The organism is Dietzia sp. 179-F 9C3 NHS, from assembly GCF_045369825.1.
Classification (GTDB): domain Bacteria; phylum Actinomycetota; class Actinomycetes; order Mycobacteriales; family Mycobacteriaceae; genus Dietzia.
The window spans coordinates 55966-110818 of the sequence record NZ_JBIQES010000008.1; the positions used below are offsets into that span (position 1 = coordinate 55966).

Sequence of the window (54853 nt, forward strand, 5' to 3'; positions counted from 1 at the left end):
CGAGGTCGGCCACGAAGAGTCCCCGGTTGGGGTGCGAGACGAGCAGCCCCTCCTGGGTGAGCCGCTGCATCGCCTCCCGCAGGGGGCCGCGGCTCACGCCCAGCGAGCGGGCGAGCGCGGCCTCCCCGAGTTGGCTGCCCGGCGGCAGCGAGCCGTCGGAGATCGCGCGGCGCAGCGTGCGGGCGATGAGGGCGGGGGTGGACTCGCGGACGACCGGCTCGATCCCGGCGGGTGGTGTGGTCATCGTCGTCGTCCCCCGTGGCCACGCCGCCCCGCGTGGACCCGCGGTTCCGGCACCACCCGGCCCAGTGCGGCCTCGAGCGCGGCACCGGCACGGACCACGAGCCGGTCCTCGAATCGGGCGCCGACGAGCTGGACCCCCACCGGCAGGCCGGCGTCGGTGACCCCGCACGGCAGGCTCAGTGCCGGCTGCTGGGTCATGTTGAACGGGTAGGTGTAGGGCGTCCACGACGTCCAGTCGGGGCTGTGCCAGCCCGGCGGCACGTCCGCGCCGGCGGCGAACGGCGGAATGGGGACCGTGGGGGTCACCAGGAGGTCGTACTCGTGGTGGAAGGCCGCCATCCGCGCCCCGAGCGCCATGCGCACGGCCACCGCGTCGAGGTAATCGGCCGCCGAGTAGTCGTGGTAGCGGCCGAGCGCCTCGCGCATCCGCGGCTCGACCCGGTCGATCGCGTCCGGTCCGTGCGGCGCGAGGACCGCGGCGAGCCCGGAGAACCACAGCACGTGGAACGCGTCCACGGGGTCGGCCATCGCGAGCTCGACGGTGTCGACACGCGCGCCGAGCGACTCGAGCGCGGCCACTGCGCGGACGACCGCATGCTCGATCTCCGGGTCGGTGGTCCCGTAGCCCAGGTCGGGGCTGTACGCCACGCGCAGCCCCTCGAGCGGCCGGTCGCCGCGGACCTCGTCTGTGGCGGCGCGGAGGTACCCGTCGTGTGACGGCGAGGTGGCCCGTGCCGGGACCGCGGACCAGTCGCGGGGGTCGGGCCGCAGGAGCACGTCCATGAACGCGGCCGTGTCCGCGACGGTGCGCGTCATGGGGCCGGCGTGGGCGAGTGTGCCGAAGGGGCTCGACGGGAACATGGGGATGACGCCGTACGTGGGCTTGAGCGCCACGATCCCGCAGAAGGAGGCCGGGATGCGGACCGAGCCGCCGCCGTCGGTGCCCAGGGCGAGCTGCCCGAGTCCCGCCGCGACCGCGGCCGCCGCGCCGCCGCTCGACCCGCCCGGGGTGAGCGCCGGGTCGTGCGGGTTGCGCGTGATCCCGGTGAGCGCGTTGTCCGTGACGCCCTTCCACGCGAACTCCGGCGTGGTGGTCTTGCCGATCACCACGCAGCCCGCCTCGCGGACCGCGGAGGTCACGGGCGCGTCCTCCGGCCACGCCGCGGGGTCCGCGCCGTCGCGGCGGTCCGCCAGCAGATGCGAGCCGCGGTAGGTGGGGTGACCCCGGGTGAGGAATATGTCCTTGATCGAGGTGGGGACGCCGTCGAGCGGGCCGACCGACTCGCCCGCCCGGTAGCGCCGCTCTGCCGCGCGCGCGTCGGCGAGGGTGGCCTCGGGGTCGAGGAGGCAGAACGCGTTGAGCTCGCCGTCGACCCGCTCGATCGCCGTCAGGGCGTCCTCGGCGGCCTCCACCGGGGAGACCTCGCCGCGTCGGAAGCCCTCGACCAGAGCGAGGGCCGTGAGGGAGAACGTCATCCGTCCGCCTTTCGTCGCGCAGCAGATTGTCAACAATCCTACAGTCGGCGGTGGCGGGGTCAAGGGCCCGCAGGCGGCCTACCGGGGCGCCCCGGCGTCCCGGTCCGCAGGAGGGGCCCGGCACGGGCCCTCCGAGCGGTGGGATAGTGGCGCCCACCCCCACGTTCCGACGAGCGTCACGCCCGACCCACGAGGAGCCCGATGACCAGTCCCCTCGCGCCCCCCACCACGGTGGCCACGCCCGAGATGCGCGCGCTCCGCGCGGAGGTCCGCGCGTTCCTCGCCGCCGAGATCGAGGCCGGCACCCTCACCCCGTGGATCGACGCCTGGCTGACGCGCTGGGACGAGGACTTCACCCGCCGGCTGGCCGAGCGCGGCTGGATCGGCATGACCATCCCGACCGAGTACGGGGGGCGCGGACGCACGCACCTCGAGCGCTTCGTCGTCACCGAGGAACTCCTCGCCGTCGGCGCCCCCGTCGCCGCGCAGTGGGTCGCGGACCGGCAGATCGCCCCCTCCCTGCTGCGCTACGGCACCGAAGAGCAGAAGCTGGAGTACCTGCCCCGCATCGCCGCCGGCGAGTGCTGCTTCGGCATCGGGATGAGCGAGCCCGACTCCGGCTCCGACCTGGCCAGTGTCCGCACGAAGGGCGTGCGCGTGGACGGCGGGTGGAAGGTCACCGGAACCAAGGTGTGGACGTCCGGGGCCCAGCACGCCGAGGCCTTTATCGCCCTGGCCCGCACCGAGCTCCTGGACACCGCGCACCGGCACGCCGGGCTGAGCCAGTTCATCGTGGACCTGCGCGGCGAGGGCGTGACCATCCGCCCGATCGTCTCCCTCTCCGGCGAGCACCACTTCAACGAGGTGGTCCTCGACGAGGTCTTCGTCCCCGACTCCCGGGTCTTCGGCACTCTGGGCAACGGCTGGGAACAGGTCAACTCCGAGCTCGCCTTCGAGCGCAGCGGACCCGAGCGCTTCCTCTCCTCCTTCCGCCTGCTCGCCGCCGAGATCGGGGCGATCCAGCAGGGCAGGCTCCCCGAGCGCTCGGACCTCGGCCGCACCGTCGCCCGCATGGCGGGCCTGCACGTCCTGAGCCAGAACATCGCCGGCGCCCTGCAGCGCGGTGAGAAGGCCGACACCGCCGCGGCGCTCGTCAAGCTGCTCGGCACCACCACCGAGGGCGACATCGTGGACGTCGTGTCCACGCGCCTCGGCGACGAGGCCCCCGGCGGCCCGGACGAGATCGGCGGCCTGCTCCGCGCGGGCCTCCACCAGCGCCCGGGCTTCACGCTCCGCGGCGGCACCAACGAGATCCTGCGCGGCGTGATCGCGAGGGGACTGGGGATGCGCTGATGACCACCACCGACACGACGGTCGATCTCGCCGTCGACCCGGACCTGCAGCAGATGATGGACGACGTCATGGCCCGGTTCTCGGGACCCGGCGTCCGACCCGACCCCGACGCGGTGTGGGGCACCCTCACCGAGGTCGGCCTCGCCCGCCTCACCACCCCCGAGGACGCCGGGGGCAGCGGCGCCGGCTGGGCCGAGGCCGCCGGCCTCCTGCGCACGGCCGCCGCCGCGGGTGTCGCCGTCCCCTTCGCCGAGACCGACCTGCTCGCCGGGCCGCTGCGCCGCGCCGCCGGGCTGGACGACTTCTCCGGCGCCACCGCCACCGTCGCCGTCCTGAACGCCTCGGGTACCGCCCACCAGGTGGCCTGGGCGGACGCCACCGCGTCGGTCGTCTGCGTGCGCCGGGTCGGCGACCGGTACGAGGTCGCCGACATCCCGACCGACCGGCTCACCGTGACCCCCGGCGAGGGCGTCTCGGCCGTGCCCACCGGATCGGTGACCGTGCCCCGAGACGCGGACTGGACCCCGATCGACGCGACGGCCGTAGAGGCGCTGGTGCTGCGGGGGTCGCTCGTGCGGGCCGTCCAGTGTGTCGGCGCGATGGAGGGCATGCTCGCCTCGGCGATCGCGCACACCACCGCCCGCACCCAGTTCGGCCGGGCCCTGGCCAGGTTCCAGTCCGTGCAGAACCTCGTCGTCGACCTCGCCGCCGAGACGGTCCTCGCCCGTGCGGCCGTCGACGCCGCGCTGGCGGACGCGCTCACCGACGACCTGGCCGGCGAGCTCTCCGGGTTCCGGGTGGCCGTGGCGCGCAGCGTCGTCTCCCAGGCGCTGGCCGTCGCGGTCCGCAACGTGCACCAGGCGCACGGGGCGATCGGCACCACCCATGAGCACACCCTGCACCGTGTGACGCTGCCCGCCCTGCAGTGGCGGTCCGAGTTCGGCTCCGCCGCGTTCTGGGAGGGCTTCCTCGGACGCACCGCCGTCGCCGGCGGGATGGCCGGCGCCTGGCCGATGGTCGTCGAGGGCACCCGCGTCGACGGCGCGGCGGCCGCGTGGCTCGAGGCGGTGACCGGGGCATGACCACCCCGGACTCCCCCGTAACGCGCACCGGCGCCCTCACCGACCTCCGCGTTGTCGACCTGTCCCGCGTGCTCGCCGGCCCGCTGTGTGGACAGATGCTCGCGGACCACGGCGCCGACGTCATCAAGGTCGAACCCCCCGACGGCGACGAGACCCGCTGGTGGGGCCCGCCGTTCGTCCGGCCCGGCCACAGCGCCTACTTCGACGGGCTCAACCGCAACAAGCGGAACATCAGCGTCGACCTGCGCACGGACGAGGGGCAGGCGCTCCTGCGCCGGATGCTCGCCGAGGCGGACGTCGTGATCGAGAACTTCAAGGCCGGCACCCTCGACCGCTGGGGGCTGTCCGACGAGGTCCTCGCCGGCGAGTTCCCCCGGCTCATCCACTGCCGCATCACCGGCTACGGCGTCGACGGCCCGCTCGGCGGCGCTCCCGGCTACGACGCGGTGCTGCAGGCGCTCTCCGGACTGATGAGCGTCAACGGCGAGCCCGACGGACCCGCGATGCGGGTGGGCATCCCCCTGGTGGACATCATCACGAGCCTCAACGCGATGTCCGGCATCCTCATGGCCGTCCACGCCCGCGAGAGCACAGGTCGCGGCCAACTCGTGGACCTCGCGCTCCTGGACAACGCGATCTCCGTCCTCCACCCACACGCCGGGAAGTGGTTCGCCTCCGGTGAGACCCCGCGGCGCACGGGGGTCGCGCACCCCACGATCTGCCCGTACGAGACGTTCACCTGCGCCGACGGACCGTTCTTCATCGGCGCCGGCAACGACCGCCAGTTCCGCTCGCTCGTCGCGGCGCTCGGCGCCGGGCATCTCGCCGACGACCCCAGGTACGGCACCAACCCCGACCGGCTCGCCCACTCCGCCGAGTTGCGTGCCGAGCTCGGCGCGATCGTCGGCCGGTGGGAGCGCGCCGAGCTGGCCGAGCTGTGCCGCGCCGCGGGCGTGCCCGCCGGGGCGGTCAACACCGTCGGCGAGGCGATGGCCCTGCCCCAGGCGCTCCACCGCGAGATGGTGGTCGAGCGCGACGGCTACCGCGGCGTCGGCATCCCGATCAAGCTCGGGCACACCCCGGGAGCGGTCCGCTTCGGCCCGCGGGACCGGGGCGCCGACACCGAGGCGGTCCTCGCCGATCTCGGAATCACGGCCGAGCAGGCAGCCGGGCTCCGCGCAGCAGGGGTCCTACCGGACTGAGACCCCCGCCCCGCCGAACCCGCCTACCCTGGGGCCCATGAGCACCGACGCCACCCGCGCCGACCTGTCCCCCGACCTCGCCGAGGCGCTGCAGCGCGCCGCCGGCGCCCGCCACCTCGTCGTCGCGAGCGACTACGACGGCACGCTCGCGCCGTTCGTCGACGACCCCACCAAGGCGGTTCCGATCGAGGGCGCGCTCGACGTCCTGGCCGAGCTGGCCGCCCTGCCCGAGACCACCGTCGCCCTGCTGTCCGGCCGCAACCGGGAGGGCCTGGCCGGCGTGAGCGGCGCCTCCGCGCCGATCGTGCTCGTGGGCAGCCACGGCTCCGAGTGGGAGGGCGGCTTCGAGCAGCCCCTGGACCCCGAGGCCGAGGCCCTGCTCGCCCGCCTGCACGAGGCGTTCGACGAGATCGTCGACCGGACCCCCGGGGCGCACGTCGAGTCCAAGCCCACCGCCGCCGTCCTGCACGTGCGGCCGGTGGAGGACCCGGCCGAGCGGGAGCGCGCCATGGCCGAAGCGATGGCCGGGCCGGCGACCTTCGACGGCGTCTTCGTCACCGAGGGCAAGAACGTCGTGGAGATCGCCGTGCGCGAGGCCAGCAAGGGCGCCGCCATCGAGCGCCTGGTCGAGCAGACCGGCGCCGAGGTCGCGCTGTTCCTCGGCGACGACGTCACCGACGAGCGCGGGTTCGCCCGCCTGCGGCCCGAGGACATCGGGGTCAAGGTCGGTGACGGCGAGACGGCCGCCGGTTACCGGGTGGCCGACATCCCGGCGGTCGTGGACCTCCTCCGCGAGCTCGCGCGCCTGCGCGCCGCGCACTGACCTCCCGCACCCCGGCTGCGCTGAACGAACGCCACTCACCCCGGCTGCACACATTCGCATGCGTGCATCAACCCAGCGCAGCCCGGACGGCCCCGCGACCGGGGCCGGGGGCCTGGGGAGGCGATGAGGGAAACGGGGACGGACAGGCCTATTCTTAACGACAACGGTTCCCATTACATCGGAAGAGGCCCCGTCGTGACCCACCGCCCCGCACGTTCCACCGCCGTCCGCCGGCTCGGCGCGCTCACCGCCGCGCTCGTCCTCGCCGGCGGTGCGCTCACCGCCTGCTCGTCCGACGGCTCCGGTGATGCCGGCTCCGACGGGCTCCGGATCGTCGCCTCGACGACCGTGTACGGCGACATCGCCGAGCAGGTCGCGGGCCCGGACGTCACGGTCGAGTCCGTCATCTCCGACCCCACCGCCGACCCGCACTCCTACGAGGCGAGCCCGGCCGACGCCGCGACCGTGTCGAACGCCGACCTGGTGGTCTTCAACGGCGCCGGCTACGACTCCTTTGTCGACCGCGCCCTGGAGAACGCCGGTGACGTGCCGGTGGTCCGCGCCGTGGACGAGTTCGAGCGCGTCACCTCCACGACCGTCGAGGCGCACGACCACGGCGACGAGGGCCACGACCACGAGGCCGATGTCCACGACCACGGCGAGAACGACCACGGCGACGACCACGACCAGGGCTCCGGCGCCACGACCAACGAGCACGTGTGGTTCCACCTGCCCACCGCCGCGGCGGTCGCCGAGCGAATCGCCGAGGAGCTGGCCGAGCTCGATTCCGACAACGCCGGGACATACCGCGAGAACGCCGCCGCGTTCGGCGAGGGGATCGCCGCGCTCGAGGAGAAGGTGGACGGGGTCCACGACCGCGGCCACTTCTCCTACGCGCAGACCGAGCCGATCGGCGCGCACCTGTTCGAGATGGCCCACATGGCCGACAAGACCCCGCACGGCTTCCTCGCCGCGATCGAGGACGACTCCGACCCGGCGGCCGCCGACCTCACCGCCACGCTGGACCTGCTCCGGGAGAAGGAGGTCGACTTCCTGGCCTTCAACACCCAGACCGAGACGTCCGTGACCGCCCGGGTCCGCGACGCCGCCCGGGACGCCGACGTCCCCGTCATCGAGCTCACCGAGACCCTGCCCGACGGCGAGAACTACCTCGGCTGGATGACCGGCATCGTCGACGACCTCGTCGAGACCCTCTCGCACGCCGAGCCGGCGGGCGGGGGACACTGATCCCCGTGTCCCCCCATCCCGTCGGCAGCCCCGGGCCCGGGCCGGTCGTCACGCTGCGCGGTGTGACGATCTCCCGGGGCGGCCGCACCCTTGTCGAGAACCTCGACCTCGACGTGTCGCCGGGCGAGTTCCTCGCGGTCCTCGGCCCCAACGGCTCCGGCAAGACCACGCTGCTCAAGGTGCTCCTCGGCGAACTCGAGCCGGACGCCGGGACCGTGACCGTGGACGGGCGCCCGACCGGCGACCGCGGCACGCACCTCGGCTACGTGCCCCAGCAGAAGTCCTTCGACCCCGGCCTCACCCTGCGCGGCCGCGACCTGGTGGGGCTGGGCATCGACGGCACCCGGTGGGGCCCCGGATGGCCGATTGGCCGCAGCGCCAAGCGGCGGACCGTCGATGAGGCACTCGCCCGCCTCGAGGCCACCCGGCTGGCGGACAAACCAATAGGACGCATGTCCGGCGGTGAGCAGCAGCGCGTCCGGGTGGCCCAGGCCATCGCCTGCGACCCGTGCGTCATGCTCTGCGACGAGCCGCTGCTCAGCCTGGACCTCACCGGCCAGCGCACGGTGGCCGCCGTTCTCGACTACCGCAGGCGGGAGCACGACACCGCCGTCGTCTTTGTCACCCACGAGATCAACCCGGTCCTGCCGATGGTGGACCGCGTGATCTACCTGGTGGACGGCAAGCACCGCATCGGCACCCCGGACGAGGTGTTCACCTCAGAGGTCATGTCGGAGCTGTTCTCCGCACCCGTCGAGGTCCTGCGCGTCCGCGGCCAGATCATCGTCGTGGGCGACACCCAGCACCTGTGCGCCGAGCCCTGGCCCACCGGCCACCACCACGACGGCGAGGCCCACTGATGGACCGACTCCTCGAGATCCTCGGCTCGATCGCCGACGTCGAGACCACCGCGTACCTCCTGCAGCAGGACTTCGTCGTCTTCGGCCTCGTCGCCATCGCGTTGCTGGGGCTGCTCGCCGGCGCGATCGGCCCGTTCATCGTCATGCGACAGATGTCCTTCTCCGTGCACGGCACCAGCGAGCTCGCCCTCACCGGCGCGGCCGCGGCCCTGCTCTTCGGCGCCAACCTCGGCCTGGGCGCGGTCCTCGGCTCGGTGATCGCCGCCCTGATGTTCGGCCTCATGGGCTCGCGGGCCTCGCAGCGCGACAGCTCGATCGGCGTCATCATGGCGTTCGGCCTCGGCCTGGCGGTGCTGTTCATCCACCTCTACCCGGGCCGCACCGGCGCCAGCTTCTCGCTGCTCACCGGCCAGATCGTGGGGGTGTCCCAGCACGGGATCGTGCAGATGGCGATCGTCGCCGCGATAGTCTGCGGCGCTCTCGTCCTCCTCTACCGCCCGCTGGTGTTCTCCTCCGCCGACCCCGAGGTCGCCGCCGCCCGGGGCGTGCCGGTGCGGGCGCTCAACCTGGTCTTCGCGGTCCTTGTGGGCCTGGCGGCCGCGCAGGCCGTGCAGATCGTGGGCGCCCTGCTCGTGCTCTCGCTGCTCATCACGCCGGCCGCGGCCGCCGCGGCGGTCACCTCGAGCCCGGGCCGGTCCATCGCGCTGACCATCGTCTTTGCCGAGGTCGCGGCCGTGGGCGGCATGCTGCTCTCGTTGGCGCCGGGCGTGCCCGTCTCGGTGTTCGTCACCACGATCAGCTTCGTCATCTACCTCGCGTGCCGCGCGGTGGCCGCCGCCCGCCGCTGACGGCCGGACCCCCGCGCGAGCGCCTCGCCGGTGGCGGGCGCGCTAGCGTGGTCGCCGTGAGCGACGACGACGAGGGCACCGACCCCGCCCTGGAGGCCGTCCACGAGGTGTACCCGACGCTCGTCTGGGAGTCGGCGGAGCGCACCGAGGAGGGCTGGGATCACGTCGCCCTGATCCTGCGCGGCTGCTCGGGGGCCGACGCCCGCGGCCATGCAGACCTCGTGTTCCGCTTCCCCACCGACTCCCACGCCTACGAGCGCCTGCCGCACGAGGTGGAGGTCCTCGACCACCTGGCCACGCGGGTGGACGTGGCGGTCCCCCGCTACACACACCGGCCGGCGAGCCTGGACGGCGGCGGGCTGCGTTTCGCCGGCTACCCCATGATCCGTGGGGACCGGCTCACCCCGGAGCTGCTCGCCGCCCTGTCGCCGACCGAGCGGACCTCGCTCGCCGCGCAGATCGGGGGACTGCTCTCGGCGCTGCACGTCCTGGACACCTCGTCGTCGCCGATCGGCCGCGTGCCGGCCGCGTACCAACCGGAGAACCTGGACTTCGCGCGGCAGGTCCTGGCGACCGACCTGCCGGAGGTGTTCACGGAGGACGAGCTGTGCACGGCGCGCGAGATCTGCCACGAGGTGGCCGCGCTGCTGGCCGACCGCGCGGGGCCCGGGAGGCCGGTGGTGTTCCTGCACAACGATCTCGCCCCGCGGCACCTGTACTGGCAGCGCGAGACGGTGGCGGCGCCGGGGCGGCTCGGGGTGATCGACTTCACCGACATGTGCCTCGGCGACCCGGCCGCGGACTTCGCGGGGCTGTACGACTACGGACCGGCGTTCGTCGACGAGGTGCTGGCCCACTACGTCGGCCGGATCCACCCCCGGCCGGGCGAGGCCGACCTGCTCGACCGCGCCTGGACGTACCGGCGACTCGAGGCGCTGTTCCTCGTCGCCGCCCACCTGCGCTACGGCGTCCAGACGTGGCCGCAGGCGCGGGCGATGTTCGACCACAGCCGGTCGCCGCGCCGCCCGCGCGCCTGAGCCCGGCCGGCCGGACCCGGTCCGGTCAGGGCGCGGGGATGAGCCACTCGGCGGGGATGCCCGCCGCGCGACCGGCCTCGTAGAGTGAGAGCACCGGCAGCGTCACCGACGCGCCGGCGATGGAGCCGGGGTTGATCTCGCCGGAGCCGGCGGTGGACTGCATGAGCGCCGAGGCCAAGCGCATCGAGACGTCGTACAACGATCCGAGCATGGGGTTCACTCCTCTACTGGCGGAAGGGCTTTCACCCCCACAGAGTACCCGTGTACGCCCCGTGCGCTACCCCGTCGCGGCGCGACGCTGGCGCGCGAACTCGCTCAGCACCACGCCCGCGGCGACGGAGGCGTTGAGGCTCTCCACGTCCGAGGCGATGGGGATCGAGAGGATCGAGTCGCAGTTCTCGCGCACGAGCCGCGACAGGCCCTTGCCCTCGGAGCCCACCACCACGACGGTGGGACCGGTGCCGTCGTAGTCGTCCAGCGAGACATCGCCGCCGGCGTCCAGGCCGACGAGCTGCACGCCCGACCTGGCCCACTCGAGCAGCGTGCGGTTGAGGTTCGTCGCCCGCGCCACGGGCAGCCGGGCGGCCGCGCCGGCGGAGGTGCGCCACGCGACGGCCGTGATCGAGGCGCTACGCCGCTCGGGGATGAGCACCCCGTGGCCGCCGAAGGCCGCGGTCGAGCGAATCACCGCCCCGAGGTTGCGCGGGTCGGTGATGTTGTCCAGCGCCACGAGCAGCGCGGGCCGCGCGGAGCCGAGCGCGCTCTCCAGCATGTCGGTGGGATCGGCGTACTCGTACGGCGGCACCTGCAGGCCCATCCCCTGGTGCATGCCGTTGGACGTCATGCGGTCGAGGTCGTGCCGCGGCACCTCGAGGATCGAGATCCCGTGGTCGGCGGCGAAGCGCACGGCCTCGGTGAGGCGCTCGTCGTTCTCCGCCCCCACGGCCACGTAGAGCGCGGTGGCGGGCACGCCGGCGCGCAGGCACTCGACGACCGGGTTGCGGCCCACCACGAGCTCGGGTCCCTCGGCCTGCTTCTGCGCGTGCCGGCGGCGCTGCTGTGCGCCCTCGGCCTTGCGGCTGGCGACCTTGGCGCGCCGGTGCGCGGGGTGGTAGGTCCGGTCCTCGGCCTTCGGGGTGGCGCCCCGGGCCTCGAGGCCGCGGCGCCGCTGGCCGCCCGAGCCGACGACCTGCCCCTTCTTGGTGCCGGACTTGCGGATCGCGCCGCGCCGGTTCGAGTTGCCCGCCATGTCGGTCAGTCCTCTCGGTGGGCGAGCGACCACTTCTGGCCGTCCGCGGTGTCGGCCACCTCGATACCCGCCGCGACCAGGCGGTCGCGGATGGCGTCGGCGGTGGCGAAGTCCTTGGCCGCGCGGGCGGCACTACGGGCGTCGAGTTCGGCCCGCACGAGTGCGTCGAGCGCGGTCATCGCCGCGTCGTCCCCGCCGCCGTCCGCCGCCCAGTGCGGATCGAGCGGGTCCACGCCCAGCACGGCGGTCATCGCACGGACGGCCGACGCCGCGGCCAGCGCCGCGTCGTGATCGCCCGCCGAGAGCGCGGTGTTGCCGGCCCGCACGATGCCGTGGATCTCCGCCAGGGCGGCCGGCACGCCGAGGTCGTCGTCCATCGCGGCGGCGAACCCGTCGGTCCACTCCCCGACCGGCACGCCGTCGGGGCCCACCGCCTCGGCGACGCGCCGCACGAACGCCTCGATCCGCCGGTACCCGGCGGCCGCCTCCTGCAGCGCCTCGGGCGAGTACTCGAGCATCGAGCGGTAGTGCGCGCTACCGAGGTAGTAACGCAGCTCCACGGCGCGGACCTGCGCGAGCACGTTGGGCACGCTGAGTACGTTGCCGAGCGACTTGCTCATCTTCTCGCCGCTCATGGTGACCCAGCCGTTGTGCATCCAGTAGCGGGCGAACCCGTCGCCGGCGGCGTGCGACTGGGCCATCTCGTTCTCGTGGTGCGGGAACTGCAGGTCCAGGCCGCCGGCGTGGATGTCGAAGGTCCCGCCGAGGTACCAGGTGGCCATGGCCGAGCACTCGAGGTGCCAGCCGGGCCGGCCGTCGCCCCACGGGGTGGGCCAGCTGGGCTCGCCGGGCTTGGCGGCCTTCCACAGTGCGAAATCGCGGGCGTCGCGCTTGCCGCGCGAGACGCCCTCGCCCTGGTCCACCTCCTCGAGCCGGTGCCCGGACAGGCTGCCGTAGTCACCCTCCGGGGAGGCCGACCACGCGCCCACATCGAAGTACACCGAACCCTCGGCGGCGTAGGCGAAACCGTTCCCGACGAGCCGCTCCATGTAGTCGATCATCTGCGTGACGTGCCCGGTCGCGCGCGGCTCGGTGGACGGCGGCAGCACGCCCAGCACGTCGTAGGCGCGGGTGAACTCGCGCTCGTGCGTGGCCACCCACTCCCACCAGGGACGGCCGTGCTCGGCGGCCTTGGTGAGGATCTTGTCGTCGATGTCCGTGACGTTGCGGACAAAGGCCACGTCGTAGCCCGTGGCCACGAGCCAGCGGCGCAGCACGTCAAAGGCCACGCCGGAGCGCAGGTGGCCGATGTGCGGCACCGATTGCGGGGTCGCTCCACACAGGTAGACGGACGCGTGGCCCTCGCGGACGGGGGTGAACTCCCGGAGGCTTCGGGTGGCGGTGTCGTACAGATGGAGCGTCACGGGGCCCGAGTCTACCGGCCCGGCCCCCCGGCCAGCGCGGCCCGACCCGGCCCGTCAGCCCCGGTAGACCAGCGCCGTCGCCACGGCGGACACGCCCTCGCCGCGCCCGGTGAACCCCATGCCGTCGGTGGTGGTGGCGCTCACCGAGACCGGGGCGCCGATGATCGCCGAGAGGGTCTGCTCCGCCTCGACCCGGCGGGGCCCCATCTTGGGCCGGTTGCCGACCATCTGCACGGCGGCGTTGCCGATCGTCCAACCGTGCTCGGCGAGCGCCGCGCAGGCCTCGCGGAGCAGGCGCTCGCCGGAGACGTCGTCGTACTCCTTGCGCCCCGTGCCGACCAGGGTCCCGAGGTCACCGAGCCCGGCCGCGGAGAGCAGCGCGTCGACGAGGGCGTGGGCCACCACGTCGCCGTCGGAATGCCCCTCGCAGCCGTCGGTGTCGGGGAAGTGCAGGCACGCCATCATGCACGGCTTGCCCTCCTCGACCTGGTGGGCGTCGGTGCCGATCCCCACGCGGGGGATGACGGGCTGGCTCATCGGGGCTCCTTGGTCGTGGTCCGGGTCGAGAGCTCGGCGACGGCGCGCTCGCGGTCGGCGGCGGTGGTGATCTTGAAGGCCAACGCGTCGCCGGGGACGGTGGCCACGCGCACGCCGATCCGCTCGACGAGCCCGGCGTCGTCGGTGGCCACGTCGCCGCCCGCGTCGTAGGCGGCGAGCAGGGTCGCGGGGTCGAAGCCCTGCGGGGTCTGGACGGCACGCAGCGCGGCGCGATCCGGGGTGCCGGTGACGTAGCCCTCGCCGTCGACCTCCTTGACGGTGTCCACGACCGGCAGTACGGGGACCACCGCGCGCTCCCCGGCGCGGACCGCGTCCACCACGCGCCGGATCGGTCCGGCGGGGGTGAGGCAGCGCGCTGCGTCGTGGACGAGCAGGGCGGCGTAGGCGCCACCGTCTCCCCTCCCCCCGGCGCGGCCCAGCGCGGCGAGGCCGTTGCGGACGGAGTCGGTGCGCTCGGCTCCGCCGGTGGTGACGACGACGAGGTGGTCGTCGCCACCCAGCGGCCGCAGTAGCCGCTCGGCCTCGTCCACGCGGTCGTCGGGGACCACGGCCACCACGTCGTCGACCACCCCCGAGGCGAGCAGGCCGGCCACGGCCCGCTCGAGCATCGTCCGCCCCTCGAGGGCGACGAAGGCCTTGGGCATCCCCGCGCCGAGGCGCGTGCCGGACCCGGCGGCGGGAACGACGGCGGCCACCCGGCCCCTGGGGGCGGGGTGGCCGCCGATGTCGTGACGCGTCACTCGGCCGCGGACCGTCAGGCCGGCGCGGCGGAGGCCAGGACCTCGTCGAGCAGCTGGTCAGCGTGGGCCTCGTCGGCACGCTCTGCGAGCGCGAGCTCTCCCACGAGCACCTGACGGGCCTTGGCCAGCATGCGCTTCTCACCCGCGGAGAGGCCGCGGTCGAGGTCGCGGCGCCACAGGTCACGGACGACCTCCGCGACCTTGTTGACGTCGCCCGAGGCCAGCTTCTCGCCGTTGGCCTTGTAGCGGCGCGACCAGTTGGTGGGCTCCTCCACGTGGGCGGTCCGGAGAACCTCGAAGACCTTGTCCAGGCCCGCCTCGTCGACCACGTCGCGCACGCCGACGTACTCGGCGTTCTCGGCCGGGACCCGGACCGTGAGATCGCCCTGCGAGACCTTGAGGACGAGGTATTCCTTCTCGGTGCCCTTGACCGTCCGCATCTCGATCGCCTGGATGACCGCAGCGCCGTGGTGCGGGTAGACGACGGTGTCGCCGACCTTGAACTCCATGAGTGGCTTTCCCCTTTCGACTCGGCCCATCTTAGCACGCCCTCAGTTCAGCGGCTTTCCGTTTATGCAGGTCAGCACCGTGCGCGAGGTCGTGGCAGGTGAGGACGGGCGCAACCGGGGAACAGACGGGTGGTTCCGGCGTCGCCCTCGGGCACCGGGGACGCACCCTCGTGGACTAGGATGAGACCGGCCTGAGAACGATCATCCCCGAGGAGCCTGACGTGACTTCACCCAACACCGGCCTGCGCCGCAGCGCGCTCGTCGTCCTGGCCGTGGGCGCCGCCCTCGGTGTGTCCGCCTGCGGCGGCGGTCAGATCTCGCAGACGGCGAACCAGGTCGCGGCCGTCGACGGCGGCTACGGCACCGTCGGGGACGTCCACGTCAACAACTTCCGGGTCGAGCTCCCCGAGAACGGCGGCGAGGCCAAGGTCGGCTTCGCCGTCGCCTTCACCGGCTCCGGTTTCGGTGAGCCCCTCTCCATCGAGCGCGTCGAGGTCGACGGCCAGCAGGTCCAGATCGAGGGCGACGAGCCGCTCGAGCGCGGCTGCACCTTCATCGCCTCCCTCGAGGACGAGGCCCCGGAGGTCCCCGAGGACGAGTCCTTCTGCGTCACCCACGGCTCGGCGACCCTGCCGTCGGCGGACGACCTCGTGGTGAGCAACTCGGTGCCCGCCACCCTGACCTTCTCCAACGGCGACGAGCTCGAGATCCCGGTGGGCGTCGTGGCCGGGACTCCCGAGTCCGGCGAGTACACCCGCCCGGCCGAGACCGCGGCGCCGGCCGAGGGGCACTGACACGTCCCCCTTCGCCGGGCGCGGCGCCGACGGCCCGGGGCAGGCCGAGATGCGCGCCGTCCTGCGGCGCCTCGCGCCGGGGACGCCGCTGCGCGACGCGCTCGACCGCATCCGCCGCAGCGGGACCGGCGGCCTTCTCGTCCTCGGCAACGACCCGCGGGTCGACGCCATCTGCGACGGCGGCATGGCGCTCGACGTCGGGTTCACCCCGGCGCGACTGCGCGAGCTGAGCAAGATGGACGGGGCCGTGGTCCTGTCCACGGACGGCCGGCGGATCCAGCGCGCCAACGTCCACCTGGTCCCCGACCCGACGCTGCCGGCCGTCGAGACGGGAACGCGCCACCGCGCGGCCGAGCGGACCGCGCTGCACACCGGGGTCCCGACGGTGGCCGTCTCGGCGTCCATGACGTCGGTGACCGTGTACGCGGGCGGCCTGGCCCACATGCTCGCCGACCCCGTGGTGCTCCTCGCGCGGGCGGACCAGGCCGTGGCCACCATGGAGCGGCACGGTGCCCGCACCGACCTCGCCCGCGCCCGCCTCGATCGCGCGGAGATCGGCGGCTACGCCTCGGTCCGCGACGTCGTGACGCTCGCCCAGCGCCTGCTGCGGCTGGAGCGGATGGGCGCCGAGCTGGCCGAGCTCGCGGAGGAGATGGGCGAGCACGGCCGGCAGACCGCGCTGCAGCTCGAGGAGCTCCTCGCGGACACCCCGGACGAGCTCCGCGGGCTGGTCGCCGACCACCTCGTCGTCGCCCCGCCCGCCCAGCCGGGCGCGCAGCCGGGCACCGAGCCCGGAGCCCACCCAGCCCCCACCCCCGCGGAGGTGTCGGCCGCGCTCGAGCGGCTCGCGGCGCTCGCCGACGCCGACCTTCTCGTCCCCGGGCCCGTCGCCCGGGTCCTGGGGCTGCCGGCCGAGCCGGAGGACCTCGACGAGCACGTGGTGGCACGCGGGCACCGACTGCTCGCGCACATCCCCCGCCTGCGGCCCGCGCAGGTCGCCACGCTCGTGGAACGCTTCGGTTCCGTGCCGGCGTTGCTGGCCGCGGACCAGTCCGACTTCGCCGACGTCGAGGGCGTGGGCGCCCTGTGGTCGCGGCACGTCAGCCAGTGGCTCACCGGGCTCGGGAGCGGGGGCGGGCGGGCCGGACGCTAGACGAACCGGGTCCGGCACCCGCGGGCGTCAGTCGCCCTCGACCACGTTGAAGGTGGCGGCGGGACTGAAGACGTCCCCGACCAGCGCGTATACCTGGTACGAGCCCACCTCGACGGGCGTGCGGTCGGCCTCCTCGCAGGCGTTGACCGCGGACCGGCGGCCCGACCAGTCGATCTGGCGCTGTCCCGGCTCCCGCGGCTGCAGCTCCACCACGTCCTCGCCGCGCGGCGTCGTGCAGTCGATGCTCGACCACACCTTGGCGTTGGTGTCCAGGCGGAACACCTCGAACAGCAGCGGGTCCTTGGCCAGGTCGCGCTCGCACGTCGTGTCGGAGGTGTTGACGACGTTGACGAAGAAGCGGACCTCCTCGCCGGCGGGCACGTTGGGCTCGGCGGGCCACACCTCGAGCCGCAGGTCCTCGTCTGCGCACCGGCCGCGCGAGGCGCCGCCGTCGCGGGGCTTGGTCTCCTCGGTGGTCGTGGTCTCCGAGGTGGTGGTCTCGGCGGCGGCCGGGTCGGCCCCGCCGCCCGCCGCGTCCTGGGTGTCCGTGCCGCCGTCGCGGGAGGCCAGGACGAGGGCCAGCACCACGGCGATCACGGCGACGACGGCCGCGACGGCGGCCGCCGCGCGTCGACGCACGTAGACCTCGCGGGGAAGGGGGCCCTGGGGTTCGTACACGGGGCCAACTCTAGGGCCGGCCCCGTCTCCACCGGCCCCGCGGCGCGGCGTGTCCCCCAGACTCGCCGGTCAGCAGACCGCGACCATCTCCTCGCCGGGGCCGTGCGGGGTGTCCTCGACGTCGCCCACCACGCTGCGCAGGTACGCGCGGCCGTCGGAGAGCTTGTAGGTGACGCCCACGATCGCGAGCTTCCCGGCCTTGATCCGGTCGTGGATGATCTTGGAGCGCTGGTCGAGCAGTTCGCCGGTCTCCAGGACGTGGCGCGCCTCGTAGTCGTCGATGTTCTTGAGGCCCTCGCGACGGCCGTTGAGGATCGACGGCGACACCTTCTCGACGATCTCCCGGAGGAAGCCCGGCGGGATCTCGCCCGTGCGGAGTGCGTCGACGGCCGCCCCGACCGCGCCGCAGCTGTCGTGTCCCAGCACCACGATGAGCGGCGTCTCCAGGACGAGCGCGGCGTACTCGATCGAACCGAGCACGGCGGTGTCGATGATGTGGCCGGCGGTGCGGATGACGAAGAGGTCGCCGAGCCCCTGGTCAAAGATGATCTCGGCCGCGACCCGCGAGTCCGAGCAGCCGAACAGCACCGCCTTGGGGTGCTGCGCCGCGACGAGCTTCTCCCGTCGCTCGGTGTTCTGGCTGGGATGACGCATGTTCCCGGACACGAAGCGACGGTTGCCCTCGCGCAGGGAGGCCCAGGCCTTCTTGGGGTCGGTATGAGGCATACCTCGTATTGTGCACCCGTGGTCGATGTCGATGCTCTCCTGGGTTGGTACGCCGGGGCCGGGCGCGCGCTACCGTGGCGCTCCGAGGGCACCACAGCATGGGAGATCCTGCTCTGCGAGGTGATGAGCCAGCAGACACCCGTGGCCCGGGTCGAACCCGTGTGGCAGGCGTGGCTCAAGCGGTGGCCCGGGCCGGCCGAGCTGGCTGCCGCCCCGACGGCGGAGGTCATCCGGATGTGGGGCAAGCTCGGCTACCCCCGGCGCGCGCTCCGGCTCCAGGAGTGCGCGCGGGTCGTCGTCGAGATCCACGGCGGCGAGGTCCCCGCCGACGTCGACGCCCTGCTCGCCCTGCCGGGCGTCGGCGACTACACCGCGCGGGCCGTGGCCTGCTTCGCCCACGGCGAGCCCGTGCCCGTCGTGGACACCAACGTGCGGCGCGTCGTGGCGCGCGCCGTGCGCGGAATCGCCGAGGCCGGCCCCCCGTCCTCCCGCCGCGACCTCGACTCCGTCGCCGCGCTGCTCCCCGACGACCGCGCGCGGGCCGTGGACTTCTCCGTGGCGCTCATGGAGCTCGGGGCGCTGGTGTGCACGGCCCGGGTGCCGCGGTGCCACGAGTGTCCCCTCACCGCGTCCTGCGCCTGGGTGGCCGCCGGCAGGCCCGCGTGGGACGGGCCACGACGCCGAGCCCAGACGTACGCCGGCACCGACCGGCAGGTGCGCGGCCTGCTTCTCGACGTGCTGCGCGACGGCGACGGCACCGCCACCCGAGCCCGACTCGACGCGGTGTGGCCCGACGACGTCCAGCGCGACCGCGCCCTGGCGTCGTTGGTGGTCGACGGGCTCGTGGTGCGCGTCGGCGACCGATACAGCTTGCCCGGGTGAGGTGGGTACCGGGTGAGGCGACGGCCGGGCGGATCAGTCCTCGTCGGGCGCCGCCGACACCACCGACGGCACCGAACACACCCGGATCATCTGCGTCCCGGAGTCCCGCGAGACGAGCGGGCCGCGGCCCGGCGGCAGCGGGTTCGGCTTGAGCTTGCCCACGATGGTGTCCTCGTCGGTCGAGCCGGACATCACCAGCATGTCCACCGACAGTTCGCGGAGCTTGGCGATGGTGCCGCTGAACATCGCCCGGCTCACTCCGCCCATCCGTTGGGTCAGGACCATGTGCAGCCCCACGGCCCGGGCCTCCGGGAGGAACTGGTGCAGATCGGAGAGCGGGTCGGCGCCGGCCGTGGGGGCGACCAGGTCGTGGTCGCCCACCACGACATAGATCTCCGGACCTGTCCACCACGAGCGGGTGGCCAACTGTTCCGCCGTCACATCGTCGCCCGGCAACCGGCTCTGGAAGTACGGAATGAGTGCCGGCGCGGACTTGGCGGACGAGATGTATCCGGCCAGATGGTCCTGAGGTACCACCCCGAGCAGCGAGCGCCGGTAGTCCACCAGCAGGCTCTTCGCCTCCTCCGGCGTCGTGGTGGCCACGATCGACTCGACGATGTTGCGCAGGCTCGGCCCAGCGGGACAGGACCTCTCCACCGGGAATGCGAGGTGGTGCCAGTCGCGGCCTGCGGACGAACGCTTCCGTTGTCACCGTCGTTGAGCCCTCAACTCGATCACCGAACGGGGTCGGCGCGGGGGGAACCGCCCCAGACCGTCCAGGACGTCACGACGGTACCGTGTCCCGGGGAACGATGGACCACGCTGTCACGCAACGGAAAAGCGGGGGTTGACGTTAGTGACTGCTCAGACCACGGAGCCGACCGGGAGTGCGGCGTTGTGTCGCGTCTCCGTGGTCGGCGGAGACACCCAGATCGACCTCGGACTCCCCGCGGACATTCTGGTGGGAGCACTCGTGCCCGGCCTCGTCGCGCTGGTCGAGTCACGGGCCACGGAACGCCCGGAGCTCGAGCCGGAGCCGGAGGACCGGACGTGGCGCGACGACGTGATCGACGCGGTGGCCACACTCCGTCGCGACGACAATTCGTGGTCCCCGATCTCGGCCCGCCGCACCGGGTACGTCGTGTTCCTCCTCGGCTTCCTTGCGACCGTCGCGACGCTATGGAAGTAGCGCGCCGGCGGCGCCTCGGTGGTCTCGCCGCTCGCGGTGGCGCTCATCGGGGCGGGTCTGCCGCTGACGGCGGTGCTGTCCTCTCTGGTGTAAGCCGACAGGACCAGCGCCCGGGTCCTCGGCACGTGCGGGATCCTCGCAGTGGCCGGCGGGGCCGGCCCGGCTGTGCACGGAACCCCCGGTGCCGCACATCTGCTGCTGAACGCGAAGGGACCCGCTCGACCCACGACTGCGCCAAATGGCGACGATCGACGCCGACGCGGACGCCGTGGATCCCGCGGCGACGTCGATGGTCGAGATCGCCGACCGGATCCGGAAGGAATGAGGCCCGTGAACGCTCCCGGCCCCGGCAGCCCGTCCGGCCCTGACGACACCGGCTCCGGCTCCGGTCGTCCCGCCTGGCTCGTGCCCGCGGCGCTCGTCGTGGTGCTGATCCTGGTGGTCGGCGGCTACTACCTCCTCAGCCGCGATTCGTCCGACTCCTCCGACACCGCGGCCGACGGGGGCGACCCGGGCGGTTCCGCGACGACGGAGTGCATCACCATCGAGGAGTCGTCCTCCTTCTCGCGGCGCGGCCGCGGCGGCGGGGGCGGCTCGCCCGAGCCGGTCGAGGTGGACTGCTCCTCGCCCGAGGCCCAGTTCACGGTCCTCGGCGAGCGCCCCGACCAGAGCGGGACCCCCGACGACGAGCGCGAGGTCCTGTGCACCGACTTCCCCGGCGCCACCTCCGAGCTGCAGGCCGAGGGCGTTGACGGCCCGGTGATGTGCCTCGGCCCCGTCGGGGTGGACACCGCGTCCTCGATCAACACCATCGCCCCCGGTGAGTGCCTGGTGCGCGACGGCGACGATCCCGAGGACGTGGACGGCAGCGACGACAACCCGCGCCGCGCCCACTGCGCCGAGCCCGGCGCGATGCGCGTCCTGGCCGTGCTCCGCGGCGGCGCCCGGGACCTCACGAACCGCTTCATCGACAAGATCGAGGACTGCGAGGACGCCGGCGTGCCCCAGGCCACCGAGGCCTTCTCCTGGGGGCTGGACGAGCAGGAGGACTTCGACCACGAGAAGGCCGTGTGCCTCGAACCCGCGCAGGCAGCCCCGTGACCACCCCGCCCCCCTTGCCCGGTGACGCCGGGGGCACGGACGGCCAGGCCCGGCCGGGTCGCCCTGGCGGATCCCGCATCGCTGCGCTCGGTGTGGCCGCCGTGGTGGTCCTGGGCGGGATCGTGGTGGGCGGGGTGGCCGCCGTGAACGCCGTCCGGGGTTCCGGGGCGCCGGAGGTCGGTGACTGCCTCGAGGCCGCGGAGGAGTCCGACGGCGCCGTCTCCACCGGCCGCCGCGCGCGGCGCGTCGCCGACGGCCCCGGCGAGCCCCGCGTGGTGGGGTGCGACGACGACGCCGCCGTGCACGTGGTCCTTGGAGAGCGCCCCGCCGACGCCGACCCGACGGCCTGCCTCGGGGTCGACGGCGCCACCGCCACGGTCGCCTCGACCGAACCCCACGTCCGGACCCTGTGCGTGGGCCCCGTCGGAGTGGACTCCGCACTCTCGGTCAACACCGTGGTCCCCGGCGACTGCGTGGTGGTCGACGGCGACTCGGCGCGGCGCGCCGAGTGCACAGACCCCGGGGCCGCTCGCGTCGTGGGTGTGGTCGAGGACGGCTCCGTGGTCCCCGACGTCTTCTCGGGCGCGCTGGCCGCGTGCGTGGACGCCGGATACGACGACGCCGAGTCCCTCTACACCTGGAGTATCGACCGCGACATCCCCGTCTCCCGGCTGTCCTGGGGCCGGGGACTGTGCCTCGCGGGGACGGGAGAGACGCGATGAGCGGATCCAACTGGGACGCGTTCGGCCCCGCTGCGGACGACGACCCGCGGGAGGCCCTGCCCGACCGGGGTCAGACCACCGGTCAGCCGACCCGGGACTGGGACTTCCTGCGCGGCGACGACTCCGGGCCCACCACCGAGGCGATGACCGCCCAGCTCGAGGAGTTCCTCGAGGTGGCCAAGGACGCCCAGTCGGCGGTGGCCGCGGTCACCGCGGACGCGTGGGGCCGGGTCCACCTTGTCCACGTGACCGTGAACTCCGCAGGGGTGGTGATCTCCACCGAGTTCGACGCCGATGCGCTGCGGCGCAGCTCGCTCGCCTCGCTCGCGACCGCGGTCACCGAGGCGGCCCAGGCCGCTGCCGCGGCGGCGCGGACCGCGGTGCGGTCCAGCTGAGTCCACTGCTCCCGGGGCTCGACTAGCTCGAGGACGCCGTACCCGTCTCGCCCGGAGCCCCCGAAACGCCGCCTCCGGCGGCGAGCAGTTCGCTCAGGACCACGGCGGGGTCGCAGCCGCTCCCCCCGTCTCCGCGATGTCCGCGGCCTCGGGAGGCGCCGGCGGATCGGCGGGGGGAACCTCGTCGTCGTCGCCTGTCAAGGGCTCCACCTCCACAGGTGGCCAGGGCACCTCCGGTGACACCGGCTCCGGCGACCCGGGCACCTCCGACGGCGCCGACCCGACACCCGGCGGCGAGTCCGTCACGCCCGACACCGGGGAAGCTACCAATTCGGGAGACGCCGGTGACGCGACCACGGACGCCGGCGAGGCAACGCCCGGCGAAGCGACCGGTGACTCCGACGTGGTCGCCGCCGACAGCGGAGCCGATGCCGCGCAGACGCCCGACGGGCTGCCGGCGGTCGACCAGCACAGGGACACGGCACCGTAGAAGGAGAGATCAAGTTTACCTTTGACGAGCCCGATATCAGACCACGTGCAGTCGCAATAGAATTCGTAGGAACTGACTCCGACGGTAATATAGAGTTCGAACCCGACCGAGCGCTGAAGTTCATCAATACCGACGTCCAGGACTATAAGAGAAACTATGGGACAGGATAAATGATCTACAGCTTTCCAAGCTCCGACCAACAGCGAATGGACCTTTCTCGAGCGGTGTGGACGGATCCGAATGCCACCAGAAAAGGCCCCTTCGAGGGGTACTCCATTCTCAACTATCACGCTAATTCCGTAGTGTCCACGGTGAGCTCCCTTTACCGAGCTGGGGAATCTAGCATCAATGCGAACCTTAAGATCAAGACACGAGAGGAGGCTAGCGAAGCATTTCAGGATATTTGGCGAAACAACATCGGGACCGTGCCAGAATTCCCGTTTGCTGAAATATTCGTCTACGCCTACGGCGATGCGGTACTTACTGCACATTACTTGACCGGTAGCGACGCGCTCAAGTGGGACGTGGACGCTATCGACATCTCCGTGATTCGCGAAAAGCTGCGCCCGGCCTCAATCAATCCGCCTGAAGCGCGTACCGAATAAGCGCGATCATAACTAGGGCCTCCTCGATGCAGAAATAGCAGATGGCGACTCAGCACTAGTTTCTGCCTAGTTTAGACATCGCCAGATGCGTTCGCCATGAAGGCTCACCGATTCGACGAGGCAACGAACAAATTGCCGGGAGAGCAGGGAGGAATCGAGGGGACGATGCCGATCACGCTGACCGTCGATGTCGAGACCACCGCTGCGCTCGTCGACAAGCTCACCAACGACCAATACTTTCTTGCCGAAGAACCTGCTGACGACGCAGCCATGATCCTCTTCTACGAAGCAAATACCATCAAGATGCTTGTGGCGGCATACGGCCCTGAACGAAGCGATATTCGCGGGGACATACACCCTAGAACTGCCCGAATTCTGCGTGGCGTCGTCCAAAACACTTGGCTCGACAACCAAGACGACCAACCGGGCGAACCCCTTGCCGCGATCATCCAGTGCGATCTCGAGGCGAGGACTGCGACCGTGACCTACCACCTCGGCGACGAAGCCGAGGCCTGGCGCTTCAACGATCACAACTCCATGGAGCTACGCGCCGCGCTGACCCCCTGACCCGACCCCCACTGAGAGAACTCGGCTATGCCCGCACCCCAGACGACTGACCCGACAGCACTGCTCGGCCGGTGGGAATTGACCGGCTTTTCTGAACAGGACGCCGGACACCGCTCGGGCAGCTACGCGATCATCTTTCGCGACCGTTCGCTCTACATCCCCGAATCCTTCTCCTCCGCCGGAGGCGAAACGCTCGAGATCACCAACTCCGCCGGCGAGATCCACTTCTCGATGCGGGGCGGCGCCAAGGTCCCCTGGACCTCCGCCGAGAAGGAGCAGGGCGTCCTGATCGACTCGATCGAGGACCAGGACGGACGCATCGTCAGCAGCGTGGCCCCATACCTCCGCATGGAGCGACTGGTGGATGGCACCTGGGTGAGCAAGTACTCCGACAGTGACCTCGACATGGACAACGTGATGTTCACCGACGGACCTGACCTGGTGTTGATGATGACCACGCTCGTCGACGAGCTCTACGTGACCAAATACTTCTACCGCTTCTCGCGTGCCTCACCGGCATGTACCCAGGGCCAGATCCCGCCCCACGATCGATAAGCGTAGGCTTGCCTTATGGCCGTCGTGAAGATCAACGCCCTCAACGTTCCGCCGCAGGCCGGCGCCGAGCTCGAGCGCCGGTTCTCCGAGCGCGCGCACACCGTCGAGAACTCCCCGGGGTTCCTCGGGTTCCAGCTGCTGCGCCCGACCGGCGGGGAGACCCGCTACTTCGTGGTGACCACCTGGGAGGACGACGCGTCGTTCGAGGCGTGGCGCGACGGCGACGCCCGCGCGGCCCACGCAGGTCAGCACGGCAAGCCTGTCGCCGGCGGCGCGAGCCTGCTGGAGTTCGACGTGGTCATGGACGTCAAGCCCGCCGGCTGACCAGACCTGACGTGACCTGACCGGACCCCGCATCGCTGCCCGCCCATGGACCGGATCGCCGAACTGCCGTTCGCACCGGCCTTCGGCACCCTGTTCCTGATCGTGATGCTGCGGGCCAACGCCACGTATTGGCTGGGCCGGGGCGCGCTGACCGGAGCTCGGCTCAGCGACAGGCTGACCCGTCGCCTCGACGGGCCCACCATGAAGCGCGCCCAGCGGCTCTATGCTCGCTTCGGCGTGGTCGCAGTGCCGCTGTCGTTCCTGACGTTCGGCATCCAGACCGCGATCAATTTCAGCGCAGGCTTCACCGTCATGCCGCTACGTCGCTACCTGCCGGCGGTGACCGTGGGGTGTGTTCTCTGGGCGCTGCTCTACTCCACCGCCGGCGTGGTCGGCTGGGCGGCGATCGCGACCCTCTGGGACCGGATCGCCGCCTGACCTGGTCAGCTCGCCTCAGTTCAGGGCAGTGGGCCCACCACGGGTGCCAGGTCCTCCGCGAACCGGTCGTCGGCGAGTTCCGCGACATCGACCGACTCGATCTGACCGTCCTCGGTAAACACGTCGGCGAGTTCCTGTTCTCGCGCGATCGTGTCGGCCAGCGCCACCGGCCGGCGGGTACTGCGGCTCTGCGACAGCTGCGCCGCCTCCGGCGTCAGATCCACGGCCTCGCCGTAGAACCGCGCCCACTCCTCCGGGTTCTCCGCGGTCCACGTCCCCGCCTCCGCGAGACGCACGAGGAAGTCCGCGATCGCCGTCTGCCGACGCGGATCGGCGAGCGCGTCATGCGAGGCGAGACCGAACCAGAACCCGTTCGAGGCCTCGGCCGCGGTTGTCAGGGTCCGCGTCTCGGAGGTCGTCTGCGCGATCGCCGTGTACGGGTCCCAGATCGCCCACGCGTCGGCGTCGCCGCGCGCGAAGGCCGACCCCGCCTCGGCGGGCTGGAGGAAGACCAGCTCTACCGACTCCGGGTCCACCCCCGCCTTCCGCAGCTGCAGCAGCAGGTGGCCGTGGGCGGAGGTGCCCTTGGCGACCAGCACCTTGCGGCCCGCGAGATCGGCGACCGACCCGACGTCGGAGTCCGGGCGGACCAGGATCTGGTCCCCCTCCCCGCCGTTGGCGTACGCGGAGACGATCGACACCCGGGCACCGGCGGCCGCCCCGAACACCGGCGGGGTGTTACCGGTCACCGCCACGTCGATCTGGCCCGCGTTGAGGGCCTCGACCTGCGGCGGCCCCGAGGTGAACGTGGAGAACTCGATCTCGTACGGCAGGTCCTCGAGCTGCCCGGCGGCGGTGAGGATCGCCTCGGTGCCGCCCTTCTGGTCCCCCACCTTGAGCACGAGGTCCGAGAGGTCGGCGAGGTCCACGCGCTCAGGCTCGGGCGCCGCGGCCTCGGATTCCCGGGTCGCGCACCCCGACACCAGCAGCAGGGCGGCCGTGATCAGGGCGAACACCCCGACGAGGAGGCCGGAACGGCCCCGGGTCCCGGAGATGACGGTCATATCGAGTAGTCCTCTTCTGTGTGCTCGACGCCCAGTGCGTCGAGGAGTGAACGGCGGTGGTGAGCAGTGGCTCCCCGTCCGCGCGGGTCGTCGATCGTCTCGGTGTGCGCGACCGACCCGCCGTCCAGGACGTGGACCCTGTCGGCCAGGGCGACGGCCTCGTCGACGTCGTGCGTCACCAGCAGAACGCCGAACCCGTGGTGCTCCCACAACCGCAGCAACAATCTGTGCATGGTGCGGCGGGTCAACGCGTCGAGTGCGCCGAAGGGCTCGTCGAGGAGCAGGAGTTCCGGCTCGGCGACGAGGGCGCGGGCCAGCGACGTCCGCTGCGCCTGCCCGCCGGACAGCTGCCCGGGGTAGGCGTCCCCGCGGCCGCCGAGCCCGACCTCGTCGAGGATGCGCGACACCCTGGAGGCCTTCTCGCCCCGGTCCACCGTCACGCGGTTGAGCCCGTGCAGGACGTTCGCCGCGACGGTCCGCCAGGGCAGCAGCCGTGCGTCCTGGAAGACAACCGACGGGGCGCCGTCGATGAGCACCTGCCCGTCGTAGTCGCGGTCCAGGCCGGCGAGGATGCGCAGCGCCGTGGACTTTCCGCTCCCGCTTCGCCCGAGCAGGGCGACGATGTCCCCGCGGGGGATCTCCAGGTCCAGCCCGTCGAGGACGGTGGTGTCCCCGAAGCTCTTGGTGAGGCCCCGCAGGGCCCCCGCGGGCGCGAGTGTCGTGGTCATGTTCGTGCTCCTGGGTCTGGAGGGTCAGCGGTAGTGGCGCAACGCGCGGGCCTCGGCGACGCGGACGAGTGCGTCCGTGAGGATTCCGAGCAGTGCGTAGACGACGAGGCCGACGATGATCACGTCGATCCGGAAGTAGTCGCGGGCGTTCATGATGAGGTAGCCCAGGCCCGTGGTGGCGTTGAGCTGCTCGGCGACGATGAGGGTGAGCCAGGCGATGGCCAGCGACTGCCGGACCCCCACCAGGACCTGCGGGGCGATCGACGGCAGGATCACCTCGGTGAGTCGCTGCCGCCGCGAGAACCCGAACACCGTGGCCATGTCCCGCAGCTTCGGGTCGATCTGACGCAGGCCCGAGGCGGTGTTGAGGTAGATCGGGAAGACCACGCCGAGGGCGATGAGCAGTATCTTGGGCGCCTCCCCGATGCCGAACCAGAGGATGAACAGCGGGATCAGCCCGAGGTGGGGCAGTGCGCGCAACATCTGCAGCGGCGGGTCGAGGATCGCGTCCGCGTAGCGGGACGTCCCCACGATCACGCCCAGGACGAGGCCCGCGACCGCCCCCAGGGCGAACCCCTGCGCGACCCGGACGCTCGAGACCGCCAGCGCGTCCACCAGCTCGCCCGACCGCAGGAGTTCGATCGCGGATTCCGCGATGAGCTGCGGCGCCGGCAGGATCCGCTCGGGAAGGATCCCGGTGGCGCCGGCGATCTGCCAGACCACGATCAGCAGGATCGGGCTCAGCCACCGCAGCCAGGTGAGAACGCGGTTCCGTTGTCGTCGTCGCTGCCGTGGTCCGACCCCGCGCGGCGGGGACCCGTTCGTGCTCGGGTCAGGCCGGGTGCTCGTGGATGTGTCGGCGCGCGATTCTGCGCCCGTGGTGTCCGCCGGGGACTCGAACGGGGCGGGCGACGGTGCCGCGGCGGACTGCAGACGTAGGCTCGTGGTCACGATCGGTCTCCTCTCCGGCGGGTCAGCCGCCGACTCGGGCGGGCTCTCGGGTGTGTGGGGTCGGGCGGGCCGACGCGGCGGCCGGGCCAGCGATGCCTGAGCCGGCGAACGGCACCGCTCCGCCGCGCTGGCCGGAACCGCCGGTGGCGTGCGGCGGGGTCCACAGGCCGCGCCGCTCGAGCTCCGGGAGCACGCCCTCACCGAAGGTGAAGGCCTCTTCGAGGTGGGGGTACCCGGAGAGCACGAAGTGGCTCAGGCCCAGCTGCGCGTACTCGGCGATCCGGTCCGCCACCTCCTCGTGCGATCCCACGAGCGCCGTACCCGCGCCACCGCGGACCAGTCCGACGCCGGCCCAGAGGTTCGGCGCGATCTCCAGCGAATCGGCCCGACCCCCGTGGAGTTCGAGCATCCGGCGCTGCCCCTCCGACTCACTGGCACGCAGGGACGCCTGCACGCGCTCGACGTCTGCCGGATCGATGCCCCGCAGGAGTCGTTCGGCCTCGGCCCAGGCCTGCTCCGAGGTGTCACGTGAGATCACGTGGAGTCGGATGCCGAAGGACGGCTTCCGGCCGTTCGCGGCGGCGGCCACCCGGACGCGGTCGAGTTTCTCCGAGACGTCGGCCGGGGGCTCGCCCCAGGTCAGGTAGGTGTCCGCGTGACGGGCGGCCACCCGGATCCCGGCCGGGGAGGAGCCACCGAAGAAGATCGACGGCACTGTGTCGGGGCGACGCCCCAGGACCGCGTCGACGACGGCGAGGTGATCACCCGTGAACGACAGTGGCTCCGACGAGGACCACAGCCCGCGCACGATCTCCAGGAACTCATCGGCCCGGGCGTAACGGCCTTCCTTGTCGAGGAAATCCCCATAGGCACGCTGTTCGCGGGACTCTCCACCGGTGACCACGTTGAGCAGCAGTCGACCGTGGGTCTGCCACTGGAAGGTGGTCGTCATCTGAGCGGCCAGGGTGGGGCTCATCAGACCGGGCCGCAACGCCACGAGGAACTTGATGCGCTCACTGGACTCGGCGAGCAACGCCGTTGTCAGCAGTGCGTCCTCACACCACGCGCCGGTCGGCGTGAGCAGTGACTCGAACCCGTTGTACTCGGCGGCTGCCACGATCTGCCGCAGGTACGGCAGGGTGGCGGGCCGGTCGCCCGACATGAAGGTGCCGTGGCCCCCTGCCACCAGGTTTCGCGAATCGCCGTACGTGGGTAGGAACCAGTGAAAGTGCAGCTCCTCGTTCACAGCGGTGGGGTCGGTCGGCTGGCTGACCACGGATGCCTCCTCGGGGTGGGCCCAGTATCGGACCGCCCCATCGTGGAACCGGCCGGCTGCGATAGCCCAGCGTTACCGTCACCGCGGATGAAACCCTTAACAACACCAGACAGATCTGTCTATTTTCTGTGATACTGTCATCGGCATGCCCTCCCAGTTTCCCGTGGCCGACCTGCGCCTCTCCGCCAACAGCCCAGCTCGGGTCATGCGGGCGATCCGGTTCCGGGGGCCCATATCCCGACCCGAGATCGCAGCGACGACCGGGCTGTCCGTGGCGACCGTCGGACGCGCGACCTCCGCACTGACAGCCGCTGGAGTCATCCGGGAACGTCCCGAACTCATGCACGACGGTTCGGTTGGACGCCCGAGCGTCCCGGTGGAGATCGACCCGTCCGGCCCGGTGGCCGTCGCCGTGCACATCGGCTTACATCGCAGCGTGGTGGCGGTGTGCGACCTCGCGTGCCGCATCCTGTCCGAGCACGCGATCGACACTCCGGGCCGTGAACCGGCTCAGATCGCCGACGAGCTGACCGCGGTTGCGTTCCGACTGCTGGATGGCCACCGCGAGCGCCGGCTGGCCCGGGGCGGAATCGCCACCGCCGCCCGGATCGCCGGCGGGGGGCGGATTGACCACGACCTGCTCGGATGGGAGGGCGTGCCCATCACCGACCTGTTCGCCGACCGGATCGGCGTGCCGTTCTCGGTGGCCCCCCACGTCGAGGCCATGGCCGCGACCGAACTCCTGGTGGGGCACGAGACCCACGAGGGCACCACTCTGGTGGTCTACGGGCGCGAGCATCTGGGATCCGCGCTCGTGATCGACGGTGCCGTCCACCAACCGCGGTCGGGCTCCCCCGATCTGACGCATCTGCCGGTCGGGCCCACCGAGCTGCTCGACGACCGCGGCGGCGGGCTGTTGGACGTGGTCGGCGACTCCGGGGTGGTCCGGGCCGCGGGCCGCCGCGGGATAACGGTCGGATCGGTGGCCGAACTCGCCACGCGCGCGCGCAAAGACGCGGTGGCGGAAGCGATCCTCGTCGAGCGCGCCACGGTCCTGGGCCGGCTGGTGAACCTGTTGTCCTCCATCACCCGGCCTGATGCCGTCGTCCTGTGCGGTCAGGCCTTCACCGACCACCCGCGATACCTGTCGGCCCTGATCAAGGCGACCCGGGAGGCCCGACCTGTAGGAGGCGTGCCGGATCTGCGAGTCTCGACGGCAGGAGGGCGCATCCAGCAGTTCGCCGCCATGGCTGTCGCACTGGACGCGATCTCCGCGGATCCCACGGCAACGCTCGCGGCTCGGGAACTCTCGGCATCGTGAGGCGCAGCCTCTGACCACCGTAGTGGCCTACTGTCCGCTGACGCACTTTCCCGCACCGTGAACAGAAGTCTCGACATCCGTAGCGGGAGGGTCGCAGACTTCCGACATGCCTGAACACCAGTCGTCGTCCACCACTCACCCGTCCGTCTCCCCGGAAATCCACCGGCGCGCGATGCGAACGCATCCCGCCGGCGTCACGATAGTCACTCTGGACGGTTCGGACGGACCCGTCGGCTTCACCGCGTCGTCCCCCTCGAGCCTGTCCGCCGAGCCCGCTCTGATCAGTTTCAATGTGGGGATTTCCTCGTCGAGCCTGGCGGCCGTCCTGGAGGCCCGCACCGCTGTCGTGCATCTGCTCGGCGAAGGGGATGAGCACCTCGCGCTCCGCTTTGCCGGGCCGTCGCATCTGCGGTTCGCCGACACCGCGCTGTGGACCCGTGCCGAAACCGGTGAACCACTACTTCATGGCGGACGGGTCCGCCTTCGGGTCGCCCTGGACCGTCTTGTGCCCGCCGGCGATCACGTCCTGGTGATCGCGCGCTTGCTCGACGCCTGGTTCGACGACGAGCCCGCCGATCCCCTGGTGATCCTCGACGGCGGCTTCCGTTCGGTATCGAGCTCCGCCCACTAACCGGGCGCCACCAGCAGCTCGGTGAGACCGACCCCGCCGGAGCACTCGTCCTCGGTCAGCCCCTCCTCCGCCGGGCTCAGACCGTCGCAGCACAGCGCCAGCGTCGTGGAATCGTTCGGTTCGAGTCTCTTCGGTGAACGACCCGACCATTCCCTTTGTGGATCACGTCAGACGCCCCGGAGCGCTGTCCCTCGTCCGGCGCGTGCCCGTGCGTGGGCCGCGGGGCTGGCGGCGGAGGCTGGGGGCGGCCGGGGATCGCGGTCGCAGTAAGGGAGAGAGCCGAGAGCGGCGCTGAAATGGGGACGCCCCCCGCCGGCGAGGCGGGGGGCGTCCTTTGCGCTCGACTCGTGTCCGGTCAGCTCGTGGCGGGAGCGGCACCCCCGCCGCCGGCGGGCCCGGTCGAGGGGCCGCCTCCGAAGCCGCCCGAGGACGGCGGGAGCGAATCGCCCGGGCCGGCCTCGCCGGTCGGCGCGACGCTCGCCGTGATCTCCTCGCCCTCACGGGACTCGCGCTCGGACTCCGGGCGCGGCGAGCTGCGGAACGTGAACTTGGCGTCCTCGGTCTGGTCGGACTCGCCGTCCCAGCCCTCGACGTCCACGGTGACGAGCTCGCCGACCGCGACCTCGCCGAAGAGGATCTTCTCCGACAGGGCGTCCTCGATCTCGCGCTGGATGGTGCGGCGCAGCGGCCGCGCACCCAGAACGGGGTCGAACCCGCGCTTGGCGAGCAGGTTCTTGGCCAGGGCCGTGACCTCGATGTCCATGTCCTTGGCGGCGAGCGCCGACCGGACGCGGCCCACCATCAGGTCGACCATCTGGACGATCTGCTCCTGCGTGAGCTGGTGGAACACCACGATCTCGTCGATGCGGTTGAGGAACTCCGGCCGGAAGTGCTTCTTGAGCTCGTCGTTGACCTTCTGCTTCATCCGCTCGTACTGGCCCTCGGCGTCCTGCTCGCCGATGCCCGAGAAGCCCATGCCCACGGCTTTGGAGATGTCCTTGGTGCCGAGGTTCGAGGTGAAGATCAGGACGGTGTTCTTGAAGTCGACCATGCGCCCCTGGCCGTCGGTGAGGCGACCGTCCTCGAGCACCTGGAGCAGCGTGTTGTAGATCTCCGAGTGGGCCTTCTCGATCTCGTCGAACAGGACCACCGAGAACGGCTTGCGCCGCACCTTCTCCGTGAGCTGGCCGCCCTCCTCGTAGCCGACGTACCCGGGGGGCGCGCCGAAGAGCCGCGAGGCGGTGAAGCGGTCGTGGAACTCGCCCATGTCGATCTGGATGAGGGCGTCGTCCTCGCCGAACAGGAAGTTGGCGAGCGCCTTGGAGAGCTCGGTCTTACCCACGCCGGACGGGCCGGCGAAGATGAACGAGCCCGACGGACGCTTGGGATCCTTGAGCCCGGCGCGCGTGCGGCGGATCGCCCGGGAGACGGCCTTGATGGCGTCCTCCTGGCCGATGATCCGCTTGTGCAGCTCGTCCTCCATGCGGAGCAGACGCGTGGTCTCCTCCTCGGTGAGCTTGAAGACGGGGATGCCGGTCCAGTTGCCCAGGACCTCGGCGATCTGCTCCTCGTCGACCACGGCGGCGACGTCCATGTCGCCCGCGCGCCACTGCTTCTCGCGCTCGGAGCGCTCGGCGATGAGCTTCTTCTCCGTATCCCGCAGGCCCGCGGCCTTCTCGAAGTCCTGCGCGTCGATCGCGGACTCCTTCTCGCGCCGGGCGTCGGCGATCTTCTCATCGAACTCACGCAGGTCCGGCGGGGCCGTCATCCGCTTGATGCGCATGCGGGCGCCGGCCTCGTCGATGAGGTCGATGGCCTTGTCCGGCAGGAAGCGGTCGTTGATGTATCGGTCCGCGAGCTGCGCGGCGGCCGCCAGCGCGGCGTCGGTGATGGTGACGCGGTGGTGCGCCTCGTAGCGGTCCCGCAGGCCCTTGAGGATCTCGATGGACAGCTCGACGCTCGGCTCGGGGACCTGCACCGGCTGGAAGCGGCGCTCGAGGGCGGCGTCCTTCTCGATGTGCTTGCGGTACTCCTCGAGCGTGGTGGCGCCGATGGTCTGCAGCTCGCCGCGCGCCAGCTTGGGCTTGAGGATCGACGCGGCGTCGATCGCCCCCTCGGCGGCACCCGCGCCGACGAGCGTGTGGATCTCGTCGATGAACAGGATGATGTCGCCGCGCTGGTTGATCTCCTTGAGCACCTTCTTGAGGCGCTCCTCGAAGTCGCCACGGTAGCGCGAGCCGGCAACGAGCGAACCGAGATCCAGCGAGTAGAGCTGCTTGTCCTTGAGCGTCTCCGGCACCTCGCCGTTGACGATCGCCTGGGCCAGCCCCTCGACGACGGCGGTCTTGCCCACGCCGGGCTCACCGATGAGGACCGGGTTGTTCTTGGTGCGTCGCGAGAGCACCTGCATGATGCGCTCGACCTCCTTGGCGCGGCCCACGACCGGGTCGAGCTTGCCCTCCATGGCGGCCTGCGTGAGGTTGCGGCCGAACTGGTCGAGCACGGTCGACGACGACGGCGTACCCGACTCGCGACCGCCCCCACCGGACGGCGCGCCCGCGGCCTCGGCCTCCTTGCCCTGGTACCCCGAGAGGAGCTGGATGACCTGCTGGCGCACGCGGGTGAGGTCCGCTCCCAGCTTGACCAGCACCTGGGCGGCCACACCCTCACCCTCGCGGATGAGGCCCAGCAGGATGTGCTCGGTACCGATGTAGTTGTGGCCCAGCTGCAGCGCCTCACGCAGGCTGAGCTCGAGGACCTTCTTGGCCCGGGGTGTGAAGGGGATGTGTCCGCTCGGTGCCTGCTGGCCCTGGCCGATGATCTCCTCGACCTGGCTCCGCACGGCCTCGAGCGAGATCCCGAGGGACTCGAGCGCCTTGGCGGCCACGCCCTCGCCCTCGTGGATGAGGCCCAGCAGGATGTGCTCGGTGCCGATGTAGTTGTGGTTGAGCATCCGGGCCTCTTCCTGGGCCAGGACAACGACGCGACGCGCGCGGTCGGTAAACCGTTCGAACATCGTGCTACCTCACATTCCTCGGGTTTTCCCCACTGTAGTGGCCCGCTCGGACGCCCGGCACCGCCGGAGTCCACCACGGACCGTCACCATGGTTCAACGCGGCAGGTGGCGTGGACATTGCCGATCCGTGTACGCCGACAGCGAACGCCGCCGGACGCGCTGGATAGTGTGGCGCCATGCGGCCGCCCTTCGACCTCGAGCGCCTGGGCCGCGACCTGCCCTTCGCCGCGGCGCTACCGGCGCTGCTCGAGGCGGTCGTCGGCTCGGGCACGGCGGTCGTCCAGGCCCCACCAGGGACGGGTAAGACCACCCTCGTCCCGCCCGCCCTCGCCGTCGGGCTCGCCGAGGGCACCCGGGGTGCCCGGCCGGGCCGGGTCGTCGTCACCCAACCCCGCCGCGTCGCGGCCCGCTCCGCCGCGCGGCGGCTCGCCCACCTCACCGACACCCGGGTGGGCGGGGCGGTGGGCCACACGGTGCGGGGCGACCGTCGCGTCGGCGCGGGCACGGTCGTGGAGTTCGTGACGCCCGGCGTCCTCGTGCGCCGGCTGCTCGCCGACCCGGATCTGCCCGGGGTGGGCGCGGTGGTGCTCGACGAGGTGCACGAGCGGCACCTCGAGTCCGACCTGGCGTTCGCGCTGCTCTGCGAGCTGCGGCAGCTGCGCGATGACCTGCCGGTGGTGGCGATGTCGGCGACGGTCGAGGCGGGCCGGTTCGCGCGGCTGCTGGGCGGGGACGGGGGTGCCGACGACGAGGCGGCCCCGGTCGTCGACGTGCCGTCGGTCCTGAACCCGCTCGACGTGCGCTACGCGCCTCCGCCGGTACCCCGGCTCGACGCCCGCGGGGTGACGGAGGGCCTGCTCGACCACGTGGCCGCCGTGACCGCCGCCGAGGTGGCCGCGACGGGGGCCGACGCGCTGGTCTTCCTTCCCGGTGCCCGCGAGATCGACCGGGTGGTCCGGGCGGTGACGGCGAGGCTGGGCGACGCCGCCGAGGTCCTGCCCCTGCACGGCTCGCTGGACGCCGCGGCCCAGGACCGGGCGGTGGCCGGGCGCCCGGGCGGCCACGGCCCGCCCCGGATCGTCGTGTCCACCGATCTCGCGGAGTCCTCCCTCACCGTGCCGGGTGTGCGGCTCGTCGTGGACGCTTGCCTCACCCGCGAACCTCGCCTGGACACCGTGCGCGACATGACGGGCCTGGTGACGGTGTCGGCCTCCCGCGACTCCTGCGTCCAGCGGGCCGGCCGCGCCGCCCGGCTCGGCCCGGGCGTGGCGATCCGCTGCGTCGGCGAGGACGAGTATGCCCGGCTCCCCGCCCACCGCACGCCGGCCGTCGCGACGTCGGACCTCACCTCCTTCGCCCTCGACGTCGCGTGCTGGGGCTCGCCGCGTGGCGAGGGACTGGCGCTGCCCGACCCGCCGCCCGGCGCCGCCCTCGCCCGGGCGGAGGCCACGCTGCGGGCGATCGGCGCGGTGGACGACGCCGGCGCCGCCACCGACCGCGGCCGGGAGCTCGCGCGCGTGCCGGCGGACCCGCGCCTCGCCCGCGCCCTGCTCGACGGCGCCGCGGCGGTGGGCGCGCGCACCGCGGCCGAGGTGGTGGCGCTGCTCGCGGCCGACCGTCGCTCTCCCGACGGCGACCTGGTGGCGGACCTCCGGGCGCTGCGGTCCGGTCGGGCGCCCGACGCGGACGGCTGGCGCCGCGAGGCGCGCCGGCTCGAGGAGCTCGCCGGGTCGGGCGGCCCGCCGGACGGCGCCGCAGAGGCCGACGTGGACGAATCGGTGGGCCTCGTCGTCGCCCTCGCCCACCCCGACCGGATCGCGCGACGCCGCGGCGAGCAGTACACCTTCGTCTCGGGAACCGGGGCCGTGCTCGCCCCCGACTCGGCGCTGCGGGGACGCGAGTGGCTGGCGGTGGCCGAGGTGGGCCGCGCCGGAGGGCGCGCCGCGGGCCGGGCCGGGGCGGTGATCCGGGCCGCCGCGCCGATCACGCGCGAGGCCGCCGAGGACGCCGCCGCCGCGCTGCGGGAAGAGGTCGTCGACGCCACGATGGACCGCTCCGACGGCACCGTGCGCGCCCGCCGGGTCCGCCGACTCGGCCGCATCGAACTCTCGTCCACGCCCGAGCGGCCGGACCGCGGCGCCGTCGGGATCGCCGTCGCCGAACGACTCACCGCTGACGGCATCGGCGCCCTCGTGCCCGACGACGAGACTCTCCGCCTGTACCGACGCCTGGCGTTCGCGCACCGCATGCTGGGTGCGCCGTGGCCGGACGTCTCCGGCGCCGCGCTCGCGGCCCGGCTCGAGGAGTGGCTGGCCCCGGACCTCGACGACCTCGCCGCGGGCGGGCGCGCGGCCGGCCGCGACCTGCGCCCCGCGCTGCGCCGCCTGCTCCCCTGGCCCGAGGCGTCCCGGCTCGACGAGCTGGTGCCCGACCGTCTCGAGGTGCCCAGCGGGTCGTCATACCGGGTCGACTACCCGGAGCCGGGCACCGACGACGCCCCCGTCCTGGCCGCCAAACTGCAGGAATGCTTCGGCTGGACCGCCTCGCCCGCGGTCTGCGACGGCCGCGCGCCCGTCACCGTGCACCTGCTCTCCCCCTCCGGACGACCCCTCGCGGTGACCGGCGACCTGGAGTTCTTCTGGCGCGAGGCCTACCCGGGCGTGCGCGCGGAGATGCGGGGGCGCTACCCCAAGCATCCGTGGCCCGAGGATCCGATGACCGCCGAACCGACGCGCCGGACCAGCCCGCGGCGCTGACCGCCGGGCTCCGGCGGCCGCGTAGGTGGAGTGACCGCGACACGCCGCCTAGACTGTGACCTAGGACACACTGGGTCCGGTCCCTGTCCGGGCTCCCCGATGCATGCGCGCCGCCGCCGAAGGGGTGATCTCCATGGCCGCGTACACCGCCCCGCCGCCCCACCTCGCCGAGTTGCCCGGCAGGCCCCCGGTCCACGGCAAGGTGATTCCGCAGCGGCGCAACCTCCTCGGGGCGGCGCTCGCGCTCGGCGGCCTGGCACTCGCGCTGGCCAGCATCTTCCTCCCCTGGCTCACCACGGACACGGCAGCCACGGGATCGCTCACCGCGATGGAGATCACCCAGAAGATCGACGTGCGTAGTGTCGCACCGGTCCTCTTCATCGGACTCGTGGTGATCGCGCTGCTCGTCACCGTGACCGCACTGACCCGGCTCGGGATCCTGGCGACGGCCGCGGCGGCCGTCTCGCTGGTGGTGCTGGCCTCCCACGTAGCCTTTGTCGCGATTCTCCACACGTCGTCGGGCTCCCCCGACCCCACCCTGTCGGGCCTGCCCGCGGACGCGACCGTGGCCCACGGACCGTACGTGGCCGGACTCGGCTTCCTCCTCGCCCTTGCAGGCGCCACCTGGGCTGCACTGTCGGCGGAGGACGCCACGGAGACGACCGTGTCGCCCACGTGGAGCCGGTCGAAGTACGTGGAACGACGAAGAGGCGTCGGAGGCATGACCCCGCCACAACCGGTGTGACGGATGTGGCCAGTGTGACGCTCAGTCGCGCGGCAACGGCTTGACCAGCGGGAAGAGGATCGTCTCGCGGATGCCGAGCCCGGTGAGCGCCATGAGCAGGCGGTCGATGCCCATCCCGAGCCCGGTGGTGGGCGGCATGCCCTGCTCCATCGCGGCGAGGAAGTCCTCGTCGAGGACCATCGCCTCGTCGTCGCCGGCCGCGGCGAGGCGGGCCTGGTCCTCGAAGCGCTGGCGCTGGACCACCGGATCGACGAGCTCGGAGTATCCGGTGGCCAACTCGAATCCACGGACGTAGAGGTCCCACTTCTCGGTGACGCCGCGGTCGGTGCGGTGGTCACGCGTGAGCGGAGAGGTCTCCACGGGGAAGTCGCGGACGAACACGGGCCCCTCGAGCTGGTCGCCGCACAGGTGCTCCCACAGCTCCTCGACGAGCTTGCCGTGGAGCCAGCCCTTGCCCTCCGGCACCTCGAGGCCGACCTTCCCGGCCAGCTCGGTGAGCTCGTCAACGGTGGAGTCCACGGTGACCGTGTCGCCGCCGTCGGCGGCCAGCACCGGGTGCTTGGCGGCGAGCGCCTCGTTGAGCGAGGGGTACATGCGCATCTCGCGCCACTGACCGCCGAGGTCGTATGCGGTGCCGTCCGCCAGGGTCACGGTGGTGGAGCCGAAGACTTCCTCCGCGACCTCCTGGATGACCTCGCGGATCATCGTCGCGGAGGTGTCGTAGTCGCCGTACGCCTGGTACGTCTCGAGCATCGCGAACTCGGGGCTGTGCGAGGAGTCCACGCCCTCGTTGCGGAAGTTGCGGTTGATCTCGAAGACGCGCTCGAGGCCGCCCACCACGCAACGCTTGAGGTACAGCTCGGGGGCGATGCGCAGGTAGAGGTCCAGGTCGAGTGCGTTGGAGTGGGTGACGAAGGGCCGGGCCGCGGCGCCGCCGTGGAGCGTCTGCAGCATGGGCGTCTCCACCTCGAGGAAGCCGCGCCGCTCGAGCGCGTGGCGCAGCGCGCGCACCACTTTGATCCGCAGCACCGCGTTGCGACGGGCCTGCTCGCGCATCACCAGGTCGGTGTAGCGCTGGCGGACGCGGGTGTCCTCGCTCATCTCCTTGTGCGCGACCGGCAGCGGCCGCAGCGCCTTGGCGGCGAGCACCCACGAATCGGCCATCACGGACAGCTCACCGCGCTTGGAGCGCACGACCCGGCCGGTGACGGAGACGTGGTCGCCGAGGTCCACGTCCTGCTTCCACGCCTCGAGCCGGTCCTCGCCGACGTTCGCCAGCGAGAGCATGGCCTGCAGCTGCGGCGCGAACGCGCTGGGCTCGCCCTCGGCCGCGGGGACGGAGAGGTCGGCGGCGGGGTCCACGCCGTCCTGGAGCCGGACGAAGCACAGCTTGCCGGTATTCCGCACGAACAGGACGCGACCGGCGACGGACACCTCGACGTCGGTCTCCTCCCCCGGCTCGAGGTCGGCGAACCGCGGGTCGGCGACGATCTCGGCGAGCCCGTGCGTGCGCGGCACCTCGACCGGGTACGCCTGCCCGCCGGCGTCGAGCAGGCGCTGCCGCTTGTCGCGGCGGATGCGGAGCTGCTCGGGGGTGTCGTCGGCGGGGTCGACGGGGACGGTCTCGGGCGCGGAGGAGGTCGAGTCGGTCACGATTGCCCAGGATAGTCGGTGGTCAGTCCGACCCGCCCGGCACCATGTCGAGCACGTGGAGGTCCAGCCGGTCGGACAGCGCCTCGATCGCCGCGGCCGCGCGGATACTGTTGCCGTGGTCGTCGAGTCGTGGGGCGAAGGCGGCGATCCCGAAGCGCCCCGGCGCCACCGCGAACAGACAGCCCGACACGCCGCTCTTGGCCGGCAACCCCACCTGGTACACCCAGTCGCCAGCCGCGTCGTACATGCCGCAGGTGAACATCACGCTTTGGCATAGCGCACCGCCTTTCTGCCCAGCACCCGCTCCCCGGTCGCCGGGTGCCGGCCGGCGTCGGCGAGCACCGCCGCCATGAGCGCCAGGTCGCGCACGTCCACGCGGATCGCGCACTGCCGGCCGTAGCCGCGGACCACCTCGTGCGGCTCGTCGGCGAGCACTTGCTCCTCGGCGAGCAGATGCGCCAGCGCGAGGTTGCGGTGCGCGTCGTCGGCCTCGGCGTCCGCGACCTCCTCGTCCACCTCGACGTCCCGCCCGACCAGCGTCGAGAACAACTGCCGGATCTTCTCGAAGCGGGTGTCTTCGTCGTCGTCGGGTTGTCCCACCAGGGAGTGGGCGACGAGCGCACCGGCGTTGATGAGCGCGTTGGCCGCGCGACCCGTGCCCGCCTCAAGGGAGATCTCGTTGAACGCCTCGCCGCTCGGCTCCACGCCGATCCGCTCCGCGACCTCGTCCACGCCCTTCTGGTCCAGCGCGAGGGCGTAGACGAAGGGCTTGGTGGCGGACTGGAGGCAGAAGTCGACGGCGTCGTCGCCAGCCGAGACCACGGTGCCGTCGAGGTGACAGACCGCGAGGGCCAACGGCTCGCCGTCGTCGTCCCCGCAGGCCTCGCGGAGGATCTCCTCGAGCAGGTCGTCCGTGATGTCGCTCATGCCACGACGGTAGCGGCGCCGGGACCGACCGGCAGCCGGACTCAGTGCGCGGAGATCGCCGACCGCTCGCGCACCAGGTGCTCGGCGTCGGTGAGCAGGCCGAGTGCACCGGCGGCGCGGAGGGCGTCGTGGCCGCCGTCGACCGCGCGGACGCCGGCGACGCCGCGGGTGTGGAGCTCCCAGGCGAACAGCTCGGCGTCGAGGCCGTCGTCGCTCACCAGGACCACCTGGCGGCCGGCGGTCGCGGCGGCCAGCGGTGCGGGTGAGTGGGGGTCGAGGAGGTCCACGACGGGACGGGCCTCGACCGCGACGGCGCCGGGGAGGACGCCCTGCCGCTCGCGCTGGGCCCGGGACCGGATGTCGACGACGAGGGCACCGGTCTCCACAGCCATCCGGTAGCCGGCGGCGTCGAGAATCGCGTCGGCGGAGGTGGCGAATGCTGCGGTCATGGGAGCAACAATAGACAGACTGGTCTATCTACCGCAAGGGGTGGGGCAGAATACTGGCGCCGAGACTATTGTTGATTCATCACACATAAACCGTTATCAGGGAGTCCCCGCCATGAGCACCGCCGCACCCGCCGACACCGCGCCCGCGCGTCAGCCCGTCGTCTTCGTGGGCCACGGCGCCCCCACCAACGCCCTCGAGGACAACCGCTGGACCCGCGAGTGGGCCGCACTCGGCGCCTCGCTCCCCGAACGCCCGCGCGCGGTGCTCGCCGTGTCCGCGCACTGGTACATCAACGCGACCGCCGTGACCGCCATGCACCGGCCGCGCACGATCCACGACTTCTACGGCTTCCCCCGCGAGCTCGCCGAGTTCGAGTACCCCGCGCTCGGCGCCCCCGAGCTCGCGGCCGAGGTGGCCGAGTTCGTCAAACCCACCTGGGTGGGCGCCGACCAGGACTCATGGGGCTTCGACCACGGCACCTGGTCCGTCCTCACCCACGTCTTCCCCGACGCCGACGTGCCCGTCGCCCAACTCTCCGTGGACGCGAGCAAGCCCGCCGAGTACCACCACGAGTTGGGCACGAAGCTGGCCGCGCTCCGCGACTCCGGCGTGCTGGTGCTGGCCAGCGGGAACGTGGTGCACAACCTGCGCATGGTGAACCCGGCGGTCGGCGAGACCGGCGCCGACTGGGCCCACCGCTTCGACGACCACGCCGAGGAACTCCTGGGGTCGCGCCCCGAGGACGCGCCGGCGCTGCTCGAGCACCCCGACGCCGCGCGAGCCGTGCCCACCGCCGACCACTTCCTGCCCCTGCTCTACACCGCCGGCATGGCCGCGGCCTCCGGCGAGCGGCTCGAGTCGTTCACCAAGGACTACGTGTGGAACTCGCTGTCCATGACGAGCTACCGGGCGGCCTGAGGCGCCAGACGCCACTCAGGCGTTGCGCTCGAACACCAGCCGCAGGCCCTCGAGGGCCAGTTCGTGCTCGATGTCGGTGACGGTGCGCGACTCGGAGGCCACGACGTCCGCCCGCTTGCCGGTGAGCACGACGGACGCGTCGGCCAGGCCGTCGACCTCGGCGCGCAGCCGGTCGACCAGCGCGTCGATCTGGCCGGCGAAGCCGATGACGATCCCGGCCTGCAGCGCGGCCACGGTGTTCTTGCCCAGAGCCCCGCGCGGGCGGACGACCTCGATCTTGCGCAGCGCCGCGGCCCGCTCGGCCAGGGCGTCCACGGAGATGTCGATGCCCGGCGCGATGGCGCCGCCGAGGAGCTCGCCGCGCGCGGAGATCGCGTCGACGGTGGTGGCGGTGTCGACGTCGACGACGATGACGGCGCCGTCGAACAGCGCGTGGGCGGCCAGCGCGTTGACCACCCGGTCGGAGCCGACCTCGCGCGGGTTGTCCACGAGCAGCGGCACGCCGGTCTTGACTCCGGGCGCCACCACCACGGCGGGGACCTCCGGCCAGTAGTCGGCGGCCATGCGCCGGAGCTCGCCGGTCACGGAGGGCACCACGGACATCGCGGCGATGCCGGTGAGCCGCTGCGCGCACTCCCCCAGCAGGCCGCGGATCGTCAAAGCCAGCTCATCGGAGGTCACCGCGGGCGAGGTGCACACGCTCCAGGTCCGCTCGAGCGGGCCGTCATCGGCCGGGAAGACGCCGAGCCGGATGTGGGTGTTGCCGACGTCGACGGTGAGGAGCACGGGTCCGGGCCTCGTCTCTGGGTGGCGGGTCAGACGCCGGCCGGCTCGGGCACGCGCGGGTTCTTGAGCCCCGAGCCCTCGGGCACGTTCGCCGGGTCGTCGCCGAGCGTCATCTGCCGGTTGCGCTCGTCCACGAACACCACGCGGGGCTTGTACTCCCGCGCCTCGGCGTCCTCCATCTGGGCGTAGGCGATGATGATCACCAGGTCGCCCGGGTGCACGAGGTGAGCGGCGGCGCCGTTGATGGAGATCACGCCGGAACCGCGCTCGCCGGTGATGGCGTACGTGGTGAGGCGGGCGCCGTTATTGATGTCGACGATGTCGATCTGCTGGCCCTCGAGCAGGTCGGCGGCGTCCATGAGGTCGGCGTCGATCGTGCACGAGCCCACGTAGTGCAGGTCGGCCTGCGTGACGGTGGCGCGGTGGATCTTGGAGTGGAGCATGGTGCGCATCATGAGAGGTCTCCCTGCAAATCGGCGGCCATCTCGGCCTGCTGGGCGGCGACGGTGGCCTCGGCGGCGGCGAGGAAGCCGGTGCCGATCGCCACGCCGACGTTGTCGATGAGTCGGGTGGAGCCGACCCGGGCGGCCACGAGGAGCCGTCCGGGCCCCTCCTCGGGGGCCGGACCCAGGTCCGGGGCGGCGAGCTCGAGGTACTCGATCTCGATGTCGGGGGCGGTGTCGAGGACCGCCCGGGCGGCATCGAGGACGGCCTGGCGGCCGCCCGCGGCGGCGTGGGCGCCGGCGACGAGCGCCGCCGACAGGGTGGTGGCGAGCTCCCGCTCGACGTCGCCGAGGTGGCGGTTGCGCGAGCTCATGGCGAGCCCGTCGTGCTCGCGCACGGTGGGCACGCCCACCACGCGCACGTCCATGTCGAGGTCGGCGACCATCTGCTTGACCAGCACGAGCTGCTGGTAGTCCTTCTCTCCGAAGAACGCCTGGTGGGGGGCCACGATGTGGAACAGCTTGGCCACCACGGTGAGCATTCCGGCGAAGTGCCCGGGCCGCATCGCTCCCTCGAGGTGGTCGCCGGTCGGACCGGGCTGGATGGTGGTGCGCGGACCCTCCGGGTACATCGCCGCGGCGTTGGGGGCAAAGACCAGTTCGACGCCGGCGTCGGCGAGCATCGCCACGTCCTCGTCGAGGGTGCGCGGGTAGGACTCCAGGTCGGCGGCGGCGTTGAACTGCAGCGGGTTGACGAAGATCGAGACCACCACGACCGCGCCCGGCGTCCGCCGCGCGGCCTCGACCAGGGCGAGGTGGCCCTCGTGCAGTGCGCCCATGGTGGGCACGAACACGACCTGCTTGCCCACCGTGCGCAGGGACTCGGTGACCGCGTGCAGCGAGGTCGGCTCGTGGTGGATCGTCAGCTCGCCGCGCGCGTAGCCGGACCGGGGGTCGCCGGGGACCGCGGTGCGGACGGGGTACGTGGTGGCGGTCATCGCAGCTGCTCCGTCAGGTCGGGGGCCAACAGGTCGGTGACGTCGCGGCCGGCGTCGCAGCGCCGCGCGGTGCGCAGGGCGAGGGCCCGGTAGCCGGCGGCCAGCCCGCCGTCGACGTCCTCGAGGGCGTCGAGGTGGCGGGCGACGGTGACGGCGTCGCCGCGCATGACCGGCCCGGTGAGCGCGGCGTCGCCGAAGGCGAGGACATTGTCGAGCGCGGCGTGCAGGAGCGGGGCGAGGGTGCGGCGGGCGAGCGCCTCGGCATCGCCGCCGAGCATCCCGTCGGGGTCGGCCTCGACTGCGCCGCCGGCCGAGACGGCGAAGGACGCCGCGAGCGCCTCGGCGGCGTCGCCCACCAAGGTGACGAGGTGGTTGGCGCCGTGCGCGAGCGCGGCGTGGTAGAGCGCGCGGTGCGACTCGGCGACGGTGACGGGCAGGCCGCCGGTCTCCATGACCAGCATCTGCCCGACGACGAGGCCCACCTCGTCCGGGGAGGTGAGCGCCCAGGAGCAGCCCTCCATGCGCTCGATGTCGGAGTCGCCGCCGGTGAAGGTCATCGCCGGGTGCGCCGCCACCACGACGGCGCCGGCGTCGGCCGCGGGGCGGAGCACATCCGCACCGACGGCGCCGGCGACATGCACCACGATATGGCCGGGACGGAAGGCGTCCGCGGCGACGAGCTCGGCCACGACGCCGGGCAACGCGGCGTCGGGGACGGCGAGGACGAGCAACTCGCACGCGGCGGCGACACCGACGGCGTCGAGCACGCGGGCCTCTGGCAGGCGACGGGAGGCCAGCTCGCGCGAACGCTCCGAGCGGGCGACGAGCGCGGACACGACGTGGCCGCGCTTCTCGAGTGCGGCACCGACGGCGGTGCCGACACGTCCGGCGGACACCAGGCCCACGGACAGACGGGCAGGGGGTGTACCGGTGACGCCGAATTCGGACATCATGAGGTGCTCCAGTGATCGATCCGTTCCAGGCCCACTCCTCGGTGGGTCCCGGACATCTCGGGGTAGAGCGTAATCGCCTGAGGGCCGCCTCAGGTCATCGAGTGGGCGACATCACACCTGGGAGAAGCGTCAGCCCTCCGACCGCCGGCGGCGGCCACCGGACTGGCCGTCCGAGTCTCCGCCGAGGCGCGCCATGAGCTCGGCGACCGAAAGGCCTGTGCCCTCGCCGTGGCGGCTGGCGAGCGGGGTCTCGGACTGCTCGGGCTCGGGTGCCGGCGTGGGCTTCTCCGCCGCGGGCTCCGGCTGCTCGGGCTCGGGTGCCGGCGTGGGCTTCTCCGCCGCGGGCTCCGGCTTCGGCTCCGGCTTCGGCTCAGGCTCCGGCTTCGGCTCGGGGGACTCGGGCTTCGCGGGCTCCTCGACCTTGGGCTGCGGCCGGGTCGCGGGGCGGACGGCCGGGCCCCGGCGGGGCTCGGACACAGGCGACAGCTTCTCGGTGCGCTCGGTGCTCGGGGTCGCGTCGCGGCCCACGCCCGAGGTGGCGGGCTGGGGCCGCGTCGGCTCGGGGGCGCGGCGGCGGGGCTCGACGCGCTCGGACGGCACGGTCGGCAGCGACTGGGCTCCGGCGCCGAGCTCGCCGGCGGGACCGAGGCCACCCACGGCGTAGCGGTCCTCCGGCATCTGCACGCCGAGCTGGCCGAGCTGCTCGCGGAGGGCGGCGATCTCCTGCCGCAGGGCGAGGATCGAGTCCGAGGTCTCGGCCCGGACGCTGTCGCGCAGGTCCTTCTCCACGACGAGCTCGTGCTCGCGCCGAGCGGAGATCTCCCGCTCCAGCTGCAGCTCGTACACGGTGTGCAGGTCCCGGACACGGGACGCCTCGGCGGCGGCCTGACGCCTGTACCGGCCCACGAGGAACGCGCCGATGAACGCGGCCCACAGCGCGGCCAGCGTCCCGATACGCATCCAGACCGGGTTGTCCGAGAAGATCATGACGACGGTCGCGACGAGCGCCAGGACCAGCAGGACGACGAGGGCGATCTGGGCGACCCCGCGGTCCTCGCCGCGCGCGGGACGAGAGGAACGGGGCTTGTCGATGGCGCCGTCGGAACTCATGCCCCGCATGCTACTCGGAGAATCAGCAGTCACACCGGTAACCACCGCGTGTTCGTCCGGAACGGAGTGCCCTGGTCGGCACCCGGCGACCTCAGATGGTGGCCGCCAGGCCGTCGGCCTCGTCGTCCTCCGGCGGGGTCGTGCACGAGGACTCCAGGAAGAGCCCGGCCGCCAGGAGCAGCGCCCCGCACACCAGCGCGGCCACCGACGGCGGCAGCTCGGACCGCGCCGCGGCCAACTCGCCGAGTCGCGGCAGGAAGTAGAGAACGAGGCCCACTCCGAACCCGGCCGCAACCGCGCCGAGTACCGCCGACGCCTGGCCGAGCGCCACCGCCCGGGCGATGGTCACCGGGTGGAGCTGGCTGCGGTCCTGGCCGACCCGGCCCCCGGAGATCGCCGCCCGGATCCGCACCGCCCACACCGCGTTGACCGCCGCCAGGGCCAGCAGCGTCACCCATGACCAGCCCGCGGACGGCATCGCGCCGAGAAACGCGTCCGTGAGAACGTACGCCGCCACGGCCGCGACCAGCGCCACCAGCACGAGGGTGGAGACGGCGATCCGGGTCATGAGGTGACGGGAGGGTCGGCGGGGTCGGGAGGGCCGTCGGGGGTGGGCGGGCCCACGAGCGGCGCGTCGAGTCGGCGCACCGCCGCGACGTCGCCCGGGTCCAGCGCGGCGAGGAGGTCGGCCACCGGGCGGCCGGCGAGGACCGCGCCCGGTTCGATCTCGGCCCACGGGACGAGGACGAAGGCGCGCTCGGCGGCGCGGGGGTGCGGCAGCGTCAGCTCGGGGTCGGTGGAGGTCACCTCGTCGTCGTCGATCCGCGCCGTCACCACGTCCACGTCGAGGGTTCGGGGCCCCCACCGCACCTCGCGGGTGCGGCCGGCCCCGCGCTCGCGCGCGAAACCCCACTCGAGGACGTCGCGCGGGGTGCCGGGATGGTCGACGACGAGGACGGCGTTGAGGAAGTCGTCCTGCTCGACCCCGCCCCACGGCGGCGTGGCATACACCGACGAGCAGGACACGAGAATCCTGTCGGCGGCCGCGGCGGCGACGACCCCACGCAGCAGGCCGAGCGCGTCGCCCTGGTTGCCGCCGATCGACAGCACGACGCGGCAGGTCACGCCGGCCCCCTGGTCGGCATGCGGCCGCCCTGTCCGCGGCCGCCCTTGCGGGAGCGGCGGGCGACGACGGCGACGTCGGCGAACTCGGCCGGGATCGGCGCCTGCGGCTTGTGCACCGTCACCTCCACGGCGTGGGCGTCCGGGGCGAGGTCCATGACGCCGTCGGCGATGCGGGCGGCGACGGTCTCGATGAGGTCGCAGGGCTCGCCGGCCACCACGTCGCGGGCGAACAGCGCGAGCGCGCCGTAGTCCACGGTGTCGGCGAGGTCGTCGGACGCGGCCGCCGCGGAGAAGTCGGTCCACAGGACGAGGTCCACGAGGAAGTCCTGGCCGTCGCGGCGCTCGTGGTCAAAGACGCCGTGGTGGCCGCGGACGCGCAGGCCCCTCAGCTCGATGCGGTCGGCCATCGACTCCCCTCCCCGTCCGAGCCACCGCCGGTGCCGCCGTCGGCCCAGGCGGCGGCCACGCGCACCGCGTCCGCGCTCGGCCCCACGTCGTGGACTCGCACGCCCCAGGCGCCGGCCGCGGCGGACAGCGTCGTGATGGCCGCCGTCGCCGGGTCGCGGCCGGTCACCGCACGCGGCTCCCCCGCGGGGTCGGCGAGCAGGGTGCCGAGGAAGCGCTTGCGGGAGGCCGCCACGAGGACGGGCCGGCCCAGGTCGAGGATCCGGTCGAGGCCGTGGAGCAGCGCCCAGTTGTCGCGGCCGTCCTTGGCGAAGCCCAAGCCGGGGTCCAGGACGATCGCCTCCTCGGCCACGCCGGCGGCGAGCGCCGCATCGGCCCGCCGGGCGAGGTGTTCGCGGACGGCGCCCACCACATCGACGCCGTAGTCGGCGCGGCCGCCGGCGCCGCCGGCGAACCGGTCGTCGGATACCCAGTGCATGAGGATCCACGGGCAGCCCGCCTCGGCCACGACCCGCGCCATGTCCGAGTCGGCGAGGCCGCCGGAGACGTCGTTGACGATGTGCGCCCCGGCCGCCAGCGCGGCCTCGGCCACCGGTGCGCGCATGGTGTCCACGCTGACGGTGACGCCGGCGTCGACGAGGCCCCGCACCACGGGGACGACCCGCTTGGCCTCGGTGACGGCGTCGACGCGGGTCGCGCCGGGTCGGGTCGACTCGCCGCCCACGTCGACGACGTCGGCGCCCTCGTCCGAGAGCCGTCGACCGTGCGCGACGGCGGCGTCCACGTCGAGGTACCGGCCGCCGTCGGAGAAGGAGTCGGCGGTCACGTTGACCACGCCCATCACCGCGCAGCGGCCGGGGCGGGGCAGCCGGCTCACGTCCCGCGCAGGAGGCCGAGCGCCTCCGCCCTGGTCGAGGCGTTGCTGCGCATGATCCCGCGCACCGCCGAGGTGGTGGTGACCGAGCCGGGCTTGCGGATGCCGCGCATCGCCATGCACAGGTGCTCGCACTCGATCACCACGAGCACGCCCGACGGGTGGAGGCGGTCGACGATCGCGTCCGCCACCTGGCTGGTGAGCCGCTCCTGGACCTGCGGCCGCTTGGCGTAGAGGTCCACGAGCCGCGCGAGCTTACTCAGGCCCGTCACCGTCCCGGATCTGCCGGGGATGTAGCCGATGTGTGCCACGCCGTGGAAGGGCACGAGGTGGTGCTCGCACGTCGAGTAGATGGGGATGTCGCGAACCAGGACGAGCTCCCGGTGGTCCTCGTCGAAGGTGCGGGACAGCACCTCGGAGGGGTCGGTGTAGAGGCCGGCGAACATCTCGCGGTACGCCCGCGCCACGCGCGCCGGGGTGTCCTGCAGTCCCTCGCGGTCGGGGTTCTCCCCCACAGCCAGGAGCAGTTCGCGGACCGCCGCCTCGGCGCGGGGGGCGTCGAAGGTGCGGCCCGAGGGCACCGCCACGGCGTCGGCGGACGGCGGGTGATCGAGTGTGGTCAAGGGAACCTCTTCTCGCGGTGGGACGGCGACAGGGTCAGGAGTCGCGCTCCCACGGGGGGCGCCAGTTCTCGTCGCGGTCCTCACGGCGGTGGGAGCCGGTGCGCCGGCCCGTCCCGTCCACCGCAGACCAGGCCCGGGTGGGGCCCGTGTCCGCCGGGGCGTCGTCCGGGCGGTTATCCGGGCGTCCGTCGGGGCGGTCGCCGTCTGTGCGGCCCTCGGGGTCCCCGGACGGGCGGTCCGGGGCGGCGGGTAGGCGGGTGGTCTCCGAGCTGCTCGGCCCGTCCGCCGGAGCCGGTGTCGGGGAGGGGGCCGGGGAGGGGGCCGGGGCAGGTGCGGGCCCGCCGCCGTACGGCGCGGACTCGCGCGGCGGCCAACCCGGTGCGGACCAGCCGGGGGGCGGCGGGGTGCCGTACTGCGGCATGCCCGTCGTCTCGCCGTTGCGGCGCGGGGCGCCCGACGCGGCACCGGGTCCGGCTCCGACGCCGGCCGGGCCGCGATCGCCGTCCGCCGGACCCCCGTCGCCGCCCTCGGTGTCCCGCGTGCGCGAGTCGGGCAGGATCGGCTTGGCGAACGGGTCGGTGATGGGCGGCGGCCAGGGCTCGCCGCGCTCCTTGGCCAGCTCACCCGGGGTCTTGATGGGCGGGCGGGTCGAGGGGATGCGGCCGCCGAAGTCGTCGAACTCCGTGATCCGCGGCCGCTTGGTGACGTCCGCGAACAGCCGCTCCAGGTCGGGCTGCCGGAGCGTCTCCTTCTCCAGCAGCTCGCCGGCCACGGCGTCGAGGATGTCGCGGTTGGTCTCGAGGACCCGCCACGCCTCGGTGTGCGCGGCGTCGATGATCCGCCGGATCTCGTCGTCGATCAGCTTGGAGACCTCGGGTGAGTACTCGGCTCCGGCCCCGCCACCGCGGCCGAGGAACGGGTCGCCGCCCTCGTCGCCGTACTTGACCGCCCCGAGTTTGGCACTCATCCCGTACTCGGTGACCATCGCCCGCGCGATGCGGGTGGCCTGCTCGATGTCCGAACTCGCGCCCGAGGTGGGCTCGCCGAACACGTACTCCTCTGCGGCGCGGCCGCCCATCGCCATGACGATCCGGGCGATCATGTCGGCGCGGGTCATCAACGTCTTGTCGTCCTCGGGCACGACGAGCGCGTGGCCGCCGGTGCGCCCGCGGGCGAGGATCGTCACCTTGTGGACCGGCTCGAGGTCTTCCATCGCCCACGCGGCCAGGGCGTGGCCGGACTCGTGGTAGGCGGTGACCTTCTTCTCGTGCTCGCTGATCACGCGGTGCTTGCGGCGCGGGCCGCCCACCACGCGGTCGGTGGCCTCCTCGAGGATGTCGATCGAGATCTCGTCCCGGCCGAGGCGGGCCGCCAGCAGGGCGCCCTCGTTGAGAACGTTGGCCAGGTCCGCGCCGGACATGCCGATGGTGCGGCGGGCCAGGGAGGTCATGTCCACATCCGCGGCGAGCGGCTTGCCCTGGGAGTGCACGCCGAGGATCGCCTCGCGGCCCTTGAGGTCCGGGTTGGTCACCGGCACCTGGCGGTCGAAGCGCCCCGGGCGCAGCAGCGCCGGGTCGAGCACGTCCGGCCGGTTGGTGGCGGCGATGAGGATGACGGTCGAACGGTCGTCGAAGCCGTCCATCTCCACGAGGAGTTGGTTGAGGGTCTGCTCGCGCTCGTCGTGGCCGCCGCCCATGCCCGAGCCGCGGTGCCGGCCCACGGCGTCGATCTCGTCGACGAACACGATGCACGGCGCGTTCTGCTTGGCCTTCTCGAACAGGTCGCGCACTCGCGAGGCGCCCACGCCAACGAACATCTCCACGAAGTCCGAGCCGGAGATCGAGTAGAACGGCACCCCGGCCTCGCCGGCGACGGCGCGCGCGAGCAGCGTCTTTCCGGTGCCGGGAGGCCCGTAGAGCAGCACGCCCCGCGGGATCTTGGCGCCGAGCCGCTCGTAGCGGGACGGGTTCTGGAGGAAGTCCTTGATCTCGTTGAGCTCCTCGACCGCCTCGTCCTCGCCGGCCACGTCCGCGAACGTGGTCTGCGGCATGTCCTTGGTGAACTCCACCGCGCGCGACTTGCCCACGCCGAACAGCCCGCCACGTCCGCCCTGCATGCGGGACATGAAGTAGAACAGCAGCGCGAACAGGATGAGCATCGGCAGCAGGAACGACGCCATCTGCATGAGGAAGCCCTGCTGCGTGACCGTGGTGTCGTACTTCTCCGGCGCGGACGCCGCCACGCGGTCGAAGATCTGGTCCGCCGCCCGTTCGGGGTACTTGGCGACGATCTTGTCCGCCTCGTCCGCGCCCGCCTCGGGCGTGATGGGCTCCTTGAGCGTGAGCCGAAGCTGCTGCTCGCGGTCCTCGATCTGCGCCTCGGCGACGTTCTTTGCGTCGACCTGGGCGAGCGCCACCGAGGTGTCCACCTCGGCGTATCCGCGGTTGTCGTCCGAGAAGAACGAGAACGCGACGATCGCCAGGATGATGACACCGGCGATCGCGACGTTGCGGTAGACGGTGTTGCTCTTGCGTTCCATTCGGCCCTCGTGTGCGATGGGCGGCCAGCCGGTCGGCGGACCCGTGCAGGTGACCGACGTGCCCGCCGGTGTCGCCCCAGGTTACCCGCGCGGTCGGACAGGGGTCCGCACTGATCGCCGAGGGCGGACACCCGCGGATATCATCGTGACCGTGACCACCGTGCCGCCCACCGCCATCGAGACCGCCGAGGCGGTGCGCTCGGGGGCCCGGTCGGCCAGCGAGACCGCCGACTCCGCCCTCGCCCGCATCGCCGACCTCGACCGCAGCCTGCACGCCTTCACCACCGTCCTACGTGCCGACGCCCGCGGCGCCGCCGCCCGGGTGGACGCGATGACCGTCGACTCCCGCGCAGCGCTACCGCTGGCCGGGGTGCCGATCGCGGTCATGTCCACTGTCACCCTCGAGAACCCGGTGATCAGGCCTCTGATCGAGGCCGGGGCGGTGCCTGTGGGGATCACGGCCGCGCCCGAGCTGTGCACGTGGGGAATGACCGACTCCGACGCGCACGGCGTCACCCGCAACCCGCGCGACATCACACTGACGCCGGGCGGCTCTTCCGGCGGGTCGGCCGCCGCCGTGGCGTCAGGGATGGTGCCGCTCGCCGTGGGCGACGACGGCATGGGCTCGCTCCGGATCCCGGCCGCCGCGTGCGGGCTCGTGACGATCAAGCCCGGCGCCGGAGTGGTGCCCACCGACCTTCCGCCGAGTAACTGGGGCGGGCTCGCCGAGTCCGGCCCGCTGGCCACGACCGTCGCCGACACCGCGCTGGCCCTGTCCCTCATGGCCGGCCGGCCCGGCCTGGCCGAGGTGGGCGGGGCCCCCGAGGGCCTGCGGGTGGGGGTGTCGACGACGAGCCCGATCAGGCTCGGAACCGATATCGTCCCCGTGCGCGAGCCGTGGAAGCGGGCCGCCCGCGAGGCCGCCGACCTGCTGCGGGCGGACGGTCTCGTCGTCGTCGACTCCTCCCTCCCCGCCCCCCGCGACCCGGTCCTCTATCTGGCGCGCTGGACCTCCGCCGTGGCCCGGGCGGCCGAGCACGCCAACCTGCCGCTCTCGGCGATGGAGCGGCGGACCCGGCACCACGCGCTGCTCGGGCGCACCGTGTTCCGCCGGGGCGGCGCGGGCGACGGCGACACCCGCTGGAACCGGGCGGCCGACGCCCTACGCGTCGAGGTCGAGAAGGCCATGGACGCCGAGGGGGTTGACGTGTGGCTCACCCCCGCCGTCGCGGACCTGCCACCCGAGGCCACCGACTGGCACCGTCGGTCGTGGGGGCGGTCGCTGTGGGCCTCGATGCGGTTCTCGCCGTTCACCCCGCTCGCCAACGTTCTGGGCTGGCCGGCGATGTCTGTGCCGTGTGGCGACACCCGCACGCACGCCGGGCGCGCGCTGCCCACCTCGGTGCAGCTCATCGGCCGGCCGGGATCGGAGGCGGAACTCCTCGCGCTGGCGGCCGTGCTCGAACGCGGCGCGCCCTGGCAGCGGACCGCCTGAACGGGGCACGCCCACGGCCCGGTTGCGCGCCGGCCATGGGGCCGACGACCATCGGGGCATGAGCTCGCAGCCGATCGACCCGCCCACCAGCACCCGCCACATCGTCCTGGCCCGCAGGCCGCACGGCCGCCCCGTGCCCGAGGACTTCCGGCTCGAGACGGTCGCGCTCCCCGAACTGCGGGACGGCCAGATCCTCGTGGCCAACTCCGTCATGTCGGTGGACCCGTACATGCGGGGCCGGATGAACGACGTGAAGTCCTACATCGATCCGTTCCGCCTGGACGAGCCGCTGGACGGCGGAGCCGTAGGCGAGGTGATCGCCTCCCGCAGCGGCGACGTGCCGGTGGGCGTCACGGTCCTGCACGGCCTGGGCTGGCGCGAACACGCGGTCCTTGACGGTCGTAGAGCCCAGGTCGTGGACGTCTCCCAGGTCTCCGAGTCCGCGTACCTGGGCGTGATGGGCATGCCCGGCCTCACGGCGTACGCGGGCCTCATGGCGGCCGGCGAGTTCTCGCCGGGTGACGCGGTGTTCGTCTCCGGCGCGGCCGGGGCGGTCGGCTCGCTGGTCGTGCAGATCGCTAAGGCCTCCGGGGCGTCGCGGGTGATCGGCAGCGCCGGCTCGGCCGAGAAGGTGGCCCGGGTGCTCGAGCTCGGAGCCGACGCCGCCTTCGACTACCACGACGGCGTCGGCGACCAGCTCGAGGCGGCCGCGCCCGACGGCATCGACCTGTACTTCGACAACGTGGGCGGCGAGCACCTCGAGGCCGCGATCGAGGCGATGAACGACGACGGGCACATCGCCCTGTGCGGTGCGATCAGCGCCTACAACGCCTCCGAGCCGCCGCCCGGGCCGCGCAACCTCTTCCGCGCGATCGGCAAGCGGCTCACGATGCGCGGGTTCATCGTGGGCAAGTATGCGGGCCTGAACGCGGAGTTCCGAGAGAAGATGACCGGCTGGCTGCGCGACGGCGAGGTGCGGTTCGACGAGACGTTCCGCGACGGCCTGGAGAACGCGCCGCAGGCGTTCATCGACCTGCTCGACGGCGCGAACACCGGGAAGATGGTCGTGCGGTTGTGATCCGCGGCCCGGCGACTCACCACCGGTAGGAAGTGCCTACGTAGCACAAGTGCTACCATTGCTCCATGAGCGTCGTCGGCCTTCGCGAACTCCGCCAGAACGCCTCAGAGATCCTGAGGCGGGTCGAACGCGGGGAGGACATCACCGTCACCGTCGCCGGTCGACCCAGCGCACGTCTCGTCCAGGCCGAAGACCGGCGCTGGCGGTCCTGGGGTGACATCGCCGCGTTGTTCGACGGGCCGGAGGACGAGGAATGGGCTCGCGATCGCGACGAGATCTCCCAGCAGATCCGCGATCCCTGGGCAGAGGAATGAAGGCCATCCTCGACACGAGTGTCGTCGTGGCCAGAGGAGTCGCCCCGGTGACCGCGGAACTGGCGATCAGTGCGGTGACGCTGGCCGAACTCCACTTCGGGGTCCTCGTGGCGCGGGACCCGGACGCGCGGGCCGAACGGCTCCGGCGGCTCCTGTTCGTCCGGAACGCCTTCGATGCGCTCCCCGTGGACGCCGACGTCGCGGCGAGCTACGGGCGCCTCGCCGCCGCGGTGGTCGAGGCGGGCCGACAGCCCAGGGCGAGGTCGATGGATCTGCTCATCGCCGCCACCGCTCACGCCCACGGCGCCACGCTGCTGACCAGGAACCCCAGGGACTTCGTCGGGCTGGACGGGCTGGTAGAGGTCGCCGAGGCGTGAGATCCACCGCTGTCAGGCGCTGTACC

The 54853-nt window shown here is 72.6% G+C and carries 60 protein-coding genes and 1 pseudogene (2 of these 61 running past the window's edge); 30 read left to right on the forward strand and 31 right to left on the reverse strand.

Features of this window, described 5'->3' with window-relative positions; genetic code table 11:
• Nucleotides 1-244, reverse strand: partial view of a GntR family transcriptional regulator gene (locus ACH0BZ_RS11090; protein WP_406898385.1) — the 5' portion only. It extends 434 nt beyond the left edge of the window; 244 of the gene's 678 nt are visible here — the first part of the coding sequence; the start codon lies at nt 242-244; its stop codon lies off the left edge, out of view.
• Nucleotides 241-1719 (reverse strand): amidase, encoded by a 1479-nt coding sequence (locus tag ACH0BZ_RS11095; RefSeq protein WP_406898387.1) that lies wholly within the window; start codon nt 1717-1719, stop codon nt 241-243. Before ACH0BZ_RS11095 ends, ACH0BZ_RS11090 begins: the two co-directional genes overlap by 4 nt.
• Nucleotides 1720-1920: 201 nt before the next feature.
• On the opposite strand from ACH0BZ_RS11095, the gene ACH0BZ_RS11100 reads away from it, so the two are divergent.
• The 8 genes from ACH0BZ_RS11100 (at nt 1921) to ACH0BZ_RS11135 (ending at nt 10172) form a co-directional block, all read left to right on the forward strand.
• Nucleotides 1921-3072, forward strand: coding sequence for an acyl-CoA dehydrogenase family protein (locus ACH0BZ_RS11100; RefSeq protein ID WP_406898388.1), 1152 nt, complete (start codon nt 1921-1923; stop codon nt 3070-3072).
• Nucleotides 3072-4154, forward strand: coding sequence for an acyl-CoA dehydrogenase family protein (locus tag ACH0BZ_RS11105; protein WP_406898389.1), 1083 nt, complete (start codon nt 3072-3074; stop codon nt 4152-4154). Before ACH0BZ_RS11100 ends, ACH0BZ_RS11105 begins: the two co-directional genes overlap by 1 nt.
• On the forward strand, nt 4151-5356 hold the full coding sequence (locus ACH0BZ_RS11110) for a CaiB/BaiF CoA transferase family protein (protein WP_406898390.1): 1206 nt from the start codon (nt 4151-4153) through the stop codon (nt 5354-5356). The genes ACH0BZ_RS11105 and ACH0BZ_RS11110 overlap by 4 nt, the downstream gene beginning before the upstream one ends.
• A 37-nt stretch (nt 5357-5393) precedes the next feature.
• Nucleotides 5394-6179 (forward strand): trehalose-phosphatase, encoded by a 786-nt coding sequence (gene otsB, locus ACH0BZ_RS11115; RefSeq protein WP_406898392.1) that lies wholly within the window; start codon nt 5394-5396, stop codon nt 6177-6179.
• Between the two features lie 195 nt (nt 6180-6374).
• On the forward strand, nt 6375-7427 hold the full coding sequence (locus ACH0BZ_RS11120) for a metal ABC transporter solute-binding protein, Zn/Mn family (protein WP_406898393.1): 1053 nt from the start codon (nt 6375-6377) through the stop codon (nt 7425-7427).
• Nucleotides 7427-8287, forward strand: coding sequence for a metal ABC transporter ATP-binding protein (locus tag ACH0BZ_RS11125; protein ID WP_406898582.1), 861 nt, complete (start codon nt 7427-7429; stop codon nt 8285-8287). The genes ACH0BZ_RS11120 and ACH0BZ_RS11125 overlap by 1 nt, the downstream gene beginning before the upstream one ends.
• Nucleotides 8287-9135 carry a metal ABC transporter permease gene (locus ACH0BZ_RS11130; RefSeq protein ID WP_406898394.1) on the forward strand — a complete coding sequence of 283 codons (849 nt, stop codon included), beginning with the start codon at nt 8287-8289 and terminating at the stop codon, nt 9133-9135. Before ACH0BZ_RS11125 ends, ACH0BZ_RS11130 begins: the two co-directional genes overlap by 1 nt.
• 56 nt (nt 9136-9191) lie before the next feature.
• A complete protein-coding gene (locus tag ACH0BZ_RS11135; protein ID WP_406898395.1) occupies nt 9192-10172 on the forward strand; it encodes a phosphotransferase family protein in 981 nt (326 codons plus the stop codon).
• Nucleotides 10173-10197: 25 nt separating this feature from the next.
• Here the strand turns inward: ACH0BZ_RS11135 and ACH0BZ_RS11140 are convergent, their stop codons facing one another.
• From ACH0BZ_RS11140 to ACH0BZ_RS11165, 6 genes are all read right to left on the reverse strand, one after another.
• On the reverse strand, nt 10198-10383 hold the full coding sequence (locus ACH0BZ_RS11140; RefSeq protein ID WP_406898396.1) for a hypothetical protein: 186 nt from the start codon (nt 10381-10383) through the stop codon (nt 10198-10200).
• Nucleotides 10384-10449: 66 nt separating this feature from the next.
• Entirely contained in the window at nt 10450-11421 is a 972-nt protein-coding gene (gene rlmB, locus ACH0BZ_RS11145; RefSeq protein WP_406898398.1) for a 23S rRNA (guanosine(2251)-2'-O)-methyltransferase RlmB, read from the reverse strand.
• Nucleotides 11422-11426: 5 nt separating this feature from the next.
• Nucleotides 11427-12845, reverse strand: a complete 1419-nt coding sequence (cysS, locus tag ACH0BZ_RS11150) for a cysteine--tRNA ligase (RefSeq protein ID WP_406898399.1) — start codon at nt 12843-12845, stop codon at nt 11427-11429.
• A gap of 54 nt (nt 12846-12899) precedes the next feature.
• Nucleotides 12900-13382, reverse strand: coding sequence for a 2-C-methyl-D-erythritol 2,4-cyclodiphosphate synthase (gene ispF / locus ACH0BZ_RS11155; RefSeq protein WP_406898400.1), 483 nt, complete (start codon nt 13380-13382; stop codon nt 12900-12902).
• On the reverse strand, nt 13379-14143 hold the full coding sequence (ispD, locus tag ACH0BZ_RS11160; protein ID WP_406898402.1) for a 2-C-methyl-D-erythritol 4-phosphate cytidylyltransferase: 765 nt from the start codon (nt 14141-14143) through the stop codon (nt 13379-13381). Before ispD ends, ispF begins: the two co-directional genes overlap by 4 nt.
• A gap of 14 nt (nt 14144-14157) precedes the next feature.
• On the reverse strand, nt 14158-14652 hold the full coding sequence (locus ACH0BZ_RS11165) for a CarD family transcriptional regulator (protein ID WP_406898404.1): 495 nt from the start codon (nt 14650-14652) through the stop codon (nt 14158-14160).
• 221 nt (nt 14653-14873) lie between these two features.
• On the opposite strand from ACH0BZ_RS11165, the gene ACH0BZ_RS11170 reads away from it, so the two are divergent.
• Nucleotides 14874-15446: a hypothetical protein gene (locus tag ACH0BZ_RS11170; protein ID WP_406898405.1), complete on the forward strand. Its 573-nt coding sequence runs from the start codon at nt 14874-14876 to the stop codon at nt 15444-15446.
• Between the two features lie 49 nt (nt 15447-15495).
• Complete coding sequence (gene disA, locus ACH0BZ_RS11175; protein ID WP_406898407.1) at nt 15496-16599, forward strand: DNA integrity scanning diadenylate cyclase DisA; 1104 nt, start codon at nt 15496-15498, stop codon at nt 16597-16599.
• 27 nt (nt 16600-16626) lie between these two features.
• Here the strand turns inward: disA and ACH0BZ_RS11180 are convergent, their stop codons facing one another.
• Nucleotides 16627-17277, reverse strand: coding sequence for a hypothetical protein (locus ACH0BZ_RS11180; RefSeq protein ID WP_406898408.1), 651 nt, complete (start codon nt 17275-17277; stop codon nt 16627-16629).
• A 69-nt stretch (nt 17278-17346) separates the two neighbouring features.
• Nucleotides 17347-18003 carry a carbonic anhydrase gene (locus tag ACH0BZ_RS11185; RefSeq protein ID WP_406898410.1) on the reverse strand — a complete coding sequence of 219 codons (657 nt, stop codon included), beginning with the start codon at nt 18001-18003 and terminating at the stop codon, nt 17347-17349.
• Here ACH0BZ_RS11185 and ACH0BZ_RS11190 point away from each other — a divergent pair.
• A complete protein-coding gene (locus ACH0BZ_RS11190) occupies nt 17995-18885 on the forward strand; it encodes an A/G-specific adenine glycosylase (protein WP_406898412.1) in 891 nt (296 codons plus the stop codon). The two genes, ACH0BZ_RS11185 and ACH0BZ_RS11190, sit on opposite strands and share 9 nt — an antisense overlap.
• Before the next feature lie 33 nt (nt 18886-18918).
• Here the strand turns inward: ACH0BZ_RS11190 and ACH0BZ_RS11195 are convergent, their stop codons facing one another.
• Complete coding sequence (locus tag ACH0BZ_RS11195; RefSeq protein WP_406898414.1) at nt 18919-19488, reverse strand: hypothetical protein; 570 nt, start codon at nt 19486-19488, stop codon at nt 18919-18921.
• Between the two features lie 253 nt (nt 19489-19741).
• Here ACH0BZ_RS11195 and ACH0BZ_RS11200 point away from each other — a divergent pair, with 253 nt between their 5' ends.
• The 10 genes from ACH0BZ_RS11200 (at nt 19742) to ACH0BZ_RS11245 (ending at nt 25271) form a co-directional block, all read left to right on the forward strand.
• Nucleotides 19742-20074, forward strand: a complete 333-nt coding sequence (locus ACH0BZ_RS11200) for an EsaB/YukD family protein (protein WP_406898415.1) — start codon at nt 19742-19744, stop codon at nt 20072-20074.
• 330 nt (nt 20075-20404) lie between these two features.
• The gene (locus ACH0BZ_RS11205) at nt 20405-21175 is read left to right on the forward strand and encodes a hypothetical protein (RefSeq protein ID WP_406898417.1); all 771 of its coding nucleotides are present in this window, start codon (nt 20405-20407) and stop codon (nt 21173-21175) included.
• On the forward strand, nt 21172-21897 hold the full coding sequence (locus tag ACH0BZ_RS11210) for a hypothetical protein (RefSeq protein WP_406898418.1): 726 nt from the start codon (nt 21172-21174) through the stop codon (nt 21895-21897). The genes ACH0BZ_RS11205 and ACH0BZ_RS11210 overlap by 4 nt, the downstream gene beginning before the upstream one ends.
• On the forward strand, nt 21894-22292 hold the full coding sequence (locus ACH0BZ_RS11215; protein WP_406898419.1) for a YbaB/EbfC family nucleoid-associated protein: 399 nt from the start codon (nt 21894-21896) through the stop codon (nt 22290-22292). Before ACH0BZ_RS11210 ends, ACH0BZ_RS11215 begins: the two co-directional genes overlap by 4 nt.
• Before the next feature lie 136 nt (nt 22293-22428).
• Complete coding sequence (locus ACH0BZ_RS11220; protein WP_406898421.1) at nt 22429-22782, forward strand: hypothetical protein; 354 nt, start codon at nt 22429-22431, stop codon at nt 22780-22782.
• A 170-nt stretch (nt 22783-22952) separates the two neighbouring features.
• Nucleotides 22953-23387 carry a hypothetical protein gene (locus tag ACH0BZ_RS11225; protein ID WP_406898423.1) on the forward strand — a complete coding sequence of 145 codons (435 nt, stop codon included), beginning with the start codon at nt 22953-22955 and terminating at the stop codon, nt 23385-23387.
• Between the two features lie 165 nt (nt 23388-23552).
• The gene (locus ACH0BZ_RS11230; RefSeq protein ID WP_406898424.1) at nt 23553-23954 is read left to right on the forward strand and encodes a hypothetical protein; all 402 of its coding nucleotides are present in this window, start codon (nt 23553-23555) and stop codon (nt 23952-23954) included.
• A gap of 27 nt (nt 23955-23981) precedes the next feature.
• On the forward strand, nt 23982-24509 hold the full coding sequence (locus tag ACH0BZ_RS11235; RefSeq protein ID WP_406898425.1) for a hypothetical protein: 528 nt from the start codon (nt 23982-23984) through the stop codon (nt 24507-24509).
• A 15-nt stretch (nt 24510-24524) separates the two neighbouring features.
• Entirely contained in the window at nt 24525-24833 is a 309-nt protein-coding gene (locus ACH0BZ_RS11240; RefSeq protein ID WP_070721913.1) for an antibiotic biosynthesis monooxygenase, read from the forward strand.
• A gap of 45 nt (nt 24834-24878) precedes the next feature.
• Complete coding sequence (locus tag ACH0BZ_RS11245) at nt 24879-25271, forward strand: DedA family protein (RefSeq protein ID WP_406898426.1); 393 nt, start codon at nt 24879-24881, stop codon at nt 25269-25271.
• Nucleotides 25272-25291: 20 nt separating this feature from the next.
• On the opposite strand, the gene ACH0BZ_RS11250 is transcribed toward ACH0BZ_RS11245, so the two are convergent.
• The 4 genes from ACH0BZ_RS11250 to ACH0BZ_RS11265 form a co-directional block, all read right to left on the reverse strand.
• Nucleotides 25292-26335, reverse strand: a complete 1044-nt coding sequence (locus ACH0BZ_RS11250) for an ABC transporter substrate-binding protein (protein ID WP_406898428.1) — start codon at nt 26333-26335, stop codon at nt 25292-25294.
• A complete protein-coding gene (locus ACH0BZ_RS11255; protein WP_406898430.1) occupies nt 26332-27063 on the reverse strand; it encodes an ABC transporter ATP-binding protein in 732 nt (243 codons plus the stop codon). The genes ACH0BZ_RS11250 and ACH0BZ_RS11255 overlap by 4 nt, the downstream gene beginning before the upstream one ends.
• Nucleotides 27064-27087: 24 nt before the next feature.
• A complete protein-coding gene (locus ACH0BZ_RS11260) occupies nt 27088-27816 on the reverse strand; it encodes an ABC transporter permease (RefSeq protein ID WP_406898583.1) in 729 nt (242 codons plus the stop codon).
• Nucleotides 27817-28036: 220 nt separating this feature from the next.
• Nucleotides 28037-29290 (reverse strand): LLM class flavin-dependent oxidoreductase, encoded by a 1254-nt coding sequence (locus ACH0BZ_RS11265; RefSeq protein ID WP_406898431.1) that lies wholly within the window; start codon nt 29288-29290, stop codon nt 28037-28039.
• 145 nt (nt 29291-29435) lie between these two features.
• On the opposite strand from ACH0BZ_RS11265, the gene ACH0BZ_RS11270 reads away from it, so the two are divergent.
• Together ACH0BZ_RS11270 and ACH0BZ_RS11275 are read left to right on the forward strand one after the other, a co-directional pair.
• The gene (locus ACH0BZ_RS11270) at nt 29436-30611 is read left to right on the forward strand and encodes an ROK family protein (protein ID WP_406898432.1); all 1176 of its coding nucleotides are present in this window, start codon (nt 29436-29438) and stop codon (nt 30609-30611) included.
• Between the two features lie 106 nt (nt 30612-30717).
• Nucleotides 30718-31242, forward strand: a complete 525-nt coding sequence (locus ACH0BZ_RS11275; protein WP_406898433.1) for a flavin reductase family protein — start codon at nt 30718-30720, stop codon at nt 31240-31242.
• A 355-nt stretch (nt 31243-31597) separates the two neighbouring features.
• Here the strand turns inward: ACH0BZ_RS11275 and ACH0BZ_RS11280 are convergent, their stop codons facing one another.
• Nucleotides 31598-34258: an ATP-dependent Clp protease ATP-binding subunit gene (locus tag ACH0BZ_RS11280; RefSeq protein ID WP_406898435.1), complete on the reverse strand. Its 2661-nt coding sequence runs from the start codon at nt 34256-34258 to the stop codon at nt 31598-31600.
• Between the two features lie 176 nt (nt 34259-34434).
• Between ACH0BZ_RS11280 and hrpB the strand changes: the two genes are divergently transcribed.
• Together hrpB and ACH0BZ_RS11290 are read left to right on the forward strand one after the other, a co-directional pair.
• Nucleotides 34435-37014, forward strand: a complete 2580-nt coding sequence (gene hrpB / locus ACH0BZ_RS11285; protein WP_406898437.1) for an ATP-dependent helicase HrpB — start codon at nt 34435-34437, stop codon at nt 37012-37014.
• 133 nt (nt 37015-37147) lie between these two features.
• The gene (locus tag ACH0BZ_RS11290; RefSeq protein WP_406898438.1) at nt 37148-37759 is read left to right on the forward strand and encodes a hypothetical protein; all 612 of its coding nucleotides are present in this window, start codon (nt 37148-37150) and stop codon (nt 37757-37759) included.
• A gap of 21 nt (nt 37760-37780) precedes the next feature.
• Here ACH0BZ_RS11290 and lysS read toward each other — a convergent pair whose 3' ends face one another.
• From lysS to ACH0BZ_RS11305, 3 genes and pseudogenes are all read right to left on the reverse strand, one after another.
• A complete protein-coding gene (lysS, locus tag ACH0BZ_RS11295; RefSeq protein WP_406898439.1) occupies nt 37781-39412 on the reverse strand; it encodes a lysine--tRNA ligase in 1632 nt (543 codons plus the stop codon).
• Nucleotides 39413-39434: 22 nt separating this feature from the next.
• Nucleotides 39435-40339: pseudogene (gene glsA / locus ACH0BZ_RS11300) on the reverse strand (glutaminase A).
• A gap of 41 nt (nt 40340-40380) precedes the next feature.
• Nucleotides 40381-40788, reverse strand: coding sequence for a rhodanese-like domain-containing protein (locus tag ACH0BZ_RS11305; RefSeq protein WP_406898440.1), 408 nt, complete (start codon nt 40786-40788; stop codon nt 40381-40383).
• 112 nt (nt 40789-40900) lie between these two features.
• Here ACH0BZ_RS11305 and ygiD point away from each other — a divergent pair, with 112 nt between their 5' ends.
• The gene (gene ygiD, locus ACH0BZ_RS11310) at nt 40901-41707 is read left to right on the forward strand and encodes a 4,5-DOPA dioxygenase extradiol (RefSeq protein WP_406898442.1); all 807 of its coding nucleotides are present in this window, start codon (nt 40901-40903) and stop codon (nt 41705-41707) included.
• A gap of 15 nt (nt 41708-41722) precedes the next feature.
• On the opposite strand, the gene ACH0BZ_RS11315 is transcribed toward ygiD, so the two are convergent.
• From ACH0BZ_RS11315 to ftsH, 11 genes are all read right to left on the reverse strand, one after another.
• Nucleotides 41723-42493, reverse strand: a complete 771-nt coding sequence (locus ACH0BZ_RS11315; RefSeq protein ID WP_406898444.1) for a type III pantothenate kinase — start codon at nt 42491-42493, stop codon at nt 41723-41725.
• Between the two features lie 29 nt (nt 42494-42522).
• Nucleotides 42523-42948, reverse strand: coding sequence for an aspartate 1-decarboxylase (gene panD / locus ACH0BZ_RS11320; RefSeq protein ID WP_406898445.1), 426 nt, complete (start codon nt 42946-42948; stop codon nt 42523-42525).
• The gene (gene panC / locus ACH0BZ_RS11325) at nt 42945-43934 is read right to left on the reverse strand and encodes a pantoate--beta-alanine ligase (RefSeq protein ID WP_406898447.1); all 990 of its coding nucleotides are present in this window, start codon (nt 43932-43934) and stop codon (nt 42945-42947) included. The genes panD and panC overlap by 4 nt, the downstream gene beginning before the upstream one ends.
• The gene (locus tag ACH0BZ_RS11330; protein WP_406898448.1) at nt 43931-44887 is read right to left on the reverse strand and encodes a Rossmann-like and DUF2520 domain-containing protein; all 957 of its coding nucleotides are present in this window, start codon (nt 44885-44887) and stop codon (nt 43931-43933) included. Before ACH0BZ_RS11330 ends, panC begins: the two co-directional genes overlap by 4 nt.
• A gap of 129 nt (nt 44888-45016) precedes the next feature.
• Entirely contained in the window at nt 45017-45997 is a 981-nt protein-coding gene (locus tag ACH0BZ_RS11335; RefSeq protein WP_406898449.1) for a DUF6779 domain-containing protein, read from the reverse strand.
• 91 nt (nt 45998-46088) lie between these two features.
• Nucleotides 46089-46565, reverse strand: coding sequence for a DUF3180 domain-containing protein (locus ACH0BZ_RS11340; protein WP_406898450.1), 477 nt, complete (start codon nt 46563-46565; stop codon nt 46089-46091).
• Complete coding sequence (folK, locus tag ACH0BZ_RS11345; protein WP_406898451.1) at nt 46562-47122, reverse strand: 2-amino-4-hydroxy-6-hydroxymethyldihydropteridine diphosphokinase; 561 nt, start codon at nt 47120-47122, stop codon at nt 46562-46564. Before folK ends, ACH0BZ_RS11340 begins: the two co-directional genes overlap by 4 nt.
• A complete protein-coding gene (folB, locus tag ACH0BZ_RS11350; protein ID WP_406898453.1) occupies nt 47119-47529 on the reverse strand; it encodes a dihydroneopterin aldolase in 411 nt (136 codons plus the stop codon). Before folB ends, folK begins: the two co-directional genes overlap by 4 nt.
• Nucleotides 47508-48368, reverse strand: coding sequence for a dihydropteroate synthase (folP, locus tag ACH0BZ_RS11355; protein ID WP_406898584.1), 861 nt, complete (start codon nt 48366-48368; stop codon nt 47508-47510). The genes folB and folP overlap by 22 nt, the downstream gene beginning before the upstream one ends.
• 32 nt (nt 48369-48400) lie before the next feature.
• Complete coding sequence (gene folE, locus ACH0BZ_RS11360; protein ID WP_406898455.1) at nt 48401-49024, reverse strand: GTP cyclohydrolase I FolE; 624 nt, start codon at nt 49022-49024, stop codon at nt 48401-48403.
• Nucleotides 49025-49058: 34 nt separating this feature from the next.
• On the reverse strand, nt 49059-51563 hold the full coding sequence (gene ftsH, locus ACH0BZ_RS11365) for an ATP-dependent zinc metalloprotease FtsH (protein ID WP_406898457.1): 2505 nt from the start codon (nt 51561-51563) through the stop codon (nt 49059-49061).
• 151 nt (nt 51564-51714) lie between these two features.
• Here ftsH and ACH0BZ_RS11370 point away from each other — a divergent pair, with 151 nt between their 5' ends.
• The 4 genes from ACH0BZ_RS11370 to ACH0BZ_RS11385 all read left to right on the forward strand — a co-directional run bounded on the left by ACH0BZ_RS11370 (nt 51715) and on the right by ACH0BZ_RS11385 (nt 54827).
• Nucleotides 51715-53058: an amidase gene (locus ACH0BZ_RS11370; protein WP_406898458.1), complete on the forward strand. Its 1344-nt coding sequence runs from the start codon at nt 51715-51717 to the stop codon at nt 53056-53058.
• Between the two features lie 58 nt (nt 53059-53116).
• Nucleotides 53117-54136, forward strand: a complete 1020-nt coding sequence (locus tag ACH0BZ_RS11375; RefSeq protein WP_406898459.1) for an NADP-dependent oxidoreductase — start codon at nt 53117-53119, stop codon at nt 54134-54136.
• 65 nt (nt 54137-54201) lie between these two features.
• Nucleotides 54202-54450, forward strand: coding sequence for a type II toxin-antitoxin system Phd/YefM family antitoxin (locus ACH0BZ_RS11380; RefSeq protein WP_406898461.1), 249 nt, complete (start codon nt 54202-54204; stop codon nt 54448-54450).
• Between the two features lie 47 nt (nt 54451-54497).
• Nucleotides 54498-54827 carry a PIN domain-containing protein gene (locus ACH0BZ_RS11385; RefSeq protein WP_406898462.1) on the forward strand — a complete coding sequence of 110 codons (330 nt, stop codon included), beginning with the start codon at nt 54498-54500 and terminating at the stop codon, nt 54825-54827.
• Nucleotides 54828-54839: 12 nt separating this feature from the next.
• Here ACH0BZ_RS11385 and ACH0BZ_RS11390 read toward each other — a convergent pair whose 3' ends face one another.
• Nucleotides 54840-54853: the end of an acyl-CoA synthetase gene (locus tag ACH0BZ_RS11390; RefSeq protein ID WP_406898464.1), read on the reverse strand. 1525 nt of this gene lie beyond the right edge of the window; the window shows 14 of its 1539 coding nt (coding positions 1526-1539); the start codon falls outside the window, past its right edge; it ends in the stop codon at nt 54840-54842.

Excerpts from the sequence above, each read along its gene's own strand:
- ACH0BZ_RS11095 (WP_406898387.1), bottom strand. The coding sequence starts at position 1,719 with ATGACGTTCTCCCTCACGGCCCTCGCTCTGGTCGAGGGCTTCCGACGC.
- ACH0BZ_RS11100 (WP_406898388.1), top strand. The coding sequence starts at position 1,921 with ATGACCAGTCCCCTCGCGCCCCCCACCACGGTGGCCACGCCCGAGATG.
- ACH0BZ_RS11105 (WP_406898389.1), top strand. The coding sequence starts at position 3,072 with ATGACCACCACCGACACGACGGTCGATCTCGCCGTCGACCCGGACCTG.
- ACH0BZ_RS11110 (WP_406898390.1), top strand. The coding sequence starts at position 4,151 with ATGACCACCCCGGACTCCCCCGTAACGCGCACCGGCGCCCTCACCGAC.
- otsB (WP_406898392.1), top strand. The coding sequence starts at position 5,394 with ATGAGCACCGACGCCACCCGCGCCGACCTGTCCCCCGACCTCGCCGAG.
- ACH0BZ_RS11130 (WP_406898394.1), top strand. The coding sequence starts at position 8,287 with ATGGACCGACTCCTCGAGATCCTCGGCTCGATCGCCGACGTCGAGACC.
- ACH0BZ_RS11140 (WP_406898396.1), bottom strand. The coding sequence starts at position 10,383 with ATGCTCGGATCGTTGTACGACGTCTCGATGCGCTTGGCCTCGGCGCTC.
- rlmB (WP_406898398.1), bottom strand. The coding sequence starts at position 11,421 with ATGGCGGGCAACTCGAACCGGCGCGGCGCGATCCGCAAGTCCGGCACC.
- ispF (WP_406898400.1), bottom strand. The coding sequence starts at position 13,382 with ATGAGCCAGCCCGTCATCCCCCGCGTGGGGATCGGCACCGACGCCCAC.
- ACH0BZ_RS11165 (WP_406898404.1), bottom strand. The coding sequence starts at position 14,652 with ATGGAGTTCAAGGTCGGCGACACCGTCGTCTACCCGCACCACGGCGCT.
- disA (WP_406898407.1), top strand. The coding sequence starts at position 15,496 with ATGCGCGCCGTCCTGCGGCGCCTCGCGCCGGGGACGCCGCTGCGCGAC.
- ACH0BZ_RS11190 (WP_406898412.1), top strand. The coding sequence starts at position 17,995 with ATGAGGCATACCTCGTATTGTGCACCCGTGGTCGATGTCGATGCTCTC.
- ACH0BZ_RS11185 (WP_406898410.1), bottom strand. The coding sequence starts at position 18,003 with ATGCCTCATACCGACCCCAAGAAGGCCTGGGCCTCCCTGCGCGAGGGC.
- ACH0BZ_RS11215 (WP_406898419.1), top strand. The coding sequence starts at position 21,894 with ATGAGCGGATCCAACTGGGACGCGTTCGGCCCCGCTGCGGACGACGAC.
- ACH0BZ_RS11220 (WP_406898421.1), top strand. The coding sequence starts at position 22,429 with ATGTCCGCGGCCTCGGGAGGCGCCGGCGGATCGGCGGGGGGAACCTCG.
- ACH0BZ_RS11225 (WP_406898423.1), top strand. The coding sequence starts at position 22,953 with ATGATCTACAGCTTTCCAAGCTCCGACCAACAGCGAATGGACCTTTCT.
- ACH0BZ_RS11230 (WP_406898424.1), top strand. The coding sequence starts at position 23,553 with ATGCCGATCACGCTGACCGTCGATGTCGAGACCACCGCTGCGCTCGTC.
- ACH0BZ_RS11235 (WP_406898425.1), top strand. The coding sequence starts at position 23,982 with ATGCCCGCACCCCAGACGACTGACCCGACAGCACTGCTCGGCCGGTGG.
- ACH0BZ_RS11240 (WP_070721913.1), top strand. The coding sequence starts at position 24,525 with ATGGCCGTCGTGAAGATCAACGCCCTCAACGTTCCGCCGCAGGCCGGC.
- ACH0BZ_RS11245 (WP_406898426.1), top strand. The coding sequence starts at position 24,879 with ATGGACCGGATCGCCGAACTGCCGTTCGCACCGGCCTTCGGCACCCTG.
- ACH0BZ_RS11250 (WP_406898428.1), bottom strand. The coding sequence starts at position 26,335 with ATGACCGTCATCTCCGGGACCCGGGGCCGTTCCGGCCTCCTCGTCGGG.
- ACH0BZ_RS11255 (WP_406898430.1), bottom strand. The coding sequence starts at position 27,063 with ATGACCACGACACTCGCGCCCGCGGGGGCCCTGCGGGGCCTCACCAAG.
- ACH0BZ_RS11270 (WP_406898432.1), top strand. The coding sequence starts at position 29,436 with ATGCCCTCCCAGTTTCCCGTGGCCGACCTGCGCCTCTCCGCCAACAGC.
- ACH0BZ_RS11275 (WP_406898433.1), top strand. The coding sequence starts at position 30,718 with ATGCCTGAACACCAGTCGTCGTCCACCACTCACCCGTCCGTCTCCCCG.
- ACH0BZ_RS11280 (WP_406898435.1), bottom strand. The coding sequence starts at position 34,258 with ATGTTCGAACGGTTTACCGACCGCGCGCGTCGCGTCGTTGTCCTGGCC.
- hrpB (WP_406898437.1), top strand. The coding sequence starts at position 34,435 with ATGCGGCCGCCCTTCGACCTCGAGCGCCTGGGCCGCGACCTGCCCTTC.
- ACH0BZ_RS11290 (WP_406898438.1), top strand. The coding sequence starts at position 37,148 with ATGGCCGCGTACACCGCCCCGCCGCCCCACCTCGCCGAGTTGCCCGGC.
- ACH0BZ_RS11305 (WP_406898440.1), bottom strand. The coding sequence starts at position 40,788 with ATGACCGCAGCATTCGCCACCTCCGCCGACGCGATTCTCGACGCCGCC.
- ygiD (WP_406898442.1), top strand. The coding sequence starts at position 40,901 with ATGAGCACCGCCGCACCCGCCGACACCGCGCCCGCGCGTCAGCCCGTC.
- panD (WP_406898445.1), bottom strand. The coding sequence starts at position 42,948 with ATGATGCGCACCATGCTCCACTCCAAGATCCACCGCGCCACCGTCACG.
- panC (WP_406898447.1), bottom strand. The coding sequence starts at position 43,934 with ATGACCGCCACCACGTACCCCGTCCGCACCGCGGTCCCCGGCGACCCC.
- ACH0BZ_RS11330 (WP_406898448.1), bottom strand. The coding sequence starts at position 44,887 with ATGATGTCCGAATTCGGCGTCACCGGTACACCCCCTGCCCGTCTGTCC.
- ACH0BZ_RS11335 (WP_406898449.1), bottom strand. The coding sequence starts at position 45,997 with ATGAGTTCCGACGGCGCCATCGACAAGCCCCGTTCCTCTCGTCCCGCG.
- ACH0BZ_RS11340 (WP_406898450.1), bottom strand. The coding sequence starts at position 46,565 with ATGACCCGGATCGCCGTCTCCACCCTCGTGCTGGTGGCGCTGGTCGCG.
- folB (WP_406898453.1), bottom strand. The coding sequence starts at position 47,529 with ATGGCCGACCGCATCGAGCTGAGGGGCCTGCGCGTCCGCGGCCACCAC.
- folP (WP_406898584.1), bottom strand. The coding sequence starts at position 48,368 with ATGGGCGTGGTCAACGTGACCGCCGACTCCTTCTCCGACGGCGGCCGG.
- ftsH (WP_406898457.1), bottom strand. The coding sequence starts at position 51,563 with ATGGAACGCAAGAGCAACACCGTCTACCGCAACGTCGCGATCGCCGGT.
- ACH0BZ_RS11375 (WP_406898459.1), top strand. The coding sequence starts at position 53,117 with ATGAGCTCGCAGCCGATCGACCCGCCCACCAGCACCCGCCACATCGTC.
- ACH0BZ_RS11380 (WP_406898461.1), top strand. The coding sequence starts at position 54,202 with ATGAGCGTCGTCGGCCTTCGCGAACTCCGCCAGAACGCCTCAGAGATC.